Raw genomic sequence first — 56,342 nt, forward strand, 5'->3', positions numbered from 1 at the left:
GCGTTCTGGAAACGATGGACGGGATACCACACCCGCAGCCGCGCAGAAGCCAGGATGCGCTGCCTCAAGGCCTTCGGCGAGCGCATCGCCGCGAGAGACCCAGATAGCCAAACCGCTGAAATCCACATCCGCGTCGCACTCATCAACCGCTTCAATGCCCTCGGCACCGCCGAGATCGTCCGCGTGGCCTGAACCTGAAGGGGAAAGGGGAAGTCACGCCTCAAGACGCCTTTCTGCAACAATGCCCCGCCAGATTGCGCGGCCGGGATACTTTGATGCGCGCAGAACTTCGTTTCGTGCCTCCGCGCCTGGGCTCGTTGGCTTCCTGGGAGTGGCATTTTTGCGGGGCAGGATAACAGCGGCGGAACCACGGGCGGCAATCGTCTCGTGGCATCATAGGCCCCGTCGGCGGTCTCGGAACCAATCTCTTCGCCTGCCGGGCAGGGGATGTGTTTCTTGCGCCAAATGCGCCGCTTGGGGCCACCTGCTGCCCGGCAGTGTATCACGCAGAGATGTCCCGAGAGGGGATCAGCAGATTCAGCGGACCCGCGCCGCCACGGAACGGGACAGCCACGTTCAGCTTTCGTGGCGGCGCCACAGTGTACTGAAGTCCGGCACGGCCCAGCCCAGACCGGCCAGCCGCAGATGGTTTTGCACGAAGCCCGCCGTCTGCCTCAGTGGCATCCCGAACAGTATTTTCAGGGTTAGACAGGATTGGATCGCGGCTACTTGCCTCACGCGATATCCTCAGAAGCTGGATAGCAGACCTTTCTGCAACGCGCAGCATCGGTCAAACTGGGCTCGAAGTCTGATTTCGCCACGCGCGGAACGAATGCCTGCTTCCGCCGGTGGAAAACCTATGAGTCGCAAAAGGTAACTTTGCTGCGCCGGCTGAAAATATTTCGGCTTATAATCAATCAACCAAGTTCCCCAAATGGCAGACCCTTTCCTTTTTCGTGTCTCCAGCATCCCTGTTCGCGCCTCCTGTTCCGTCAGGGGCGAAGCTTTCGCCGATCTACTCTTTGGAAGACCTCCTGTCTTTCGGAGGGCAAAGCAGGGCGGGCGCAGAGCTGGCTCTGACCGCAAAAGCCCCGGCGCATTGCGCCGGGGCTTTGATTTTCGGGATGCAGGGGGGATCAAGCGCCAGCCATCTCGCGTTTTTCCACGCCGCGGAAGAAGATCAGGTAGAAAACCGGCGCGGCCACCAGCGTCAGCACAGTGGCAAAGGCCAGCCCGCCCATGATGGTGATGGCCATCGACACGAAGAAGGCGTCGGTCAGCAGCGGAGCCATGCCGAGAATGGTGGTCACCGCTGCCAGCATCACCGGGCGCAAACGCGAGACCGACGCTTCTACGATGGCTTCGCGCAGGGGTTTGCCGGTCTCGCGTACTAGGTCGATCTCCTCGACCAGCACGATGCCGTTTTTGATCAGCATGCCGGACAGGCTGAGCAGCCCCAGAAGCGCGGTAAAGGTGAAAGGAAAGCCAGTGCCAAGAAGCCCGATCACCACCCCATTCACGGACATCGGCACCAGGAGCCAGATAATCACCGGCTGGCGGATCGCGTTGAACAGCAGGACCGAAATCAGCACCATGATCAGAAGGGTCACGGGCAGCTGCTTGCCAAGGCTTTCGTTGGCGTCGCCTGAGCTTTCATGCTCGCCGCCCCATTCCATGATGTAACCGGGTGGAATGTCCATCGCCTCGATGGCTTCCTGCACCTCTGCGAATACGGTGGCGGCGGTCATGTCCGGCGGGATGTCGGCACCGACAGTCAGCGTTGGCAGCCGGTCCCGGCGGTGTACCAGGGTGTTTTCCACCTCGACATCAATACCGTCGATCATCTGCTCCAGCGGCAGGAATTTCCCGGCTGAGGACGAAAACACCACCTGGTCATAGATATTGTAGGAGTCGTCCGGTGCGCGGCGCACCACGATGGGGATCAGCCGGTCGCGTTCCCGGAAGACGCCCATCTGCACACCATCAGTGGAGAATTGCAGCGCGTCGGCGATGTTTTCCCGGGTGACGCCAGCGGTCTGAGCCCGGTCAGTGGCATAGACGGGTTTCAGCACCGGCTCTTGCTCGCGCCAGTTATGGCGCGGGAGCAGGATATCGGGCGAGGCCGCTTCCAGCCGCCGGATGGCCTCTTCGCCCAGGCTGCGCAGAACGCGCGGGTCGGGACCGGAGAAGCGCACCTGGACCGGATCGCCGCCGCCCGGGCCGAACACCAGCCGTTTGGTGCGGAACTCGCCCTCAGGGAAGCGGGATTGGCCAAACGCCTCCAGCTCCGCCTGCAGCGGCGGGATGGCATCCAGGTTGGCGGTACGGATGATCAGGTGGCCGTAGCTGGGGTTCGGCTTTTCGGCAGAATAGGTCAGCATGAAACGGGTTGCCCCCTGACCCGTGAAGGAGGCCACCGAAACCACATCATCGCGGGCGCCCAGCCAGTCCTCGAACACCTGCAGATGTTCGGATGTGGTCTGTATCGACGTGCCCTGCGGCAGCTTGTAATGGACAAAGAACAACGGGGTGTTGGAGTCCGGGAAGAACTGCTGCCGCACCTGTCCGAAGCCGATAAAGCAGACCACGGTGACGGCGGTCAGCCCCGCGACAACCACCCAGCGCAGCTTGAGCGACGCGTGCAGGATCGCGCCGTAGGTGCGGAACAGAACACCATCATAGGCATCACTGTCCCCCTCCTTGCCCTGCTTGAAGAAGTAGTGGCCCAGCAGCGGGGTGGCCGTCAGAGCCAGGAACCAGCTGAGCAGCAGCGAAATGGCAATCACCGCAAACAGCGAGAACAGGAACTCGCCGGTTGCATCCGGGCTGAGACCGATACCGGCAAAGGCCATGATGCCGATCACCGTGGCGCCAAGCAGCGGGATCTGGGTTTTCGAGGCCGCATCGTGCGCCGCTTCGCGGGAGGTCTTGCCGCGCAGCATGGAGATTTGCATCCCCTCCGCCACGACAATGGCGTTGTCGACCAGCATCCCCATGGCGATGATCAGCGCACCAAGCGAAATCCGCTCCATCTCGATAGAGAACATGTTCATGAAGAACAGCGTGCCCACTACGGTCAGCAGCAGGGTGGTGCCCACCACCACCGCGGCCCGCCAGCCCATGAACAGGGCCAGCACCACGACCACGATGGACACCGACATGGCGAGGTTCACCAGAAAGTCGTTGGAGGCCTGCTCGACCACCACATGCTGCTGGTAGATCGGTTTCAGATCGACACCAAAGGGGATTTGGCTGTCCAGTGCGGCGAGCTTGGCGTCAACGTTCTTGCCCACTTCAACGATGTTTTCGGTGGCAAGGCCGGCAATCCCGAGGGTGAAGGCTTCAACCCCGTCAAAGCGGATGATCAGGTCCGGGTTGTCGATGCGGCCGCGATGCACGTCGGCCATGTCGATCACATTGACCACGTCGCCCTGCCAGCCGATCGCAAGACCCTGAATTTCGGAGACCGAGTCCGAGCCTTCCGGCGCACGCATCAGGGTTTCGGCAGGCCCGGCGTCCAGACTGCCTGCAGAGCGGACCGAGTTGGACGTGGCAAGCGCGTTGCTGATCGCGTCAATCGGAACATTCTGATTGACCGAGACCGCCAGCGTGGGTTCGACAAAGATCGCCTCCTGCGGCAGCCCGGCGATTTCAACATCGGCCACCCCGTCCACCGTCAGCAGCTCGCGCCGCAAGTAGGTTGCCAGATCATGCTTTTCGGCGTCCGTGTAGCCTTCTGCCGTTACCGCATAGAACAGGCCGAACACATCACCAAAGCCGTCGTTCACAACCGGCTGGCTGACACCCTCCGGCAAAGCGCGGGCAGCATCGCGGACTTCGGCTCGCAGCTTGGTCCAGATGGCAGGCAGTTCGGTGCCGTCGTAAGTATCCTGCATCTCCACTTCGATCAGCGAGAAGCCGGGCTGGTTCACGGACGTGATCAGCTTGACCTCGCCCATTTTCTGGATCGCGGATTCCAACGGCTCGGAAACTTCACGCGCGACCTGCTCGCTGTTGGCGCCGGGGTACTGCGTGGCGATGACTGCGGATTTGATGGTGAAGGCAGGGTCTTCGAGGCGTCCCAGATTCAGAAATCCCCAGATGCCGCCAAGCAGGGCCGCCAGCATGATGATCCAGGTATAGAGCGGCCGGTTGATCGACCCGCGTGCAATGTCCATCTGCCTGCCCTCAGTTCCCGAAACCGGTAAAGCGTCTGACCTGCTGGCCATCCTTCAGCGCACCGCCCCCGGTCAGCACCACCTCTTCGTCTCCGGCAAGGCCGTCCGCCACGCGGAAATCACCATTCTGGGTGGCTTCGACCTTCACTTTGGTCCATGCAACGGTGCCTTCCTCAGCACCTGCAGGGGAAAAGACCATCACGCCGGTGCTGCCGTCGGTTGCGGTTACCAGGGCCGTTGCGGGCACTCTGATGCCTGCATCGCCGGTGTTGACCCGCACTTTCACAGTTGCAGATGCGCCCGGCAGGATCTGGCGGTCTTCGGGCGGGGGCAGGCGGAATGTGACCTGGTAGGTCTGGCCGACGCTGCTGGCCTCTGCGTCATATTCCAGGATCTCCAGCGGATACTCGGTATCCTGGCCGGGGAAGTTTGCGGAGATCGTCAGCACGTCGCTTTCCTCGGCCCTTTGGAACAGGATTTCCGGTACATCAACCTTGATGTACAGTTCAGACATGTCGTGCAGCCGCACGATGGGGGTTCCTGAACTGACGGTGGTGAATTGCTCGACCTCGCGGCTGGACACCAGAGCATCAAAGGGCGCGCTCAGGGTGGCGTGCTCGAATTCATACTCTGCATCGCGCAGCGCCACGCGTGCCAGCCCCGCCTCAGTCTCAGCGTCGTCAATCGAGACCTGGCTGACGGTGCCAGTCAGGTTTTTAAGGCGTGCCACAGTGCGGTCAGCCTGTTCCTTGCGCAGCTGCGCCTGCTCCAGCTGCAGCGCGAACGGTTCCAAATCGAGCTCGGCAATCAGCCCGCCTTTCGCCACCGCACTGCCTTCGGTGACCGGAAATTTCAAGATTTGCCCCGAAACCTGAAATGCAAGGTCCACCGTCTGCTTGGCCGCCACCTGGCCAAAGAACTGCCGTTCCAGAAACAGGGCTTCCGCAGAGGTCTGCAGCAGCTTGACTGGTTTCAGCCCTCCTTGGGCAAAGGTAGCAGCGGGTAAGGCCGCAAGCCCCGCAGCAAGGGCTGCAGCAAATGCGAGTGAATTAGGCAGGCGCATGCTTATGACTCCTTTTGGGGCAGTTTCTTTGCTGTTCGCGTTGCGCAGCAGTTTCAGGCGGCACAGACATCGATGCAACACAAGATGCCGGGACCGGTGCGGCATAGTCCGGTTGCCGCGGCTTGCCTGTGAACAAGGTCACAAAGAGCAGGAAATCTGCGGACGGATCAGGCAAAACGGATTCGGCTGCCGGTACCGGCTATGAAGCACGCTATAGATTTTCACATTCTCGCAATCACAGCGCGGTGTTTAGTAACAAGCCTGTCTGCAATCGAAGCTCAATGTCCGTGTGAGCTTCACTGAATTGAAACGCCTCGACAAGGATGGGCTTGCGGGGAACACTTTCCTGATTGAGGTCCTTCATCAACCCGCCAGCCATGGGCTTGGGGCCGCAGTGACGTACTCCTATGCCGTGAACTGGCCGGGCAGCCGTTCCATAGCCTTGTCAACGCGTGCAAATTTGCCCTCATCAGATAGGAGAGGGGAGGGCGTGAAGCTGTCCCGCTCGGCCTCCTTTGCCTGCTGCTCAGCTTTCCGGCTCGGTCAAGAACGCTGTTTGGAACGGCGATGCCGCTAAAGCCCGATCTGCAGCAGCCTCCAGCGGCGGTCGAGCATCCGCTTTTCCTCACCATTCCGGGGTTTCACAACAAATAGTTTCTCCCGGATCTCTGGTGGCAGGGTCAGTGCAGGGATTGCATATCCAGGGTCGCGGATCTCTTGGCGTGCGGCGGGCAGGCTGTTTGTGGCGTTGTTGAAGACTGTTGCGCGCGCCATCTCCGAAGGCTGCAAAACATGGTTCACCAGCCGGTGTGCACTCTCCGGGTCGCCGGCATCGCTTGGAACAACAAAGAGATCGGCCCACAAGTTGGAGCCTTCCCTGGGAATGACATACTGATAGCTGCTGTTTTCATTTTCCATCTTTGGCGCCAGGCCCGCTGTGCTCCAGGCGATGGCAAGGCACACTTCGCCGTCCATCAGCGCATCATACTGGTAGGAGTCAAACGACCGGACATAAGGCGCGATGGCGGACAGCAGGCCGAAGGCGGCCTCAATGTCCTGTTCTGATTGGGACTGTGGGTCCAGACCGAGATAGGCCAGTGCAGCGGCCAGAACCTCCTCCACCGAGTTGACGATGGATATGCCGCAATCCGCAAGCTTGCTGGCATTTTCCGGGTCGAATACCAGCGCCCAGCTGTCGAGCGGCGCGTCAGGCAGGCGCTCCTGCACCGCGGCGCGGTCATAGGCGAGGCCGGTTGTCCCCCAGAGATAGGGCAAAGCGTAGCCTTCTGCCTGGGGGAGGGAGGCCAGCAGGATCTGCATCAGTTCTGTGTCGAGCGCTGCCGCGTTTGGAATATCCGGCAGGCTGAATTCCCTGATTGCCCCGGCCTCTGCCAGGCGGCCGACCGTTTCAGAGGCCACAATCGCCAGATCATAGCCGGTGCCGCGGGCAAGCAGCCGTGCTTCGGCCTCATCGGCATCGCCATAGGTGTCCAGCACGACCGCAGTGCCGGTGGCGTCCTGGAACCCGGCAAGGGTGTCCGGATCCATGTAGCCGCTCCAGTTGTAGAGCCAAACCTGGCCGGGATCCGCTGCGGCTGGCAGGGACAGCAGGGAGGCAGATGTGATGGCAGCGGCAATCAACGGTTTCAGGCGCATTTCGAGCTTCCCTTGCTGCTTGCGGCGGCCTCGTCCGGCCAAAGGCGGGTCAGGGCAGCGGCGATTGCTGCCTTGTTGACGGGTTTCGCGAGATAATCATTCATTCCTGCGGACAGGCCTTCTTGACGCTGCTCGCTCATCGCATTGGCGGACAGGCCGATGACCGGGACCGGCGCCAATCCCTTCTCCTGTTCTGCAGCCCGGATCGCCCGGGTGGCTTCGAGCCCGTCCATTTCCGGCATCCGGACATCCATCAGCACCAGGTCGGGCGCCCAGCTCAGTGTCAGCTCCACTGCCTCGAACCCGTTTCCTGCTGTTATGACGGTGCATCCCAGCCGCTCCAGCATCTTGCCGGCGACCATCTGGTTGACCCGGTTGTCATCAGCAACCAGCACCTTCTTGCTGAAAGTGGCATTGACAGGTCCGGGCCGGGAAACCGCAGCTGGCGGCGGCACGTTTCCGGCAGGAAAATCCACCGTGAATTCAGCGCCCTGGCCTTCGGCGCTTTGGAGTGCGATTGTGCCGCCAATCGCCTGGGTAAGGTTCTTGACGATGGCGAGACCAAGGCCGGTGCCGCCAAACCGCGTGGTTGTTGTTGCATCAGCCTGGGCGAATTGCTCAAAAATCCGTTCCTGGGCTTCCGGCGGTATCCCGATGCCGGTGTCGCGCACGGTAATGCGGATCATCCGGTCCCCGCCGGGGGCTGGCAGCAACTCCTGCAGCTTTACTTCTACCGTTCCGTTTTCGGTGAATTTCAACGCGTTGCTGATAAGGTTGACAACGATCTGGCGGATCGCGGTGCCGTATCCCTGCACATGCCAATTGCTGACCTCTGCAGCCGCTTCGAACTGCAGGCCGATCTTTGCGCTCTGCGCCCGTGCGGAAAACAGGTCAATCACCTCCAGGCAGGTCGCGCGGACGTTAAAGGCTTCGGCCTCCATTTCCAGCTTGCCGGCTTCGGCTTTGGACAGGTCCAGGACATCGTTGATGATGCTCAGCAGGGAATTGCCGCTCACGATCATCATGCGGATCATATGCCGCTGCTGGTCATCCAGGTCTGTGTCGTTCAGCAGCTCCGCCAAGCCGAGCACGCCGTTCAGCGGCGTGCGGATTTCGTGGCTCATCGTTGCCAGAAAAACGGACTTTGCCTCAGAGGCGGCTTCTGCCTTGCGGCGGCTGGCCTCGATTTCCGACTGCGCGCTGATGATGAAGCGCTCCATCGGCAGATGCACGAAACGGGCTGCAACAAATACACCGATAGCGCCGATTATCACGGCCGCCAGCGCATAGAGCAGCTGAGTCTGCGCGGCAATACGGCTGGTCTGGGCTTCGGCTTCCTTCACTTTCATGAGAATGGTCAGCAGCCGCCTGGACAAATCCGAGGCCAGCGTCGCAGCTTTGATTTCCGCGGCCGCTTCCCGGTTGGCGGCGGGATCCTTGAGCAGCCCTGCCAGCAGCAGGATGTCCTCCAGTTCGGAGATCGGGTTCAGCGCCGGCTGGGACAGGATTTCCTGCGCCTGCAGCGAGAACGCTGAAAGCGCGTCTTCACCGGTGAGGCCGGCAAACGAGTCCGCTGCGGGCCTTGCGCTCCGCCGGATGCGCCCGCGCGCAATCAGCGCCTTCTGGCTGCCCGGGTCATTCTTCAGTTCGTCGAAGGCCAGCGACAATTCGGAGAGGGAAACAAGAAGCTGGTCGAGGACCCTGGTGTTCTCCGCCCGCCGGACCACGCTCCTTTGACCGGAAAGGGTGACGCAGAAAGCGGCCACAGCGGCCGCCAGCAGGATTGCCAAGGCGATACCGCTGCGCAGACGAAGGTATTTACGCGTAACACGCTGCTTGGTCATTGAGCGCCTGAATTGAAGTTCCGGGAAATCCTTGCGGCTTCCTGCAGACTAGAACCGAATGTCTATTCTGGAAAGCAAGCATTGAAAAACAATGAACCAGCTGAATGGAAAAGTTTAACCAGTGCTTGTTCCTGCCCCTGCCATACTTGGGTCCAAACCGGCGGTGGCTAATCTTCTTACGCAACTTCCCCGCAGCACGTTATTTTGCCTGAATGCCTTTGGCAAAGTCCATGAAGGCCCGGATCACGCGGACGTCACGGCGCTGGGTGAGATAGATTATGCTTTCGCTCATCGTGAGGTCGGCATCGCGCAGGCTGTATTTGACCAGCCGGTCGTCGTGACCGAACTCCGCCTCGGAGACAAAACCGATACCCGCGCCGGAGGCAACAAGCTCGCGCACGGCTTCGCGCCCTTCGGCGACAATCGCGGGCTTCAACCGGATGCCCTGTTCCCGTGCGGCGGTCTCTACTTTCTCGCGGGTCTTTGAGCCTTCCTCGCGGAACACCAGCGGCAGCTGCACCAGTTCCTGGAACGACAGGTCTGTCTGAGTGGCCATCAGCAGGCCGCGCGCGGCGAAGGCAACGATGCCGGTGGCACCGAGGTTCAGCACACTCATATCCTTGCCGGGGGACAGGCTGCCTGCCACCCCGATTTCGGCGTTGTAGTCGCGCAGCTCATCAATGATTTCGCCTGTGTTCCCGGCACGCAGCGAAATAACCACTTTCGGGTAGCGTTTCTGGAACGGTCCCAGGAAGCCGGTCATGTGCTGGGCGGAGTCGGCGATAATGCGCAACTCCCCCTCAACAGCGGCGCGGGTTGCCGACAGGTAGTCCGCGATCCGGCTTTCCACCTCGAAGTACTGCTTGGTCATGTGAAGCAGTTCTTCTCCTGCGGCTGTCAGGAACACCCGTTTCTTCTCGCGCCGGAACAGCAACACATCGTGGTCCTGCTCCAGTTTTCGCACCTGTTCCGAAACCGCGGGCTGGGTCAGGTGCAGAGCCTCGGCGGCGCGGGAAAAGCCGCCCAGAAGGGCCACGTGGTGAAAGGCTTTGAGCTGAGAATGACGCATATTTTGACCCTGTGAACTTGTATAGGCCAGGCCTATCATTGAATTGTTTTTTGCAATTTTACATATGAACTGTGCTGACGCAATCATGCTCTCGAACCATGCTTTGGAGACAGGCAATGACCGCTTCCGCACCGCAGATAGACCCGCCTTTTCTGGGTGAGCCTTACCTTCTGACACCCGGGCCGCTGACCACATCCTATGAGGTGAAACAAGCCATGCTTCGCGACTGGGGCAGCTGGGACGATGACTTCCGCGCCATGACCCGCGACATGCGCAGCCGCCTGCTGGCGTTATTGGGTGAGGGCGCCGGCGCATTCGACTGCGTGCCGATGCAGGGCTCCGGCAGCTTTGCGGTTGAGGCGATGCTGGCGTCCTTTGTGCCGCGGGACGGTAAGGCGCTGGTGCTGGCCAATGGCGCCTACGGGTTGCGCTCGGCGCAGACGCTGCAATACCTGGGCCGCGACTATCAGCTGCTGGACAAGGGCGACTACCTGCCGCCGCGCGGGGATGAGGTTGCCGCCATTCTGGCGAACGATCCGTCGATCAGCCATGTGGTGGCAATCCACTGCGAAACCTCCTCGGGCATCCTGAACCCGGTTGAGGAGATTTCCGAGGCCGTCTATTCTGCGGGCCGCAAGCTGCTGATCGACTCTATGTCGGCCTTTGGCGCCATTGAACTGCAGCCTTCGCAGATTCGCTACGAGGCGATGGTGTCCTCGGCCAACAAATGCATTGAGGGCGTGCCGGGCTTCGGCTTTGTCATCGCCCGCAAGGAAGAGCTGGAGGCCGCCAAGGGCAATAGCCATTCGCTGTCGCTGGATGTGCATGCGCAATGGGCGCATATGGAAAAGACCGGCCAGTGGCGGTTCACCCCGCCAACCCATGTGGTGGCGGCCTTCCTTGAGGCGCTCAAGGCGCATGAGGCCGAAGGCGGCGTCGAGGGGCGCGGCGGCCGGTACACCCGCAACCGCGACGTGATGGTTGCAGGCATGCGTGATCTGGGGTTCGAGACGCTGCTGCAGAACCGCTGGCTGTCCCCCATCATCGTCACATTCTTTTGCCCTGCGGATGCGAATTTCGTCTTCGATCGCTTCTACGACCTGATGAAGGAAAAGGGCTTTATCATCTATCCGGGCAAACTGACGGTTGTGGACAGTTTCCGCGTCGGCTGCATCGGGCAGATGGATGAACATGTCATGCGGCAGGTCGTGTCTGCCGCCAAGGAAACACTTGCCGAAATGGGCGTCGCCAGCGCGGCCCCGCCCGCCGCGGCGCTGGAAGAACGCGCCAAACTGGCTGCCTGAGACACAAAGGACTTCAACATATGACCATTCAATCCCCCGTCGTGGCAAACGGCCGCGCCTATGATGTGCCCAAGACCTGCGCGATTGCCATCTGCCTGGACGGCTGCGAGCCGGAGTATCTGGACAAGGCGATTGCCGACGGTCTGATGCCCACGCTCAAGCGGATGCGCGCAGAAGGCACCGACCGGCTGGCGCATTCGGTGGTGCCCTCGTTCACCAACCCCAACAACCTGTCGATTGCGACAGGCCGTCCGCCGGTGGTGCACGGGATCTGCGGCAACTACCTGATCGACCCGGACACCGGCGAAGAAGTAATGATGAACGACGTGCGCTTCCTGCGGGCGCCCACGGTGTTCAAGGCGTTCTATGATGCGGGCGCGCGGGTGGCTGTTGTTACCGCCAAGGACAAACTGCGGGCGCTGCTGGGCGCAGGTCTGGAGTTTGGCGACGACCGAGCTAAATGCTTCTCGGCCGAGAAATCCGACAGCTCCACCGCGGCTGAGCATGGTCAGGAGAAGGCATCCGAGTGGCTGGGCATGGCGCAGCCGGAGGTCTACTCGGCAGAGCTGAGCGAGTTTGTCTTTGCCGCCGGTGTGAAGCTGCTGAAGGAATGGGCGCCGGATGTGATGTACCTGACCACCACCGATTATGTGCAGCACAAGTACAGCCCCGATCAGGCAGAGGCCAAGGCCTTCTATGCGATGTTCGACAAGTATCTGACCGAACTGGATGCACTGGGCGCTGCCATCGTGGTGACCGCCGACCACGGCATGAAGCCTAAGCACCACGCCGATGGCTCCCCCAGCGTGATCTATGTGCAGGACCTGATGGACGACTGGCTGGGCGAGGGCCAGGCGCGGGTGATCCTGCCGATCACCGACCCCTATGTGGTGCACCACGGCGCGCTGGGCTCCTTTGCCACCTGCTACTTGCCCGAGGGTGCGGACCGGGCAGAGATCATGCAGCGGCTTGCGGGTTATGACGCGATCACCGATGTGCTGACCCGTGAAGAGGCGGTGGCCCGGTTCGAGCTGCCGGCCGACCGGATCGGCGACATCATTCTGGTGTCCGGCGAAAACATCTGCATCGGCACGTCCGAGCACCGTCACGATCTGGCCGCGCTCAATGAACCGCTGCGCAGCCATGGCGGGCTGACCGAACAGGAGGTACCCTTCATCTGCAACCGCGTCCTGCCGCTGCCGGAGCGCCCGGTGCTGCGCAACTTTGATGCGTTTTTCTATGCCGCGCAGGCGGCGGCGCTGTAACCATGAAGGATCAGGCGATGAGCGATATCGAAATCCGCAACGAGGGCATGCGCATAGGCGGCGAGGTGGTCTTTACCGAAGAAACCGTGCCGGTTCTCTATCCCTATACCAACGAGGTGGTGGGCCATGTGCCGGCCGGCCAGGCCGAGCACGCCCGCAAGGCGTTTGAGATTGCCGCGAACTATACGCCCAAGCTGACCCGCTATGAGCGCAGCCAGATCCTGCAGCGGGCAGGGGTGCTGATCGGCGAGAAGCGCGAGTGGCTAGCCAAATGGCTGACGCTGGAACTGGGCATCTGCCACCAGCACGCGATCTATGAGACCAAGCGTGCGCAGGACGTCTATCAGTTTGCCGCTGCCGAGGCGCTGAAGGATGATGGCGAGATCTTCTCCTGCGATCTGACGCACAACGGCAAGGCACGCAAAATCTTCACCAAGCGCGAACCGGTGAAGGCGATCTCAGCGATCACCCCGTTCAACCACCCTTTGAATATGGTGAGCCACAAGATCGCGCCAGCGATTGCCACCAACAACTGCATGGTCTGCAAGCCGACGGAACTGACGCCGCTCACCTGCATTGCGCTGGCCGACATCCTGTATGAAGCGGGGCTGCCGTCGGAGATGTTCCAGGTGGTGACCGGCTGGCCCAAGGACATTGGCGATGAGATGATCACCAATGAGAACATCGACATCATCACCTTCACCGGCGGCGTGCCGGTGGGCAAGATGATTGCCGAAAAGGGCGTCTACAAGCGGCAGGCGCTGGAATTGGGCGGCAACGACCCGTTGATCGTGCTGAATGACCTGTCCGACGCCGATCTTGAGAAAGCGGCCACCATTGCCGTGGCGGGCGCTACCGGCAACTCCGGCCAGCGCTGCACTGCGATCAAGCGCATCCTGGTGCAGGAAAGCGTTGCTGACCGCTTTGTGCCTATGGTTCTGGCAAAGGCGCAGAAGATAAAGTTCGGCGACCCCCAGGACCCGGAAACTGAACTCGGTTGCGTCATCCACGACAAGGCGGCGGAGCTGTTCGAGAAACGCGTCTATATGGCTGAGGCCGAAGGTGCGGAGATCCTCTACCACCCTGGCCGCCAGGGGGCGCTGCTGCCGCCCATCGTGGTCGACAAGGTGCCGCACAACAGCGAGCTGGTGATGGAGGAAACCTTTGGCCCCATCGTGCCCATCGTCCGTGTGCCGGATGACGACGCCGAGGTGATGCGGATCTCCAACTCCACCGAGTTCGGCCTGTCGTCGGGCGTCTGCACCAACGATCTGAACCGCGCGATTGCCTATATCAACGGTCTGGACGTGGGCACCTGCAACATCTGGGAACAGCCCGGCTACCGGATCGAGATGTCCCCCTTCGGCGGCATCAAGGACAGCGGCAACGGGGTCAAGGAAGGCGTTATCGAGGCGATGAAATTCTTCACCAACGTGAAGACCTACTCACTCCCCTGGCCGGAATAACTCCGGCCCGCCGGGGCTGGCTCCACCTGGTCCCGGCTTTTTTAGCTTTCTCTTTTGACCCCCTGCACGGAGGCGGCACATGCTCGTCCATACGGAAGGTGAATCCAATACGTCCGAGGCCCGCAAGGCTTGGCTGAAAACATCCATCGGCCCAAACTCCGCACCGCTGCTGGAGCGGGATGCAGATGCCTTCCTGCACCAGAGCCTGTCCAGCCCCTGCGTCAGCACCATCGCCAAGGCCGAAGGCATCTGGATCGAGGACATGGACGGCCGCCGCTACATGGATTTCCATGGCAACTCGGTGCATCATCTGGGCTACGGCCACCCCAAACTGGTCGCCGCGATTAAGCAGCAGCTGGATGATCTGCCCTTTGCGCCGCGCCGGTTTACCAATGACCCAGCGGTGGAACTGGCGGAGAAGCTGGCGGCGATCACACCCGGCGGCCTGGGCAAGACCCTGTTCACCACCGGCGGTTCCGACGCCAATGAGGTGGCACTGAAAATCGCCCGCGCCGCCACCGGGCGGTTCAAGACGCTCAGCTTCTGGGACGCGTTTCATGGCGCGGGTTTCGGCGCCGCTTCGGTCGGGGGGGAGGCCACCTTCCGCAGCCATATTGCAGGCCCCTTGCTGCCGGGAACGGAGCATGTAGCCCCTTTCAGCCCGTCAAACTGCGCCTATGGCCACAAGTCGCTGGAGGCCAGCGCCGAAGCCTGCGCCCGGATGATCGACTATGTTCTGGGTCGCGACGGCGACTATTGCGCCTTCATCGCCGAGGCGATGCGTGCGGTCCCGAACGTGCCGCCGCCGGGGTTCTGGAAATCGGTGCGCGAGATCTGCGACAAACATGGCGTGCTGCTGATCCTGGATGAGATCCCCACCGGGCTGGGCAAGACCGGGCAGATGTTCTCCTTCCAGCACGACGGGATTGTGCCGGACATCGTGACGCTCGGCAAATCGCTGGGCGGCGGCATCCTGCCCATCGCCGCCTGTGTGGCGCGGCGCGATCTGGATGTCTGCGGTGATTTTGCCATCGGTCATTACACGCATGAGAAAAACCCGGTTACAGCCCGCGCTGCCCTGGCGACGCTGCAGATCCTTGAGGAGGAGGGGCTGGTCGAGCGCTCCGCTGAGCTGGGCCGCCACGCTCTGGAGCGGCTGCGCGACGCGCTGGGCCAGGTGCCAATTGTGGGTGACATCCGAGGCCGCGGGCTGATGTTCGGGGTGGAGATTGTCGAGGACCGCCAGACCATGGCGCCCGGCATCGCTAAGGCAGAACAGATCTACTATGCCTGTCTTGAGGCTGGGCTCAGCTACAAGATCAGCCAGGGCAGCGTGCTGACCCTGTCACCGCCGCTGACCATTTCCCGCGAGGATCTGGACCGGGCGCTCGATATCGTGATTGCCGCGGTGAAGGCGGCAGGCTGACGCCTCGTTTAACAGCGGATGACAAAGCTCCGGCTGTTGCCGGGGCTTTTCTTTTTCTCAGCCCGGCAACTGGTTCCGGCTGCCGCGGCAGCGGGAATTAATACATCCCTGACGTGTGTTTCTGGCCTTTCGGGCTGATGCGCCGATCTTCCGGCCCCCGGTAGAGTCAAAGCAGGCCGGTGCCGCTCGGTGCCGCAGCCACATGAACCGCCGGCCTGCCGGCGTCTATCTGATGGGAGACTGAAATGACTGCATATCTGAAAACGATGCTGTCCAAGCTGCGCGGCGACGAACGCGGGGTGACACTGGTGGAATACGGCATTGCCATCGCGCTGGCGGTGGCCCTGGGCACTGCTGCCTTGGACAACCTGGCGGATGACGTCGGCGACTCGATGGATGCGGCCGGGGCCTGCATGCCGAACTCGGACGGATCCGCGCCGACTTGCTAACTTGTTGCATTGGCTTCCCGATCCCGATCGGGGAGCCTGGCGGATGCGGGGCTTCGGGGGGAATGCCCCGCATCCGCCAGAAAACTGCCGCTGGCGTTTACCTGCGGCAAGCACGGCAGGAAGCAGAAGCCTGCGGCCACATTTTCCGACGAACAGCCGGGACCGCCCTTCTGCTGCGCCAGCCAGCGACGAAAGGAAACTTGGCATGAATATTTCATCACTTCTCAGCATGATTTCCGGACTGGCCCTGGCGGGCGGCTCTGCCTATGTGGCCAAGGATTACATTGACGGGCAGGCCGTGACCGGCGGTCCCGAAGGGCCGGCGCTGGTCGAAGTTGTGGTCGCCTCTCAGGATATCGCCTTCGGCACGGCATTGACCGCGCAATCCCTGACCACCATTGCCTGGCCGGCCGAGGCCCGGCCCGCAGGCACCTTCACCAGTTTTGACGCCTTGCTTCCGGATACCGGAAAACCGCCGCGCCGAGCCCGCCGCGCGATTGCGCAAGGAGAGCTGATCCGGGCGTCCAGGGTCTCCAATTTCGGTGAAAAGGTGACGATCGTGCAGACGCTTAGCCCGGATCACCGGGCAATGGCCATCAAGGTCAGCGCGGAAACCGCGGTAGGCGGCTTCGTTACGCCGGGCGACAGCGTTGATGTGCTGCTGACCCAGGGCAGGGGGGCGGATTTGAAGACCGTGACCATCCTGCAGAACGCCCGGGTGATCGGGGTGGATCAGGATGCCAACCAGGAAACTGACAAGCCGGGCGTCGCCCGCACCGTGACGGTTGAGGTGACACCGGACGAGGGCCAGCGCCTGGCATTGGCCCAGCGGGCGGGCACACTGAGCCTCACCTTGCGCAACCAGGACGCGGCCGCCGAGGAAGTGCCTCTGGACTCGATCAGCCTGAATGACGTGCTGCGCAACCTTCAGCCGCAGCCGCAGGAACCGGCCGCAGAGCCTGCGCGCAGGACCGTCCTGATCCGCCGCGGCACCGAAGTGTCGGAAACTGAACTCCGCTGATCAAAACCGGGAGCCTTGCCTGACCATGCGCCTGAATATCCGCATCAGACAGTTTGCACAGGATGAGCACGGCACCATGCTGGTCATCTGGGGGCTGACGTTTGTGGTGCTGCTGGGGATTGCGGCGATGTCGTTCGACCTGGGCCGCACCGGTATCACCCGCAGCGAGCTGCAGGCCTACACCGACAACGTGGCACTGGCAGCGGCAGGCGAGCTGGACGGCAAGGATGATGCCATCACCCGCGCCCGTGCGGCGGCTGCCAATCTGATCAGCGACCGCAAGACATTCGGCACCGGCGGCAGCCTGCTGAGCGGCGATACCGACTACACGCTCACCTTCTATTCGGAACTGCCGGACGATGACACCGCGGCCTTGACCGCTGTCACCACCGACCCGGCAGAGGCGGTCTATGTCCGTGCCGTGGCTACGCCCAGTACAGTGGCTGCCACTTATGGCGCCGCTTTTGCGGCACTGACCGGAAACGCCCGCCCGAATGACCAGGCACGCGCCGCGTCCGTGGCCGGTTTCACACAATATGCTTGCGATATAACCCCGCTGATGTTCTGCATCCCGCCGGGGTTTTCGGCGGACGCCAGTGTTGGCGACATGATCCTGCTGCGCTCCGGAGGCAGCGGCTCCGCTTGGGGGCCGGGGGATTTCGGCTTTCTCGATCCGGCCAAGGTTCTGGTCGATGACGAGGGCCCCTGCGCCGGTCTCAATGGCGCGCAGCTGGATGCCTGCCTGCTGGGGGCCGAAGGCAGTATCACCCAGTGTTTCAATCAGCGCGGCGTCGATATTGAGCCGGGCCAGAAGGTCGGCATCCGCGACGCCATCTTCAACGTGCGCTTTGATATCTACAAGGCGATCATGAACGGCAAGCGCAACGACCCCGATTATCCGCCCGCGCCCAACGTTATCAAAGGCATCGTGCCCAAGGGCAAAGGGAAAGGCAAAGGCGGCGGCAGCTGCATCGGCAACACTGAGGAAGTGTCCCCCGATACCGTGGGCCTGCCGCGTGATGACTGCTTTGGTGCAGGCGGCTGCGGGCGCTTTGGCGATGGCGACTGGTCGGCAGGGCGGACAGAGTATGTGAACACCAACTATGGCGGCGTCGACCCCCACCCCGGTGCCACCACCCGCTATGAGTACTATCTGGAAGAGATTGACGCCGCTGGCGGCCCTGGCGGCACTGGCAGCATCCTGTCGGGCCTGGCCGAGACCGGCCGCCCGGTGTGCTCCCCAAACCAAAGCTCCAATCCGCAGCGCCGGGTGGTCATTGCGGCAGGCATTGATTGCACCGCAAACCCGATCAACGGGTCGACCTCCGATGTGCCGGTCGAGGAGTTTGTGAAGATTTTCCTGACTGAGCCGGTGGGCGATGACGGTGCTTCGCCGCCGACCCTGGATATCTGGGGTGAGGTGGTGGGTAGCGCAGGCGGCGGCGCCGGGGGCATCGGCGACGCCGGCATCTTCCGCGACGTTGTTCAACTGTACAGGTGACCGGGATGGCTGACAGAACACATACCGCAGGTGGCTGGGCCGCCTTCCGCAAAGGGGAAGAAGGCGCGGTGCTGGTGGAGTTTGCACTGATGCTGCCGGTGATGCTGCTGGTCTTTGCGGTGATCATCGAGGGCGGGCGGATGATGTGGTCTTATCAGGCTGCAATCTCCGGCGTGCGCGATGCGGCCCGCTACCTGGCGCGGGTGGCGCCGCAGAACATATGCTCCTCCGGCGGATCTGTGGACGCGCATCAGCCGCAACTGCTGGAAATCGTGCGCGAAAGCGTAACCGGAGATGCGCTGTTTCCGGCCAGCCTTGCGGTGACCTCCGTCACCCCCGGCCTGACCTGCCAGGCGGGCAGCTACCGGGTATCGCCGGCGCCGGTTGTGTCGGTGCGGGCGAACCTGACGATGACCTTTCCCTTTGCGGGTGTCTTTGAACTGAACGGTGGCAGCCGTGCCACCATCAATACGGTCATCACCGACCAGAGCCGGGTGTTCGGGACATGACGGCGCTGATGAAAGCATATGCGGCCCTGCGCCGGTTCCGCCGGGACCAGGGCGGCGCCGCGCTGGTGGAGCTGGGCGTGACCATCCCGCTGTTCCTGCTGTTGTTCATGGGCATCATCGATTTCGGCCGCATGGCGTTTCATTATGTGGTGGCGGAACGGGCAATGAATGTGGCGGCCCGGGTGGCCGCGGTGCGGCCGCCGGCCTGTGCCGGAGTGCCGGAAATCCACCGGCGCGACCCATCGGCCACCGGCACGCCGCCCGAATTCGGCACCTCCTGCCGGGCGGGCACAGACATCTGCCTGGATGCGGGCACGGTGACCTGCGCGGGCAGTGCGGCCAATGCCACGGCAAATGAAATCTGGGGACTGGTGCGCGGCGCCATGCCGCCGGATGCTACCATTGCCGCGCTTTCGTTCAGCTACAGCTACGACGGCAGCCTCGGTTTTCTGGGCGGACCCTATGTGCCCGTGGTCACGGTGGAGCTGCAGAACCAGACATTCCAATTCGTGTCGCCGCTGGGGCGGCTGGCGGCGCTTGCCGGTGCGGCGGGGGGATCCGGCCTCGGCGCTGCGGTGCCGTTCCCACCGATGAGCGTCTCGTTGCCGGGCGAGGACCTTGCACTGGGCCAGAGCGGCTGAAGCGATAGAGAAAGGAGAGGCCGATGCAGGCTGAAACACAATCCATCGTGGTCATCTCAAAGGATCCGGCTGTCTGTGCCCTGGTTGCCAGCGTGGCACAGTTCCAGCCCGGAACCGGGGTGAAGAAATGCGCGTCTGCGCTCAGCGAAATCAATGGCACCGCGCTGCAGCTGGCCAAGGATAACGACCTGATCATCTTCCGCGCCGGGGCGGAAGCGGCCACTGATGCCGCAGCGGTGAAGGAGATGCTGCGCCACACCGGCGGCGCGGCGCGGGTTCTGGCGCTGGCGGATGCCAGCATGCCGTTCGCAGATCTGCGGCTGCTGACAGAGGCCGGGGTGCAGGATGTGCTGCCGGAAACCGCCTCTGCTGACGAGATGTCCGCCGCGATCCGCAAATGCCTGAAGGCAGAGGAGACGCAACCGGCCCGTGGCGGCACTGCCCGCGGCAGCCGCGACGGAATGGTGGTTGCAATCAGCCAGTCCTGCGGCGGTGCGGGTGCAACGACGCTGGCAGTGAACCTGGCGGACTGTCTGACCCGGCGCCGCGGCTTGCGGCGGCAGGAAGCGGAGTTCAAGGTAGCCCTCTTGGACCTGGATCTGCAGTTCGGTGCCGTCGGCAGCTTCCTCGACCTGCCGCCGAACCGCTGCCTGTACGAACTGGCAAGCGAGGGGTTCGTTCCCGACGATGTCTTTGCCGAGCAATCGATGAGCGAGGCGGCCCCCGGCCTGTGGGTGCTGGCTGCCCCGGCGGAGATCGCGCCGCTGCATGCGCTGAAACCGGAACAGGTGCAGGCGCTGGTTGCGCATTTGCGCCAGCAGTTCGATTTCGTGGTGATCGGCCTGCCGCGGGCGCTGGCGGAGTGGCTGACGCCGGTTCTGGAAGCCAGCGAGCGGCTGCTGATGGTGACCTGCAGTTCGGTGCCAGCCATCAGCCAGGCGCGGCGGCTGCTGGATTTCTACACTGAGGCCAGCATGAACCTGCAGACCGACATCGTGATCAGCCGCGAACGCAAGCCGATGATCGCTGCGAGCCATCACAAAGAAGCCTCCAAGCTGCTGCAGAAGCCGTTCAAGTACTGGCTGCCCAACGATCCCTCGGCAGCCTCTGCGGCGGCAGACCGGGGGGTGCCGCTGTCGGCAGCGGCCGGGCGTTCCAGCCTTGCCAAGGCGATCCGGCGGCTGTCCCGGGATTTGATTGAGACCAAAAAGGCCCGTGCCGCCGCGGCGCAGCCTCAGCACGGAAAGGCGGTTTGAGATGTTCAGGAATTTTGGCAAGCGAACAGAAGATGCCGCCCCGGACACGGTGGTGCCGCTGTGGCCGGAGGCCGGCGCGCAGCCGCCTGCAGCAGAGCCGGACACCAGCGGGGAAAGCCGCAAGCTGGCTGTCTTTCTGGAGCTGAAAAGCCGGATGCACGAGGCGGTGATCGACCGGCTGAACCTGGCCGTGATCGACAAGGTGGAGCCGGAGGAGCTGCGCCGCGAGGTGGCGGCGCTGGTCAGCGATGTGCTGGCCGAGGAGAACAACCCGCTGCGCGCCGATGAATTCCGCCGCCTGGTGGATGAGCTGATCGACGAGGTGCTGGGGCTTGGCCCGCTGGAGCCCCTGCTGGCGGATCCCGGCATCAACGACATTCTGGTCAATGGCCATCAGACGGTCTTTGTTGAACGCAGCGGTGTGCTGGAGCAGACCGGCGTTCGGTTCCGGGACGAAAAGCACCTGTTGCGGATTATCGACAAGGTGGTCTCGCGCGTCGGGCGCCGGGTGGATGAGAGCAATCCCTGGGTGGATGCGCGGCTGGAGGACGGCAGCCGGGTCAATGCGATCATCCGGCCCTGCGCCATCGACGGCCCGTCGCTGTCGATCCGCAAGTTCGCCCGTGACCCGCTGACAATGGAGAAACTGGTGGCCGGTAACGCGCTGAACGGCCGCGCTGCGGCCTTTCTGCAGGCGCTGGTCGAAGCGCGCGTCAACATCCTGATCTCCGGCGGCACCGGTTCCGGCAAGACCACGATGCTGAATGCGATTTCCGCCGGTATCGACCCGCGCTCGCGGATCGTTACCATCGAGGACGCGGCAGAGCTGCAGCTCCAGCAGGCCCATGTGGTGCGGCTCGAAACCCGCCCGCCCAACCCGTCGGGCGGCGGTGCTGTCAGCCAGCGCGACCTGGTGCGTAACGCCCTGCGGATGCGGCCGGACCGGATCATTGTCGGCGAGGTGCGCGGTGCCGAGACTTTTGACATGCTGCAGGCGATGAACACCGGCCATGACGGCTCGATGACAACGGTGCACGCTAATTCCGCCCGCGACGCGCTGGGCCGGATTGAGCAGATGGTCTCGATGATGGGAATGGAACTGCCGCTGGCGGCAATCCGGGCGCAGATCGCCTCGGGCCTGCAGATCATCGTGCAGCTGGCCCGCCTGTCGGACGGGCAGCGCAGGGTTATCAGCATCTCTGAGCTCACTGGCCTGGAAGGCGAGGTGATCACCATGCAGGACATCTTTGTGTTCCGCCGGACGGGCAAAACTGCCGATGGCGGCATCGCAGGCGAATTCATCCCGACCGGCATCCGGCCGCAGTGCGCAGCCCTGCTGGAGGCTGCGGGTGTGGGCTTTGACGGCAATTTGTTCCAGCCGGAGGGCGCCTGATGCTGAAGGATCTCATGAACGAAGTGCACAGCTGGAACGGCCAGCTGGGGGGCTACGCGGTCTATTGCGGCATTGCAGTCGGCCTGCTGCTGCTTATGTCCGGGCTGCGGCAGATGCTGGGCCGCAAGGGCCGTTCGGCGGCCTCCCGCGGCCGCCGCATGCGGATGATCGCGCAGGGGCGCAATGGCACTGAACGTCTCGCCATCCTCAAGCCGGCGCAGCATCGGACCGGCTGGCAGCGCATTCCCGTTGCAGGGGAACTGCCGCAGATCCTGCGCCAGGCGGATGTGCTGCTGAGCCCGGGCCTGTTCTGGCTTGGCTGCTGCGTGCTGACGGTGCTTTTGTCGGTGGCGGCGGCGGGATATGCGGGATTGCGTCAGGGAATTGTGATCGGGGTCATTGGCGGTTTTGGCGTGCCGTTTGCACTGCTGCTCAGCCAGCAGCGCAAGAAAATGGACAAGCTGATGCACCAGCTGCCGGACACGCTGGAGATGCTGGCACGCGGCCTCAAAGTGGGCCATCCGCTGAACAACTCGATCGGCATCGCTGCCCGCGAAATGCCGGATCCAGCAGGCACCGAGCTGGGCATTATCTATGACCAGGTGACCTATGGTGACGATCTGCCGGATGCGGTGCAGGAATTCGCGGACCGGACCGGGCTGGAAGACGCCCAGTACCTGGCCGCCAGCATCAGCATCCAGCACGGCACCGGCAGCGACCTGTCGGTGATGCTGGAAACCCTGTCGCGGGTCATTCGCGGCCGGATTGCCCTGCGCCGCAAGGTGCATGCGCTGGCCTCCGAGGGGAGGCTGACCGCCTGGATGCTGTCGGCGCTGCCGCTGGTGATCTTTGCGACCGTTTCGGTGCTGACGCCGGACTACTACGCGGGCGTGGCGGAGGATCCGCTGTTCCGGCCGATGATGGGTGGAATTGCCGTGCTGACTGTGCTGAACGCGCTGATGCTGCGCAAACTTGTCAACTTCAGGATCTGACCGGGGAGATCTGCCATGGACACGTTCGTCACAGGATTCTTGACACAAACCGGGCTGGCCCCCGGCGCATTGGCCGCCGCCGCTGTGGCTGCGGCGGTGCTGCTGCTCTACTTCGGTGCTGCCGCCAGCCTGGCCCGGAAATCGCCCGCTGCGGCGCGGCTGTCGTCGCTGGGCGAAGCCCGCCGCCGCCATTCCCGCGATCTGGCACTGCTGAAGGCGCCGGCTGACCAGCCTGGCGGGCTGATGAAGGCCTTTGTTCCTGCCAGTCTGACGGAACGCTCGGGACTGGAGAATAAGCTCTCGCAGGCCGGGTTCTCGCAAGCCGGGGCGCTGCGCACTTTCACTCTGATCCGGGTTTTGCTGGGGCTGGCGCTGCCGGGTGTGCTGTTGCTGGTCATTGCGGCCGTCAAGACACCGGGCTTGCTGCCGCCCAATCCGGTTACCGCCCAGGTGGCGGGCTGGACCAACATGCAGGTCTTCCAGGCGCTGAGCGGTCTTGTGGGGGCGGGCTTCTTCGGCCCGGTCTATGTGCTGAACGCCCGCGCCGCTGCCCGCCGCCGCCGGATTGAGGACGCTTTTCCCAACGCGCTGGACCTGATGCGCATTTCGGTGGATTCCGGGCTGGGCTTTGACGCCGCCATGACCCGGGTCGGCAACGAACTGGCGCTGGTTTCGCCGGATCTGGCTTTTGAACTGCTCAGCGTGCAGCGGCAGATTCAGGCGGGCCGGGCGCGGCAGGATGCGCTGCTCGATATGGCCGGGCGCACCGGGGTCGAGACGGTCCGGTCGTTTGCCAATGTGGCCCTGCAGTCAATGCAGTTCGGCACCAGCATGGCGTCGGCGCTGGCCACATATTCCGAGGATCTGCGCAACCAGCGGGAAATGCGCGCGCAGGAAATGGCCAGCAAGCTGCCGGTCAAGATGTCGGCGGTTCTGGCCTCCCTGATGCTGCCTGCGCTGATCATGATCACTATCGGCCCGGTCGTAATCCGTTATGTCCGCTTCATTGCAAACTGATTCGAAATCAGCTTGGACAATTGCTGTTTCTGGCTGCAATTGGTTCAGTAAAACATGTTCCAAAGACTGAATGAGTCGCCCTAAAATTGTAAATTTGCGCGGCTGGCCGCATTTTTCGTCAAATTCTTGACGCAATTGAATGAACCGGCCAGCATGAGGGGACACAATAGGGAGTTGATTGGTACGGGCGCTTGCTAAGTTACTAAAAGCGCTATGTTAAAAGTTAATATTGCTGTGGGGGATGCGCGTTATGGGGACCAATGCGCTATTTGACACCCACACCATTCGGGCTGCTGAGGCCGGAATGATCGCGCCAATTGCGCGATGGTGTGAGTGTTTGCACGGCTGTGCGCCTTTCAGGGACGCGTTGAGCGGACTGGCGGCGGCCATTAAAGGCGAAGCAGCTGCAATTTGCAGGGTATCAACCGGCCAGGGCCGGGCTTCCGGATCAGTTTTCTTTGACAGGGCTGCGGGCAGCGGGAACGGACTGCCATTAGAGCGCTCCTTTGCCCGCTCGGTTCTGGGCAGTTATCTGGACAAGGCCAAACCCGGTGCGATCTGGTACAAATCCATGAGCGATGAAGCGGCGGATCCGGTTCTGGACCGGTTCCATATGTCCCGCAAATTGGTGGAGCTGGCGGTGATCCCGCTGTCGTCCGGCAAGCAGCACACCGATTTCCTGGAAATTCATTTCTCAACCCGGCCCGGTGCGGTGCAGCAGGCGCTGCTGAACATCATTTCCGGCACCCTGGTGCGGACATGGACCAACCGCTCGCCAGGGCTCTACGCCGAGGCTTGCCTGACAGAGCGGCGCGCGGCCCGCGGGGCCGGTGTCCAGGCGCATCTGCTGAGCATGGACAACCCGGCCCAGCTGAGCCGCGCCGAATACCGCGTTTGCGTTCTGTTGAGCAAAGGGCAGACAGCCAAGCGCGTGCAAGCCGACCTTGGGATCTCGAAATCGACGCTGCGCACTCATCTGCGCAACATCTACGCCAAGACCCAGACCGGCAACATGAGCGAGCTGGTTTACCGGCTGGTTTCGGTCGACAGCTTCTCAGGGCAGGTGCCGCGGCGCAATTCGGCCGCATGACGGGGGGGACGGATCTCCTGCCGCTGGCAGCGGCAATGCCGGTTCTGATCCTGGCTGCAGCGGGGGATCTGCGGCACCTTCGGATATCCAACCGGCTGATGCTGGCAATGGCGGCGGTCTTTCTGCTGACAGGGCCGATGCTGCCGCTGGCGGAAACCGGGCTGCGCCTGGTGGCGGCTGCCGTGGTCTTCGCTTTGTGCTTTGCGCTGTTCTGCGGCGGGGTGCTGGCGGGGGGGGACGTCAAGATGATGGCACTGGCCATGCTGTTTGTGCCGTCCTCCGCGCTGGCCGCCTTTGGCTGGAGTTTCAGCGCTGCAATGCTCACCGTGCCCTTGGCTTTGATGCTGCTGGGCCGGACAGAGGCCGCCGCCGGCTGTCGGCATTGGGCCTCGCTTCAGACGCCAGGGAAATTGCCGATGGGGGCGGCCATTTCCCTGGCGCTGATGCTCTTGCTGATTGTCCAGGCCGCCAAGGTCTGACCCTGAAAGGCTGCAGAAGCCTCAGCGGGCAGGCGGAAACACTGCCGTCCGCTTGACCGTTCCATAGACAAAACTGGTGTCGATGGAGGCGATGCCGCCAACCGGGTGGATGCGGGTGCGGATGAATTCCTCATAGGCCTCCAGATCCGGCACCAGAACCCGCAGCTGATAATCCATCGCGCCGGTCAGGACGTGGCACTCCAGCACTTCGTCGATCAATTGCATCTTGCGCTCGAAATTCTTCACATCCGCCTCGCCGTGCCGCTCCAGCTTGATGCGGACAAAGACGGTGATCGGCAGCCCGTAGGATTTGGCATCAACCACCGCGCTGTAGCCCTGGATCACTCCCTGCGCCTCCAGATTGCGCACCCGCCGCAAACAGGGGGAAGGGGAGAGGTTCACCGCCTCCGCCAGATCCTGGTTGGTCATCCGCCCGTCGCGTTGCAGGACGCGGATGATCTGGCGGTCCTTGCTGTCCATTTTGCACTCCTGTTTGGCAGATTCTGCCAACATCAATACCTGTGCAGAAATATTTCGCAATCCATTGCCGCAAAAACAATCGGATGATGCCTGCAACAACAGACAGGAGCATCCCATGAAAACCTCCGGCGGCTTTGCCACCCGTGCCATCCACCACGCCTATGACCCGCAGGACAACGAAGGCGCGCTGACGCCGCCGCTGCACCTGACCTCGACCTTCACATTTGAGACCGCAGAGGCCGGCGGCGAGATGTTCGCAGGCGAGCGCCAGGGCCATATCTACAGCCGGATCTCCAACCCGACCTGCGACCTGCTGGAGCAGCGGATCGCTACGCTGGAAGGCGCCGAGGCGGGTCTGGCGCTCAGCAGCGGCATGGGTGCGATCACTGCGGTTCTGTGGACGTTGCTCAGCCCAGGTGACGAGGTGATCGTGGACAAGACGCTTTACGGCTGCACCTTTGCCTTCATGCGCCACGGGCTGGCGAAATGGGGCGTCACCATCACCCATGTAGACATGACCGACATGGAAAACCTGCGCGCGGCTGTCTCGGACAAGACCCGCGTGGTCTATTTCGAGACCCCGGCCAACCCCAACATGCGGCTGGTGGACATCGCGGCGGCATCTGAAATCGCCCATGCCGCCGGCGCGCAGGTGGTGGTCGACAACACCTATGCCACCCCCTATCTGACCCGCCCGATTGAGCTGGGCGCCGACATCGTGCTGCATTCCGCCACCAAATACCTGGGCGGCCACGGCGATGTAGTGGCAGGCCTGGTCGTCGGCACCGCCGAGCAGATCGGCGAAATCCGCCTGGTCGGCATGAAGGACATGACCGGCGCAGTGATGGCGCCCTTCAATGCCATGCTGATCCTGCGCGGCCTCAAGACCCTGGCGCTGCGGATGGACCGGCATTGCGCATCCGCCGAGACCGTGGCCGATTTTCTGGCCGCCCACCCGGCGGTGAAGTCGGTGTCCTTCCCGGGGCACGATAGCTTTGCCCAGGCCGATGTCGCCAAGCGCCAGATGGCACAGCCCGGTGCCATGATCGCCTTTGAGGTCAAGGGCGGGCTGCAGGGCGGCATCGCCTTCATGAACGGTCTGCAGATGATCCAGCGCGCAGTGTCGCTGGGCGATGCGGAAACGCTGATCCAGCATCCGGCCTCGATGACCCATTCGACCTATACTCCGGAAGAGCGCGCCGAGCACGGCATCAGCGACGGGCTGATCCGCCTCTCGGTGGGGCTGGAGGATGTGGCCGACATCCTGGCCGACCTGGAACAAGCCTTGCCCGCCCCCGTGCAGCACGCCGCCGAGTAAGGAGAGAGCCATGCGCCCCGATCTGACCCACCTCAAGACCATTGAGCAGCGACTGTTGTGGCTGTCGCATTGGATGATCCACAACGCGAACCACATCCGCCCCAAGGCGGACGGGATCAAGATCGGGGGGCATCAGGCTTCTTCGGCCTCCATGGTGTCGATCATGACGGCACTTTATTTCTCGGCGCTGAAGCCCGGCGACCGTGTGGCGGTGAAACCGCATGCCTCGCCCGTTTTTCACGCGATGCAGTACCTGATGGGCAACCAGACGCGCGAGAAGATGGAGAACTTCCGCGGCTTCGGCGGAGTGCAAAGCTATCCCAGCCGGACCAAGGACGTGGATGACGTGGACTTCTCCACCGGTTCTGTCGGCCTGGGCGTCGGCATCACCGCGCTGGCATCGATGGTACAGGACTTCATTACCGCCAAGGACTGGGGCCAGGACGCCCGCACCGGCCGCATGGTGGCGCTGGCAGGCGACGCCGAGCTGGACGAGGGCAACATCTACGAGGTGCTGCAGGAAGGCTGGAAGAACGATCTGCGCAATACCTGGTGGATCATCGACTACAACCGCCAGTCGCTGGACGGCATCGTCCGCGAGGGCCTGTTCGAGCGGATCGAGAAGATCTTTGACGCCTTCGGCTGGGACGTGGTGCGGGTGAAATACGGCACCCTGCAGCGCGCCGCATTCGAGGAGCCGGGCGGCGAAGCCTTGCGCGCCTGGATCGACGCCTGCCCGAACCAGCAGTATTCCGCGCTCACCTACATGGGCGGCGCGGTCTGGCGGCAGCACCTGATGGACGATCTGGGCGACCAGGGCGATGTCAGCGCGCTGATTGGCAGGCGCAGTGACGAGGAACTGGCCGAGCTGATGGAAAACCTCGGCGGCAACTGCGTCGAGACGATGGCGGATGTGTTCGCTTCCATCGACCACGACCGCCCGGTTTGCTTCCTGGCCTATACGGTCAAGGGCTGGGGCACCCCGATTGCTGGCCACAAGGACAACCACGGCGGGTTGATGACCAAGGCGCAGATGGCGGAGTGGCAGGCCCATATGGGGGTGGAGGAAGGGGAGGAATGGGAGCCCTTCGCCACCGTCTCCGACCCCGCCGCGCTGCAGGATTTCTTGCGGCAGGTGCCGTTCTTCGCCGAAGGCCCGCGCCGCCATTTCGACGCGCCGCTGCCGGTGCCGGCGATTGCCATCGACACCACCCGCGAAATCTCCACCCAGATGGCCTTTGGTAAGATCCTCGACGACCTGTCCAAGGGGGACAGCGAGCTGGCGGCGCGGATCCTGACCACCTCGCCCGATGTGACCGGAACCACCGGGCTTGGCCCCTGGGTCAACCGGCGCAAGCTGTTTGCCCGTGAGGTACAGCGGGATGCCTTTATCGAGCACCGCATCCCCTCCACCGCGAAATGGAACTTCGCCCCCGAGGGCCAGCATCTGGAATTGGGCATCGCGGAGATGAACCTGTTCCTGCTCTTGGGGGCCGCGGGCCTGTCGCATTCGCTGTTCGGCAAGCGGGTGATCCCCATCGGCACCGTCTACGACCCCTTTGTCTGCCGCGGTCTCGATGCGCTGAACTATGCCTGCTACCAGGATGCGCGCTTCATGATCGTTGGCACCCCCTCTGGCGTCACCCTGGCACCCGAAGGCGGCGCGCACCAGTCCATCGGCACGCCGCTCATCGGCATGTCGCAGGACGGGCTGGCGGTGTTTGAGCCTGCCTTTGCAGATGAGCTGGCGGTGATCATGGAATGGGCCTTCGACTATCTGCAGCGCGAAGGCGAGGGCGACCCGGATGAGCGCACCTGGCTGCGCGACGAGACCGGTGGCTCGGTCTATCTGCGCCTCACCACCAGCCCGATGGAGCAACCGGGCAAGCGCGCCGATGAGGACTTCCGCCAGGGGGCCATCGACGGCGGCTACTGGCTGCGCAAACCGGGGCCGAACTGCGATGTGGTGATTGCCTACCAGGGCGCAGTGGCGCCGGAGGCGATCAAGGCCGCGGGCATCATCGGCGAAACCCGCCGCGACGTGGGGGTGCTGGCCGTCACCTCTGCCGACCGGCTGAATGCGGGCTGGACCGCAGCGCAGCGGGCGCGCTCGCGCGGCAATGCCGCCGCCAAGTCCCATATCGAAACGCTGATGGGCGGCCTGCCGCCGCATTGCAAGGTGATCACCGTGATCGACGGCCACCCGGCGACGCTGGCCTGGCTGGGCGGGGTTGCCGGCCACCAGACCGTGCCTTTGGGGGTGGAGCATTTCGGCCAGACCGGCACCATCGGCGATCTCTACCGCCACCACGGGCTGGACGCTGCCGCCATCGTGGCCAAGGTGAACGGGCTGACCGCCGGCAAACGGGTCAGCAACGCCGTGCCGGCCGGGTAAACGCCCGTCTGAGCTTGCTGGAACAGACTGAAGTACAGGGGCGGCCGCACGGAAACACGGCCGCCCTTTTGCGTTATTCCGCCACGCAGTCGGCGAAGTAATGGGTCAGCCCGTCGGGGCCGATTTCCTGCACCAGCCCGTGAATGTCGGTCTCGAACCCCGGGCATTCCCGCCCGAAGGCGCGGTTGAACTTCAAGTATTCCACGATCTTCTTGTTGAACACCTCCCCCGGGATCAGCAGCGGAATACCAGGCGGGTAGGGGGTCACCAGGCTGGTGGTGATGCGCCCCTCCAGATCATCAATCGGCACCCGCTGGGTGGTGCGCCGGGCGATATGGCTGAAGGCATCGCTTGGCTTCATCGCCGGGGTCAGGTCGCTCAGGTACATCTCTGTCGACAGCCGCGCCACGTTGTTCTTGGAATACAGCGCATGCACATGCTGGCACAGGTCGCGCAGGCCCATCTGCTCATACCGCGGCTGGCTGGCGCAGAACTCCGGCATCGCGCGCGGCACGGCCAGGTTGCGGGCAAAGTCGTCCTTGAACTGCTGCAGCGCGCTCAGCAGTGAATTCCAGCGACCCTTGGTGATGCCGATGGTGAACATGATGAAGAAGGAATAGAGCCCGGTCTTCTCTACCACCACGCCGTGCTCGGCCAGGTATTTGGTCACGATCGAGGCCGGAATGCCCCAGTCCTCAAACCGGCCGTCCAGGTTGAGGCCCGGGGTGATGATGGTGGCCTTGATCGGGTCCAGCATGTTGAACCCCGGCGCCATATCGCCAAAGCCGTGCCAGCTGTCCTCGCCGCCCGCCTGCACGCCGTCGGCGTCGGTTTTCCTCAGAACCCAGTCGTTAGTGCTGCCGATGCCGTCCTCGGCCAGATCCTCAGGCCCCCAGACCTGGAACCACCAGTCATCGGCGCCGTATTCCTCATCGACCTTGCGCATGGCGCGGCGGAAATCCAGTGCCTCCATGATGCTTTCCTCGACCAGCGCCGTGCCGCCCGGCGGCTCCATCATCGCCGCCGCCACGTCGCAGCTGGCGATGATCGAATACTGCGGGCTGGTGGAGGTGTGCATCAGGTACGCCTCGTTGAACAGATGTCGGTCCAGCTTGGTCTCCTCGCTGTCCTGCACCAGCACATGGCTGGCCTGGCTGATGCCCGCCAGCAGCTTGTGAATCGACTGGGTGGCATAGGTCACCGAATGCTTGGTGCGCGCCCGCTTGCGGCCCATCGCGTGATAGCTGCCATAGAACGGGTGGAAGGCCGCATGCGGCAGCCAGGCCTCGTCAAAATGCAGGTTCTCGGTATAGCCGTCCAGCTGGCCCTTGATCACCTCGGTATTATAGAGCACCCCGTCATAGGTCGACTGCGTCAGCGTCAGGATCCGCGGTTTCACCGCATCGGCGTCCACGTCCTTCAGCAGCGGGTTGGCGCGGATCTTGTCCTTGATGCTGTCTATTTCGAATTCCGAATGCGGAATCGGGCCGATGATGCCCCAATGATTGCGGGTCGGCTTCAGGAACACCGGGATGGCGCCGGTCATGATGATCGAATGCAGGATTGATTTGTGGCAGTTGCGGTCCACCACCACCACGTCGCCCGGCGCCACCGTGTGATGCCAGACCATCTTGTTGGAGGTCGAGGTGCCATTGGTCACGAAATAGCAGTGATCGGCGTTGAAGATCCGCGCCGCATTGCGTTCCGAGGCGCCAATCGCGCCATTGTGGTCCAGCAGCTGCCCCAGCTCCTCCACCGCGTTGCAGACGTCCGCGCGCAGCATGTTTTCGCCGTAGAACTGGTGGTACATCTGCCCGACCGGGCTTTTCAGGAAGGCCACGCCGCCGGAATGCCCCGGGCAGTGCCAAGAGTAGGATCCGTCCTCGGCATAATCCAGCAGCTTCCTGAAAAACGGCGGCTGTATGCTCTCCAGATAACTCTTTGCCTCGCGGATGATGTGGCGGGCGACAAACTCCGGCGTGTCCTCGAACATATGGATGAAGCCATGCAGCTCGCGCAGAATGTCGTTGGGCAGGTGGCGGCTGGTCTTGGTCTCGCCGTAGATGTAGATCGGCACATCGGCGTTCTTCCAGCGCACTTCCTCGATAAACGTGCGCAGGGCGACTACCGCGGGGTCCAGATCCGGTCCGGGGGTGAACTCTTCGTCATCGATCGACAGCACAAAGGCGCTGGCGCGGGACTGCTGCTGCGCGTATTGCGACAGGTCGCCATAGCCGGTCACGCCCTGCACCTCGAACCCTTCATCCTCAATGGCCTGTGCCAAGGCACGGATGCCGGAGCCTGAGGAGTTCTCTGAACGGAAATCTTCGTCAATGATGACAATGGGAAAGCGGAATTTCATGCTGGTCTCCTGGGAGCATGCCTGATGTGACGATACAGGCTGCCCGCGATGATGCAACGCCTCGCAGGGCGCAGTTCGCGTTACGTTCATCCGGGGCCGCCGCCAAGAGGGCATGTTCAGAATTCGCTGGCTTTTGACGAGCATATAGTTGACATTGTCAATCATCATGAGTCAGACACGCTTCCACCTGCATCACTCCCTCGGCTACCAGATCACCATGCTTGCGCGTGTGATCGAACGCCGTTTTGAACAGCGCATTGCCGAACACGGTCTGACACGCGTCACCTGGTGCGTGCTGCTGGCTGCAGGGGAGGAGGGACTGGCGACCCCCTCGGAGATCGCTGACTTCATCGGCATCGACCGGACCGCCACATCCCGCGCACTGCGGCAGATGGAGGCACGGGGGATGATCACCCGCTGCAGCAGCGAGGGCGACGGCCGCTCGATCCGGGTAGCGCTGACCGCCGCGGGCCAGGCGGCGCTGCAGGCGGTGCTGCCCATCGCGCAGGAGAACGCCGCGTATTTCGAAGCCAAGCTGAGCGGCGAAGAACTGTCCGCGCTGCGCCAGTCCGCCGCCAGGCTGCTGCAGGACGAGCCGCGCATCGTCGCCAAGCTGTAACTCAAAGGGGCCATCCATGGGCAAATTGTTTTCCTACCGCAACCGGCCCGTGCACCTGGGGCCGTACCCGATGGAGGCCCTGGCACGGCAAGCGGCCCCCGAAGGACTGGATGCACTGCCGCCGCTGGCACAGGTCAGCTTCCGGCGCCCCGATGCACCGCTCTCCCTCGTCAACGGGATGCGCGACTATCAGGCGATGCTGGACGCCACCCGCGAGGGGCTGGTGAAAAAGGAACGCGCAGAAATCCCTTCGGACCCGCAGGAGCGCACCGATCATCTGAAGGCTTTCGGCTATTTCTGCGACGCCTCTCTGGCCGGTGCCTGCGCGGTGCCTTCCGGCGCCTGGCTGGAGGCGCCGCTGGTGAACCCGGATGTGGCGGCGCTTTCGGAAACCCTGCGCAGCAAGCAGACCAAAACCTTCGCCTCCGGCATCGACGTGGTGATGGCTTCCTTGCGCGAGGCGATGCAGGCCCCGCCCGCGGACTGCCGCCACCACACACATGCGCTGGTCTACATCTACGAGTTCCCGCGTGATCCTGAAGCCGGTGAAGATGGTACTGACTGGCTGGCGGATGCGCAGGACCAGCGTGCCTGCCTGCGGGCGGCGGAAACCGTGGTGACGCTCGCCAACTACATCCGCCTTTTGGGCTGGGAAGCGCGCGCGCACACCGGGGCTGCGGCGGATGTGCATCTGGGCAAGCTGGCGGTGAAGGCGGGGCTTGCCACCTATGAGAACGGCGTGCTGACCAACCCGTTCCTTGGCAGCGGCTTCGGCATCGCCGCCGTCACCACGACGCTGGAACTGGCTCCCGATCTGCCGCTGGTGCCGGGGCAGGCGCCGGGCCTCAAATACCGGCTGGGCCTTGGCAGCCACGCCAAAAGCGCAGGCAGCCGCGACCCCTACGCCCAGCGCCGATTCATGGACGGCCCGCACCCGTTCGAGACCCTGAAGCGGGTGGCTGACCCCACCACCTATATCGACGAGGTGAACGTCGCGCGCGTCCCGAAACGCGCAGATATGTTTGCGCGCTCCCTGTTCGGCGACCTCGGCAAAGGCCCGCAGGAGGCGGCGAAGAACGGCAATTACGTTCGCAAATCCTCCTCCGCCTTCGCCTTCCGCTGCTCGCTTGCGGCCTTCGTACTGCTGCAGGACGGCGAGCCCGCGCCGCAGGCTGACACCAGCACCGCCAATGCCGCCCGCAACGCCGCAAATATCAAGGCTGCTGCCTATTTCCTCGGTTGCGACGCAGTAGGCATCTCGCGCTGCCCGGACTGGGCCTACTACTCCCACGATGCAGCAGGTGAAGCGCTGGCGCCCTACCACGAAAATGCCATCAGCATCATCATTGACCAGGGCCATGAAACGATGGAGGGCGCCTCCGGTGACGACTGGATCGCCTGTGCCCAGTCGATGCGTGCCTACTTGCGGTTTTCTCTGCTGGGCGGGGTAATCGCGCAGCAGATCCGCAACCTCGGCTATACCGCCCGGGTGCATTCTGTGATGGACGGCGAGGTGCTGCAGCCACCGCTGTTGCTGCTGTCCGGCCTTGGCGAGGTCTCCCGCATCGGCGAGGTGATCCTGAACCCCTTCCTCGGCCCCCGCCTGAAATCCGGCGCGGTGACGACAAACCTGCCGATGACGCATGACAAGCCGGTCGACTTCGGCCTGCAGCGGTTCTGCGAAGCTTGCAACAAATGCGCCCGCGAATGCCCCTCCGGCGCCATCACCGCCGGGCCCAAGCTGATGTTCAACGGCTATGAAATCTGGAAGTCCGACAGCCAGAAATGCACCACCTACCGTGTTACGGTGCCTGGCGGCGCCATGTGCGGCCGCTGCATGAAGACCTGCCCCTGGAATCTCGAGGGGCTGTTTGCCGAGGCGCCCTTCCGCTGGGCCGCGATGAACCTGCCGGGCAGCGCGCCGCTGCTTGCAAAACTCGACGACGCGCTGGGCAATGGCGAGGTGAACGGCACCAAGAAATGGTGGTGGGATCTGGAGATGGTGGAGGAGGGGCCCTATGCCCCCTCGCAGCATCCTGTGAACGCCCGCAAGCTGTCCAGGGATCTGGATCTGAAGTTCGAGGATCAGACCTTGGCGGTCTACCCTGCACCGCTGGCCCCGCCGCCTTATGCCTGGCCCGCGCCGATGGACCGCGAGGCCGGGATCGCCGCCTATCAGGCGATGATCCCCGCAGCGGAGCACAAGCGCCGCCGCGCGCAGGGCCTGCCGCCGGAGCATGTCTATACCGCCGATCAGGGCGCCGCGCCGGTCATGCGGGTGCGCTTGTCAAAGGTGGAGCATATGACGGAGGCGGTCACTAAGTATGAGTTCTCCCTTCCGGACGGCTCCCCGCTGCCTGCCGCCACTGCAGGTGCCCATATCGACGTGGTCGTCGCGCCGGAGTTCTTCCGGCAGTACTCGCTATCAGGCGACCCGGCGGACCGCTCAAAATACCAGATCGCCGTGCTGCGCGAGGGCGCGGGCCGCGGCGGCTCCCGCCTCCTGCACCGGATCTTTGAAGAAGGCCGGATGGTGTTCATCTCCAAGCCGATAAATCACTTCCCGCTGGTGGAGGATGCCGCCAAATCCTACTTAATGGGCGGCGGCATCGGGGTAACGCCGATGATCGCCATGGCCCACCGCCTGCACGCTTTGGGCCGGGACTTCGAATTCCGCTACTCATGTTCGAAAAGGACAAGTGCTGGGTTCATTGGTGATCTAAAGGCGGTGCCTTGGGTTGAAAAGTGCATCTGCATTTCTCTGACCAAGGCACCCGTGCGGACTTTCGGGAGGTGCTGAAGCACACCCCCGGCAGCCATGTCTACACCTGCGGGCCGGAGGCCTATATGCAGGCGGTGCTGGACGCGGCCGAAGCAAACGGCTTCCCCGAAGACACCCGGCACATGGAGTATTTCACGGTTCCCGAACAGCCCGAATACGAGAACCATCCATTCATCCTGAAGCTGGCGAAATCGGGCCGCAAGATACTGGTGCCAGCGGAGAAGACTGCAACCGAGGCGCTGGCCGAAAGCGGCATCCACGTGGACGTGAAATGCTCCGACGGGATTTGCGGCGTCTGCAAATGCGGACTGGTCTCCGGCGAGGCGGAGCACCGCGATTTCGTGTTGTCGAATAAGCAGCGCAAGGGCAGCATTATCCTCTGCCAGTCCCGCGCGCAGGAGCCGGACGGGGTTCTGGAAATCGATCTCTGAACCGCGGACCGGAGGGGGCGGGCACAATTTTCTTGTAAAAGAAGACTGCCAATAGTTTTCTTGTAAAAGAAGACTGCCAATAGTTTTGTTGAAAACTTTTGCGCGCGGGGCGGAGGCAGGTCAGAACGCCTGCCGCTCTCCCAGCAGATAGCGGGCCACATCCACGTAATCAAACGCCAGCGACACCGCAATCACCGCGTAGACCACCAGGATGATCCGCTGCGGCCAAACGGGCATATCCGCCCGCATCCGCTGCCGCCACAGCCAGACTGCCAAAGGCGTCCAAAGGATCACATGCGGCAGCCCCAAGAGGCGCACATATCCCAGCTGCCCGTAGAGCCAGTAGACCCCGCCTGCCGCCAGCACGCTCGCAGCCACTGTCACCAGACCGGCCAGGCGGCTGGGCTTCCAGATCAGCAGCGCCAGCGGCAGTACAAAGGCGCCCAGAAACAGGATGTTGACCCAGATCTGCACCCACAGCGGCTGGGTTGCAATTGCCTCTTCCAATGTCATGGCACGGCCCTCCCGCCTGCGACCCTAGGCAAGGGCCGTCCGCGCGGCAAGCGCTACAGTGCCGGGCCTTCGCGCATCTTGTCCTGCTCGTCCGGCGTCGGCGTGTGGTTGAATACATAGGCCGTGCGGCAGGCCTCCTCGCCGCCCAGTTCCTCGATCCTGCGGCGCTGGTCGGCAAAGGCGCGGGCGTTCACCTCCTCCGGGTCGCAAATGGCGAGCAGCCGCCGCTTGCCTTCGGCCAGAGCGGCCCTGATCTCCGGATCATTCACCCCGTCCATTGCCCGGTTAACCTGCTCATGCGGATCTGCCTCCAGATCAAACAGCTGCGGCTGCATCCCGGCGTAATAGACGTATTTCCACTTGCCCCAGCGCACCATGAAGGCCCCGGTTTTCGACCCGCCATCGTGGTACTCGCTAAAGCCGGTGCGGCTTTCATCATAGGGCGCATTGGCAATCACGCGCAGCGACATGCCCGGCAGCTCTGCGGCCTCTGCAACGCTGCAGACCTCGCGCGCTGTGGCAGCGATGTCGGTCAAGCTGGTGCAGGTCGCCACCTTATGCCCTGCCGGAACACCTGGCCCGGCGGCAATCATCGGCACCCCGGCCGATTGCTCATACATCACCTGCTTGGTCCAGAACCCCTGATCGCCCATCATGTCTCCATGATCCGAGACGTAAAGGATCACCGTGTTCTCCAGCTGGCCGCTGGTCTCCAGCGCGGCAATCACCCGGCCCGCGCAATGATCCATGAAAGACGTTAGCCCGTAATAGGCCGCCTTGGCCTCGCGCATCTTCTGTTCGTCGAAATAGTCATCGTAGTTGAAGAATTCCGCGATATTGCGCAGTTCCTCATGCTCCGGCAGACCTTGGCCGTAGCCCACTGGCAGGTCCACCTCAGCCGGGTCGTACATGTTGTACCATTCCTCCGGGCAGGTCAGCGGATAGTGCGGGCTGACGAGCGACACAAACGCCGCCCAGGGCTGCTGCTGCCGCTTGGGGTCGGCCAGCCAGGCCTCGGCCGCCTCGGTGATGGCGAGATCGTAATCGGTGTAGGTGCTGGACCCGGTGCCGACATCGCCGGCCAGTTCGGCGGCCGAGTTGTAAGGCGGCGGGTTCTCCCGCAACAGGCCGATCGCCCAGCCCACGCCGCCCACCACATGCATTGGCAGGATTTCTTCGGAAAACCCGTTGTCGTCTTCGCCGGAACGGAAATGCAGCTTGCCGATCGACACCACCTCGCGGTCCGCGTCGCACAGGGCGTGCATCCAGCTGCGCGGGCCGCCGCTGTACGGCGTGGCGCTGTCCCAGTGCCCGGTTTTGTGCACCCAGTTTCCGGTCGCCAGCGCCGCCCGGGTGGGAACGCACATGGGCGAGGGCGTATAGGCCGCTGTGAACACCGTGCCGCGCGCCGCCAGCGCATCCAGGTTTGGCGTTTTCACGATGGGATGTCCCGCGCAGCCCAGCGCATCCTTGCGGTGCTCATCGGAAATAATGACCAGGAAATTCGGCTGCTCGCTCATCGGGTCCTCCCATCCGGCGGCCTGGCCTGCATTGGCCGGGCGGACAGGCTGCAGTGTTCTGGATTTCCGCGGGTCAATCCAATAGATAAATTTGCTATGAAGGCATAAGAAGATTTATGGAATGGCGACACCTCTGAAGTGGCTGCACAACTTCGAAGCCGTAGCCCGGCTCGGCAACATGACACTGGCCGCGCAGGAGGTCGGGCTGACGCAGGCCGCGCTTAGCCAGCAGATGCAAGCGCTGGAAACCCACATGAAACTGCAACTGTTCACCCGTGAGCCGCGCGGGATGTCGCTCACCGCCTCCGGTGCGCAGCTTTACAGCGACGTGTCTCCGGGGCTGGAGCAGATCTCCAATGCTCTGAAACGCTACCGGCAGCCGCAGAGCAGCCGTCTGCGCATCCTCTGCAACGCAAGTTTTGCCTTGCGCTGGCTGATCCCCAATCTGCCCGGGTTCCATGCCCTTCATCCAGGTGTCCAAGTGGAAACCCGCACTGCCCTCTGGCGGCCGGAGCGGCACGGGTACGACCCGGATGCGGAGATCTACCTTGGCGGCCCGGTCCAGCCGGCGCCTGCCGGGGCACTCGTGAAATGCAGCCTTATAGCGGTTCGTGCACCGGGCTGCGCCGAAGAAGGATCGCTTCCTGTCATCCGTATCAGCGGCCAGGAAAGCCTGTTCGAGGAGTGGCTGAGGTCACCGCGTTTCGCGGCCTGCACGATCCGCCAATCCCTTGAAGTCGACAGCGTGCACGCCGCAGTCAGCCTCGCCGGAGATGGTCTCGGCTGGACCCTGTGCCCTTCCTTTCTTGTCCGCGCGGAGCTGCAGACCGGACGGCTGATCGCCGCCGATGCCGATGTGGCGGCACCCAAACGGGCCTATTGGCTGCAGCTGAAGGACCGCCCGAGCGCAGCCGCAGAGGCCTTTCGCGATTGGATCACAGCTGAATTGCCCGCCGGATTGGATTGAGTGCACCCAGGTGCAGCGGGGGCAGTGAAGACTTGCGGGGAAATCAATCAGCTGTTCCGTTTCATCTTTCCAGAAATACTCAAAGCTCCACGGTCTGCGGCAGATGGCCAAGCTTAGGGGAGGGGCAGCCGGTTTCAGCCTTGCAGCCGGACAGACCAGCTGCTATCCACGTAAATCAACTGTTATGATATAACATATGGATTCAGGTGTGATGGATAATAGGCTGCCAGTAACTGTGCTCTCGGGCTTCCTCGGGGCGGGCAAGACCACGCTTTTGAATCACGTTCTGAACAACCGCGCTGGCCGCCGGGTGGCGGTGATCGTCAACGACATGAGCGAGGTGAACATCGACGCGGACCTCGTGCGCGGCGGAACGGAACTGTCACGCCAGGACGAGAAGCTGGTGGAAATGACCAATGGCTGCATCTGCTGCACGCTGCGCGACGACCTGCTGCAGGAGGTGCGCCGCCTCGCCGGCGAGGGGCGCTTTGACTATCTGCTGATCGAGAGCACCGGCATTGCGGAACCGCTGCCGGTCGCCGCGACCTTTGATTTCCGGGATGAGCAGGGCGCCAGCCTGTCTGATGTCGCCCGGCTCGACACCATGGTCACGGTGGTTGACGCGGTGAACCTGCTGCGGGATTTCGCCAGCCATGACTTCCTCAGCGACCGCGGCGAAAGCCTGGGCGCGGAGGACGACCGCACCCTGGTCAACTTGCTGACCGACCAGATCGAATTCGCTGATGTCATCATCCTGAACAAGGTGTCAGACGCAGGCCCGGAACAGACCGCTGCGGCGATGGCGGTCATCAAGGCGCTGAACCCGGATGCTGAGGTGATCCACGCCGATTACTCCGAAGTTGACGGAGACCGCATCTTCGATACCGGCCGCTTCGACTTTGATAAGGCGCATGAACATCCTCTCTGGGCCAAGGAGCTCTATGGCTTCGATCACCATGTGCCGGAAACCGAGGAATACGGGATTTCCTCCTTCGTCTACCGGGCCAAGCGCCCCTTTGACCCCGCCAAGGTCCACGCAGTTCTGAATGGCGATCTGCCGGGGGTAATCCGGGCCAAGGGCCATTTCTGGCTGGCTACCCGCCCCGAATGGGCCGCGGAGTTCTCGCTGGCCGGGGCGGTCTCCTCCGTCCGCCCGCTGGGCCTGTGGTGGGCGGCGGTGCCAACGGAGCGCTGGCCTTCCCATCCTGAGGCCCGGCGGGAATTCCTGCAGAACTGGGATGAGACCTGGGGCGACCGGCGGCAGGAACTGGTGTTCATAGGTGCAGGCCTCGACAAGGAAGCCACAACCGCCCGTCTCGATGCCTGCCTGATGCCGGAAACGGCGGGCGGCTTCGATCCGGCCTGGGCCTCCTTGGACGACCCCTTCCCAAGCTGGCGCCGCGATGGCTGACCGCCGCGCGCGCCGCAATCTGAACTCCCGCCTGAAACGGCGACGCAGGGCAGGGGACCCGATGCAAGCCTATGATGCCTTGCCGCCGGCCCTTCGGCAGTGGCTGGCCTCCGCCTGCCTGCCCTGGAGCCCGGCCTCGGCGCTCAGGATCTGGACCAGGGCGGGCGGCAGCCGAGACCCCGCTGCCGCGGCCGCACGGCTGGACGCCGCTGAACAGGCAATGCTGAAACGGGACGCCCGCGTCTGGGCATTCCGGACCTAGCCGCAAAGGCCGCCGCTTCAGGCGGTTTTTTTCTCCGCTTCAGCTGCAGCGTCGAACTCGGCCCGCGCTGCATCGATCACCGGCAGATGCTCCAGCGCCCACAGTCCCAGCGCCCTGACCGGCTCGCGGAACGACTCGCCCAGCGGCGTCAGCGCATATTCCACCTTGGGCGGGATCGTCGGGTGGTAGGTGCGGCTCACCAGCCCGTCCCTCTCCAACTCGCGCAAGGTCAGACTCAGCATCCGCTGGGAAATCCCCAGATGCCGCTTCAGCGCGTTGAACCGCAGCACGCCGTATTGCGCCAATGAGATCACGATCAGCACGCTCCAGCGGTCGCCGACCCGCGACAGCACCTCGTTGATGCGCCCGCATTCCGGGCATTGACCCTCAGCCATGGCGGTTCCTTCCGTGTTACCGGGGCTCAGAAATGTGCCTTCTTGTGCCCTTTCCGGTTCCGCTTATATATCCGGTTACAAATTTATACCACCCTTCCTGAAAGGACCGGAGACATGAGCAAGAGCACCCTGATCGAGAAGCTGAACTGGCGTTATGCCACCAAGAAGATGGACCCCTCCAAGGCCGTCCCGCAGGAGAAGGTCGACCAGATCATCGAGGCGATCCGGATGGCGCCGACCTCTTCTGGCACCCAGCCGTTTGAGGTGTTTGTCATCACCAACCCGGAGATCCGCGCGCAGATCTGTCCGCATGCCTGGGGCCAGGCGCAGATTACCGACGGTTCGCATCTGATCGTCTTTGCCGCCTGGGACAATTATTCTGAGGACCGCATCGACGCCGTCACCCGCCAGATGACCGAAGAGCGGGGCGAGATCCCGATGCTGAACCAGTATTACGAAAATCTCAAAGCGACCTACCTGCCGCGCGAGGAACGCACCAACCACGACCACGCCGCCCGCCAGGCCTATATCGCGCTGGGCTTTGCACTGGCTGCCGCGGCCGAGCTGGAGGTCGACAGCACCCCGATGGAGGGGTTCACGCCGGAGAAAATCGACGAAATCCTGGGCCTCAAGGACAAGGGCCTGCGCTCCGTTCTCTTGCTGCCGCTCGGCTACCGTCAGGAGGACAGCGATTGGCTGCTGCCGATGAAAAAAGTGCGCAAATCCCGTGAAACCATCGTGACAGAGATCGCCTGAGCATTTTCAGCATGATGGCAGCAGGCGGCATTTCCGGCCGCCTGCCTGCACCTCTTTGCAGGGCGAATAAGGCAATCAAATCGAATTGAATCCTTTAATACGCTGATTTCAGGCTACATTAACAGCTGTGTGTTATTTTCTAGGCACGGCTCTTGCCGCTTCCAGGGAGCCGCAGTGTGGTGTGTTTGTGCCGGGGACAGCCAAGCGTGTTTACTTTTGATTTCTCTGCAGGCGAATTGCAGCCGGAACTGAAGCAGGTCTTCTTTCACTGGCGGAACGCTGCTGAAGACGGGCAATTCCCGCGGCTCACCCAATTCGAACTGCCGAATGCCCGCCCGGCACCGAACATCCTGTCCGTCTTTGAAATCGAGCGGACGCAAACCGGTGAACCTGCCGACTTCAAGGCGCTGTATATACGCAACAAGATCATCAACACGCTGAGCCGCAAGTATGTCGGCACCCGGCTGTCCGAGCATCCCGGCTTTGGACCCGGATCGATGATATGGAGTTGTTTCCACGAAGTCGCCTCCAGCTCCCGGCCATTGCTGGCCGCGCTGCCCTATGTCGGCCCGCTGCCGGAATACCGCAGCACCTCCGAGCTTTACATGCCTCTGCTGGGGGAAGGGGTGTCGGTTGACTATGTATTTGTGGGTGTCGTCCTGCTGGAACAGGAATACAGACACAAGGCACCCTGACCTGGACAGCGCAGGGTGCGGCAGGGCAATTTGCAGCGCCGCAGATTGCTCACATGCTTGCAGCAAATCCCTTTGCACCTTGCCATGCAGGGCTTTTCCCTTGCGCGCACCCGGGAATCCGCCTATATCGCGCGCTGTCAGAACATGGGCGGCAAACGTCCGGGCGGCACATCTGAGCAGGGCTGGGGAATACCTCGGCCCTTTGTGTTTGTTTGATCAGATGTGCTCCGGATCACGTACTGGACTGGCTTAACCAAGACCGGCGGAGACAACCGCCCGGCCAGAAACACTAGTAAAGGAAACCTGAGACCTCATGGCTCAAAACGCATCGATGGAGGAATTCGAAGCCCTCCTGAACGAAAGCTTCGAAATGGACACCCCGGACGAAGGTTCGGTTGTCAAAGGCAAAGTGCTGGCGATCGAAGCCGGCCAGGCCATCATCGACGTCGGCTACAAAATGGAAGGCCGCGTTGATCTGAAAGAATTCGCAAACCCCGGCGAAGCGGCTGAAATCGCAGTCGGCGACGAAGTGGAAGTTTTCCTGCGCGCCGCTGAAAACGCCCGTGGCGAAGCTGTCATCTCCCGCGAGATGGCCCGCCGCGAAGAAGCCTGGGACCGCCTGGAAAAAGCCTACGCAGACGATCAGCGCGTCGAAGGCGCGATCTTCGGCCGCGTCAAAGGCGGCTTCACTGTCGACCTGGGCGGCGCTGTTGCCTTCCTGCCCGGCTCGCAGGTTGACGTGCGCCCCGTGCGCGATGCCGGCCCGCTGATGGGTCTGAAGCAGCCGTTCCAGATCCTGAAGATGGACCGCCGCCGCGGCAACATCGTTGTCTCCCGCCGTGCGATCCTCGAAGAGTCCCGCGCCGAACAGCGCGCCGAAGTCATCGGCAACCTGTCCGAAGGCCAGGCAGTGGACGGTGTCGTCAAGAACATCACCGAATACGGTGCGTTTGTTGACCTGGGCGGCGTTGACGGCCTGCTGCACGTCACCGACATGGCATGGCGCCGTGTGAACCACCCCTCCGAGATCCTGTCGATCGGCGAAACCGTCAAGGTTCAGGTCATCAAGATCAACAAAGAGACCCACCGCATCAGCCTCGGCATGAAGCAGCTGCAGGAAGACCCGTGGGATCTGGTTGGCGCCAAGTACCCGCTGTCCTCCGTGCACAAGGGCCGCGTCACCAACATCACCGATTACGGTGCATTTGTTGAGCTGGAGCCGGGCGTCGAAGGCCTGGTTCACGTCTCCGAGATGTCCTGGACCAAGAAAAACGTCCACCCGGGCAAAATCGTCTCCACTTCGCAGGAAGTCGACGTCATGGTTCTGGAAATCGACGGTGCCAAGCGCCGCGTGTCCCTGGGCCTCAAGCAGACCATGCGCAATCCGTGGGAAGTCTTTGCTGAGACCCACCCGGAAGGCACCCAGGTCGAAGGCGAAGTCAAGAACATCACCGAATTCGGTCTGTTCATCGGCCTCGACGGCGACATCGACGGCATGGTTCACCTGTCCGACCTGTCCTGGGACGAGCGTGGCGAAGACGCGATCCAGAACTACCGCAAAGGCGACATGGTTTCGGCCGTTGTCTCCGAAGTGGACGTTGAGAAAGAGCGTATCTCGCTGTCGATCAAAGCCCTGGGCGGCGACAAGTTCGCCGAAGCCGTGGGCGGCGTGAAGCGCGGCTCGATCGTGACCGTGGAAGTGACCGCAATCGAAGACGGCGGCATCGAAGTGGAATACGAAGGCATGAAGTCCTTCATCCGCCGCTCCGACCTGTCCCGCGACCGTGCCGACCAGCGCCCCGAGCGTTTCTCGGTTGGCGACAAGGTCGACGTGCGCGTCACCAACGTCGACTCCAAGACCCGCCGCCTGGGCCTGTCCATCAAGGCGCGCGAGATTGCGGAAGAGAAAGAAGCAGTGGAACAGTATGGCTCCTCGGACTCCGGCGCATCGCTGGGCGACATCCTGGGCGCCGCACTGAAGTCGGGCGACTAATCTCCCCGGCCTCACGGCTTAAAAAACGGAAAGCCCCGCAGATATCTGCGGGGCTTTTTGTTTGGCGAAAGAGCGTTAGTTCTCGGCAGCCACAGCGTCAGCTTGCGCTGCTGCTGTCTTCCTGGGGCAGAGCCGCTTCCTCCAGCCGCGCTTTGAGACGGCCAATAACTTGCTGCGCGGCTGCAATTTCCTCCGGCAGCAGGCCGCTGGCAAGCGCGTTTACCCAGGGGATCTGCTTTGCAATGGCGGCATCGTACAGGTCCTTTCCTTTGGGCGTCATGACGACCAGCTGCGCGCGTTTGTGCTGAGGGTTGGGCTGGAACTCCAGGATCCCTTCGCGCTTGAGCTCATTGACGATCCTTTGAATGCCCTGCCTGTGAACACCCATGGTACGGGCGTGCCAGGCGACAGTTTCCGCCTTTTCCGCATAGGCAATGGCGCCAAGTATCTGCCATCGCGCGCTGGTCAGCCCCAGCCCGGAAACCAGGCGGTCACCAGCAGTCTGCAACCGGCCATTCAGCCGGAACACATCCAGGATCAGCTCCGTTACCGCTTCTCCCGCCTCGCTTCGTTGCACTTCAGGCATGACGCCCCCTGAATTTTTGACAATGTGTTGTCATTGTGGTTTGTGGCTCCCATATGACAACATGACACCAAGTTGAAACGGCATACAAGGAGCACCCTGCGATGGTCAATTTCAAACCTCTGGACCCTGAGTTCCCCATTGATCATCAACTGGCGGTCGAGGCAGGGCCTGTTGTTCTGGTCAATCTTTTCACCGTTGATTCCGCTGAGCAGGACGCATTGGTCGAAGCGTGGAGGAGTGATGCCCTGTGGATGAAGAAACAGCCGGGCTACATCAGCACCCAGCTCCACAAGGCCATCGGCGATGGCAGCATGTATCTGAACTATGCGGTCTGGGATTCCGTGGCTGACTTCCGTGCGGCGTTTTCCAATCCGGAGTTCCAGCAGCAGCTCAGCCACTATCCCTCCAGTGCCGTAACGGCTCCGCATCTGTTCGAAAAGATTGCCGTGCCGAACTGCTGCACGTCCTGACGGCCTGTTCTGCGGATCTACTAATTGGGAAGTAAAATGAAGACGAAGATTCACGCCATTGCAGGCGCCATCGGTTTTCTGATGATCCTGGTGTTCTGGACATCGACGGCCCTAAGTGAATTGTTTGCCGGCCACGAGACGGTCGCGGCGGTCAAAGCATCGATCCTGAAGGGTATGCTCGTCCTTATACCGGCCATGATCATAGTTGGCGGGTCCGGGATGGCGATGGGCCGGCGGCGCAAAGACGCGCCGGCGAGGGCCAAGAAGAAGCGCATGCCGGTTATTGCACTGAATGGTTTGCTGGTTCTCGTCCCTGCCGCTTGGTTTCTGGCCGGGAAAGCTGCTGCCGGCGAATTTGACGGCACGTTTTACGCGGTCCAAACGGTCGAGCTGATCGCCGGCGCCGGAAACCTGTTCATGATGGGCTTGAATTTCCGCGATGGTCTGAAGATGACCGGGCGGCTCCGGCGTTCCCGCTAAGGGCGCCGCGGCACGATCAGGCTGCCGCGGTGCCCCGGATGCCCCTAGTTCGGCCGCACCGCCACCAGCACGACGCCCAGTTCCTCCTCCAGTTCCTGCAGCTTCTTCAGCTTCTCATCAGGCAGGGCAGCGGTGGTCGTCTCAACACCCGCCAGCGCCACCACCGGGCTGCCAATGTCTTTTTCGAGGCTCTTGATCGCGTCCAGTTTGTCAGCCTCAAGCGAGGCAAGCGGGTACAGCATGGTCGTCTCCTCATTGTTGATGGGTTCGACTATAGCCGATTCTTGGCGGTGCCGGCCTGAACGGCACAAAAAAGGCCCCGGCAGCAACCGGGGCCTTTGGCGCTCTGCGCTGGATCAGGCGTGCCGGGCGCTGTCCGCGTGGGTGACAACATCCGGCTCCAGGTCCCAGTTCTTGCCGTCCAGCCCGTCGATCTGGTCGTCCTCGGAGACCCGCAGGCCCACGGTGCGCTCCAGCAGGAAGGACAGGATCAGCGCTGTGACAACCCCGGTGCCGATGCAGACGGCAGTGCCCGCCAGCTGCATCACCAGCGAAATCTCACCGTGCTGGAACGCATAGGCGCCTTCCTCGATGCCGAAATAACCGCCGCGCGGGGTGCCGGCCTTGAACAGGCCCAGCATCACCATGCCCAGGGTGCCGCAGCCCAGGAACAGCGGGAACAGCTTGTGCTCGTCGATGCCGCGCTTCAGCGTGAACTCATAGACGGCATAGGCCGCAAAAGGCGCCACCAGGCCGACAATGAAGGCCTGCCAGGGCAGGTAGACATCAAAACCGGATGCGCCTGCAACGTAACCTGCGAGCGGCCCCAGCAGGGTATAGGCGTATTTGCCGGTGGAATAGGCGATCAGCAGCCCGGTGATGGCGCCGCCGGCCCAGACCATGGCGTAGTTGTTGATGGCGATGCCGACGCTGGTGTCGGCCATGGTGACGCTGACGGCCAGCGCTTCGGGATCAAAGAAGAACAGGCAGGACAGGATCACCATTGGCAGGCCTGCAAAGATCAGCAGGAGGCCCGGCGCGCACAGCCCGATGCTGGGGGCCAGATAGGCCGAGATCCGCGGGTGCGGCGCCATCATGCCGGGGCGCGCGCCCAGTTTCGGGGTGAACACCAGCGCCATGCCGGCCGGGAACAGATAGACAAAACCAACGCCGAAGAAGTCATGGAAGCCCGCATTGGTCAGCGGCCCGACCGAGCCCCAGGTTGCCCAGCTGAGGGCGGAGGACACTACCGTGGCCACGATGCAGGTGATGAAATAGGCCGAGGCCTTCATCCGCTCTGACACCGCGAAATGCAGCAGGATGTTGATGATGCCGGCAAACACCGCCAGGAAGAAGACAAAGATCTGGAAGGTGTTCAACCCCGGGAACGTCGCCGGGTCGGTGTGATGCGCCAGCGCATTGGTCATGGCGCCGCCCAGCCACCAGTCCTTGATGGAATCCATCATGGTAGCGCCTTCCATGATGTAATACTGCCCGGCCCACAGGCCGAAACCGATGACGTAATAGGTGGCAAAGCCGAGGAAGAACCCCAGCGTCTTTTCAATGGTCGAGTTGAACAGGTTCCTGCGCCGCGCGGTGCCCGCGTCGATCAGCAGCAGGCCGACAACGACCAGGATGGCCCCGACGATGCCCGATGCATAAAGGATGTTCTGCACCAGGGAATTCAGGGTGACTTGCTGTACATGTATCGTGCTCATGTCCAATGGCATTTCCAGTTCTCTCCAAGTTGGTTTGCCGTCCTGCCGGTTGTTTCCACCAGCTTTGACAGGCCGGCGCCCGTTGCCGCCAAAGGGCGGACGCGCCGGTTAGATTGGACCAGATCCGCTCAGTTGTTCTGACGCGCCTGGTCAGGAAAGCATGGGCGATGCCGGGCGCTTTACAATGAAAAATTTTACCTGCCGGAAATATAGTTTCATATGCGGCATGCGAGGCGGGCAGATGCCGCATCCCGCGCGGCGTAACAGGGAGCGTGCCGGTTTCAGCGCATGACTGGCGCCAGCCTGCGCTGACCCGAATCAAACCCGGCTTGACCTTCCACGGCAGTGCCGATGCCGCGCTGCGGCGGCGCTTTGCTGCCCGCGATTGGGGCCTTGCGGCCTCAAAAGGTGGAAAAGAGCCGCCGATTTGCCCGTCAAACCTGCGGCATTTTGTTCCCCCGCGCTCGGATTTTTCCTATACTCTCAGAATAATAGCCAAAACATACCGGCACCTGGGAGGAAATAGAACATGATCCGCTCTGAGTTGATTCAGAAGATTGCAGACGAAAACCCGCACCTGTATCAGCGGGATGTAGAGAGGATCGTGAACACGGTGTTCGAGGAAGTGACCGATGCCATGGCCCGCGGCGACCGGGTCGAACTGCGCGGCTTCGGGGCCTTTTCGGTCAAGAAGCGGGACGCGCGCACCGGCCGCAATCCCCGCACCGGCGAGACGGTCGAAGTCGAAGAGAAACATGTGCCGTTCTTCAAGACGGGTAAACTCTTGAGGGACCGCCTGAACGGGAAAGCCTGATGCGTTACATTCGCTACGCGGTTCTTGGGGCGCTGGCCATCGTGCTGGTGTCCGTCTGTCTGGCCAACAGCACGGTGGTTGAGCTGAAACTGATGCCTTCGGCCTTTGCCGAACTGGCGGGTTTCAACTACTGCATCGCGCTGCCGCTGTTTGTGGTGGTGCTGGGCGGTGTGGGCGCCGGGCTGGTGATCGGCTTCCTGTGGGAATGGATGCGTGAGCACAAGCACCGCAGCGAAGCAGCCCAGAAGGCCCGCGAGGCGCGCAAGCTGAACCGCGAAGTGACCCGGCTCAAGAAACAGAAGAACGAAGGCAAGGACGAGGTCCTGGCGCTTCTCGAAGACGCAAGCTGAGCCTGCCATGAGCGACATCCGGGTCAAGATCTGCGGGCTCAGCACCCCGCAGGATGTGGCAGCCGTTGCCGCGGCAGGGGCTGCCTATGCGGGGTTTGTGTTCTTCCCGAAATCGCCGCGCAACGTCTCCATCGCCCAGGCCGCTGCGCTGGCTATCGAGGCGCCGATTGGCCTGTGCAAGGTGGCGCTGACGGTGAACGCCTCTGATGATGAACTGGATGCCATCACAGGTGCGGTGCCGCTCGACATGCTGCAGCTCCATGGCAAGGAAACCCCGGAACGGGTTGCAGAGGTGCGCGCCCGCTACGGGCTGCCGGTGATGAAGGCGGTGGGCATCGCGGATGCCGCCGATATTCCCCAGATCGCGCATTATGAACAGGTGGCCGACCAGCTGCTGATCGACGCCAAGCCGCCGAAGGAGGCAGAGCTGCCCGGCGGCAACGGCCTCGCCTTTGACTGGCGGCTGCTGGCGGGGCGCAAATACTGGCAGAAACCCTGGATGCTGGCCGGCGGGTTGACGCCGGAAAACGTGGCGGAGGCCATCCGCATGACCGGAGCGCGCCAGGTTGATGTGTCTTCCGGCGTCGAAAGCGCGCCGGGCGAAAAGGATGCGGGCCTGGTCGACGCCTTCACGAAGGCCGCCCACGGCGCCCGCGGCTGACAGCTCGCACCGCCGCCCCCTTCAGCCTGGCTTGCACAGTGCGGGATTTGAGTATTTGGACAAAGAAGAAGCGGCATCCTGTTTCTTCTTCTTTGCATAAATACTCATTGCGCAGCTGCTGCTCCAAGGCGCACCGGCCGGGGTGTTGCGCACCCTGCGCACGCTGGCCTCACCTGATCTTAAACTGCATATGCCATGCTCTCCCCTGATCGCGGTCATTGCCGGGCCTGACACCCCTGGCACCCAGGAACAGGGCCCTTTGGCAAGGGCGCGCAGAGACAACGTTCAGCGTGCGGGAGGAACCTCCCGTCCCGCCTCCGCCCCTTGGCGGCGCCGCCATCCTTATCCTTCCCGCCTTTTGGACAGGCAGCACATCGCAAACAGCAGAAGCACACTGGCAGGGCAGGGGCCTTGGCCGGGCGCAGCTGGTTGCGCAATCTCCCTTTACCAAGCCGCTGCCGCGCTATAGTCATGGCGGGCGCTGCGAAAGTGAGGGAAGTACCATGGCCGACGATCTTTTCAACAGCTTCATGAACGGTCCGGATGAACAGGGCCGCTTTGGCATCTTTGGCGGGCGTTTCGTCTCCGAAACCCTGATGCCGCTGATCCTGAGCCTTGAGGAAGAATACAACAAAGCCAAGGATGATCCCTCCTTCTGGGCCGAGATGGAGGACCTGTGGAAACACTACGTCGGCCGTCCCAGCCCGCTCTATCACGCTGAGCGACTGACAGAGGAACTGGGCGGCGCCAAGATCTACATGAAGCGCGACGAGCTGAACCACACCGGCGCGCATAAGGTGAACAACGTGCTGGGCCAGATCCTGCTGGCGCGCCGCATGGGCAAGACCCGCATCATCGCCGAAACCGGTGCGGGCCAGCACGGCGTCGCAACTGCCACCGTCTGCGCCAAGTTCGGGCTCAAATGCATTGTCTACATGGGCGCCCATGACGTTAAACGCCAGGCGCCGAACGTGTTCCGTATGCGCCTGCTGGGCGCCGAGGTTGTGCCGGTCACTTCCGGCCGCGGCACCCTGAAAGATGCGATGAACGACGCCCTGCGCGACTGGGTGACCAACGTGCGCGACACCTTCTATTGCATCGGCACAGCGGCCGGCCCGCACCCTTATCCGGCGATGGTGCGCGACTTCCAGTCGGTCATCGGCAAGGAAGTCCGCTGGCAGCTGGCCGAGCAGGAAGGCGAAGGCCGCCTGCCGGACACTGTGATTGCCGCAATCGGCGGCGGCTCGAATGCCATCGGGTTGTTCTACCCGTTCCTGGACGATGCTTCGGTGAACATCATCGGCGTTGAGGCCGGCGGCAAAGGCGTGGATGACCGGATGCAGCACTGCGCGTCCCTGACCGGCGGCCGCCCCGGCGTGCTGCATGGCAATCGTACCTACCTGTTGCAAGACGAGGACGGCCAGATCCAGGAGGGCTTCTCGATCTCTGCCGGTCTCGACTATCCAGGCATCGGGCCGGAGCATTCCTGGCTGCATGAAACCGGGCGCGCGCAATATGTCTCGATCACCGACAAGGAAGCGCTGGAAGCCTTCCAGGTCAGCTGCCGCACCGAGGGCATCATCCCGGCGCTGGAGCCCAGCCACGCGCTGGCCCATGTGATGAAGATCGCGCCGGAGCTGCCCAAGGACCACATCATCGTGATGAACATGTGCGGCCGCGGCGACAAGGACGTGTTTACCGTCGCCAAGCATCTGGGCTTTGACATGTCCGACACCGAAGAAGGCCGCACCTTCGAGGAGTGACCGCCCGCCCGGTCATGTTTCAGGTTTTTGCAACGGCATCCCGGCGCGGGGTGCCGTTTTTTGATTTTGGCGGAGGAACTTGCGCCAATCGCCCGGCGTCACGGCATAAACCAGCGGTATATGGGCGGTTTCCGGGTGCTGAGGTTTGGAATTAAACCTGCGGGCGATGGTGCCGCATGCGCCGGCATGGCTTCTGGCTTTCAACAGCCACAAGTCCGGTACTCGCATGACCCTGCAACTTCCCTGCCTCAAATCAGCCTTTGATCCCGCCTCCGGCGAGGCCGGGGCATTGCCTCAGCAGATCCGGGCACAGCTGGCCGGGCAGGGCTATGGAAGCATCGCGTTTGAGCAGGACGGGCAGGACCTGCTGGTTACTGCCCGAACGGGCTGCCTGGTGCTGGCCGCGGTTTATGACCTCTCCACTGGCGCCTTGATGGCACAGGACATTTGGCATCAGAACGATGAAGCGGCACTGGAGGTTCTGTCCGTGGCGGGCGAGGGGGCTCAGGCCGGGTCGGCGGCGTAGCTTTGCAGCACGCTCAGCGGCACGATGTCCAGCGCCCTGACATGGGTGGCTTCCAAAATAACCTTGGGCGCGCAGCCTTCATCGGCGGCCTGCAGGAAGCGGGCGGCGCAGAGGCACCAGCGGTCGCCGGGCTGCAGGCCGGTAAAGCTGAACTCGGGCCGCGGCGTCGACAGGTCGTTGCCGACATATTTGGAAAACGCCAGGAACTCTGCTGTGGTGACCACGCAAACAGTGTGGCTGCCCTGATCCTCGGCGCAGGTGTTGCAATGGCCGTCGCGGAAAAAGCCGGTCACCGGCCCGTTAGAGCAAAGCGCAAGCGGGCCGCCCAAAACATTGATGCTGTCGTCTTTGTCCATCGAAGACCTGCCCTTGATGCGTGCCCCAGTAAGTGTAGTGCGATTACACCCGTCGTCCCGGTATTTCCGGCGGCAGGGGCAGGGCTGTCAAACACAAACCGCCCGCCAGCGGGGCTGACGGGCGGCTGCAAATCTCACCGGAATGCAGATCAGGTGTTGAACAGGAAGTGCAGCACGTCGCCGTCCTTGACGACATAGCTCTTGCCTTCGGCCCGCATCTTGCCGGCTTCCTTGGCACCCTGTTCGCCGCCCTGGGCGATGAAGTCCTCATAGGCGATGGTTTCGGCCCGGATGAAGCCTTTCTCGAAATCGCCGTGGATGACGCCCGCGGCCTGCGGTGCGGCGGTTCCGGTGCGGATGGTCCAGGCACGTGCTTCCTTGGGGCCGACGGTGAAGTATGTTTCCAGGTGAAGCAGTTCGTAGCCGGCGCGGATCAGGCGGTCGAGCCCGGCCTCTTCCAGCCCCATTTCCTCCAGGAACATCTGCGCTTCTTCAGCTTCCAGCTGGCTGATTTCTTCCTCGATCTGGGCGGAGATGATCACATGGCTGTTGCCCTGCGCCGCGGCCATTTCCGCAACCTTGGCGGAATGTTCGTTGCCTTCAACCGACTCCGACTCGCCCACGTTGCAGACGTACAGGACCGGCTTGGTGGTCAGAAGCTGCAGCATCTTCCAGGCCTTGGCGTCCTCAGCGTCGATCTCAACCAGGCGGGCGGGCTTGCCGTCTTCCAGCATCGCCTGAGCGGCGGCCAGCAGGCGGTCCTGCTGCTGGGCTTCCTTGTCGTTGCCCTTCAGCTTGCGCACCAGGTTGGCGCGGCGCTTCTCAATGCTTTCGAGGTCGGCCAGCATCAGCTCGGTCTCGATCACCTCGGCGTCCGTGACCGGGTCGACACGGCCGTCCACATGGGTCACGTCGCCGTCTTCAAAGCAGCGCAGAACATGGGCAATTGCATCAGTTTCGCGGATGTTGGCCAGGAACTGGTTGCCCAGGCCTTCGCCCTTGGAGGCGCCTTTGACTAGGCCCGCGATATCGACAAAGGTCATCCGGGTCGGGATGATCTGCTTGGAGCCGGCAATCGCCGCCAGCTTGTCCAGCCGTGCGTCCGGCACGCCGACCTCACCCACGTTGGGTTCGATGGTGCAGAACGGAAAATTGGCCGCCTGCGCCGAGGCGGTTTTGGTCAGCGCGTTGAACAGCGTCGATTTACCCACGTTGGGCAGGCCGACGATTCCCATTTTAAAGCCCATTGCGGCCTCCTGATGCCATTTGGGAGCTGCTTCTAGGCAGCATTGCACGCCCGCGCAAGCCAAGTCTGTCTGGCAGAACTGCCACAGTTGCGAACTGTGTGCCGGTTCACAGACAGTATGCACACTGATTTTCCATAAGGCCCTTGGCAAATGTTTAGGGAGTTTTAGAACACTCCTGAAAAAAGCTTGGCCAAAAGTCATTATTTTTCCGAGGGGCTGGAAATGAAAAAGACAACTCTGCTGGCGGCTGCGGTTTCGGCAGCCATGGCGGCGCCTGCAGCAGCGCAGGAAGTGACACTGGGGCTGGGGTATTCCGACTACCACCGGGAGACGGCGGAAAACGGTGCCCTGTTCGCTGCCGAATACCTGCACACGCCGTTTTATGAAAAAGGGCGGCTGTCGGCACGCTTTGGCGGCACCCTGCAGGTGGTGGAGACCGGCGACGTTTTTGCCGGTATCGGCATCAGCGGCCTGATCGACCTGAACAACGACTGGTTCATTGAAACCAGCGTGATGCCCGGCGCCTACCATGAAAGCTCGCCGGAAAACGATCTGGGGTCAGCCTTCGAGATCCGCAGCCTGCTGGCAGTGGGCAAGCGGTTCCAAAACGGCAAGGCGGTGTCGCTGGCCATCAGCCACAAATCCAACGCCTCCACCGCGGATGAAAACCCGGGCGTGAACTCGCTGACGCTGCGCTGGCATATTCCGCTGGGCAGCTGAGCCGGGCCGCCGGACCTCGCGCGGGATTGATTTCCCGCGCAACATTCGGCACACCGGGGCGGACAGATTTCAAAAGGCCCGCCCATGACCCGTATCGATGCCAAATTCGCCGAACTGAATGCCGCCGGCAAGAAAGCCTTTGTCACCTATGTGATGGCGGGCGACCCCGATTATGACTCCTCTCTGGAGGTGGTGAAGGGGCTGCCGGGCGCCGGTGTCGACATCATCGAGCTGGGCCTGCCGTTCACCGATCCGATGGCTGACGGCCCGACCATCCAGCTGGCGGGCCAGCGTGCGCTTGACGGCGGCATGACCCTGGAAAAGACGCTGCAGCTGGCCGCCGACTTCCGCAAGGGCGACGACACCACTCCGATCGTGCTGATGGGCTATTACAACCCGATCTACAGCCGCGGCGTAGACAAGTTCCTGGAAGACGCCAAGGCCGCCGGCATCGACGGGCTGATCGTGGTGGACCTGCCGCCCGAAGAGGATGACGAACTGTGCATCCCGGCACAGAAGGCGGGGCTGAACTTCATCCGCCTGGCGACCCCCACCACCGACGATGCGCGCCTGCCCAAGGTGCTGCAGAACACCTCCGGCTTTGTCTATTATGTCTCGATCACCGGCATCACCGGCGCGGCAGAAGCCGAGGCAGGCGATGTGGGTCCCGAGGTTGCCCGCATCAAGGCGGCGACTGATCTGCCCATCATCGTGGGTTTTGGCATCAATACGCCGGAAAAGGCGCAGAACATCGCGTCTATTTCGGACGGCGCGGTGGTGGGCAGCGCCATCGTCAGCCAGATCGGCGCGGGCAAATCCCCGTCAGAGGTGCTGGCCTTTGTGAAATCGCTGGCGGACGGTGCGCATAAGGGGTGACGCCCTTACTTACACAGTCGGGATTGAAAAACCGCGCCTTTGGGCGCGGTTTTTGCGTTTCCAGGGGTGTGGCAAACGGGGCGTTGCTTTTGCTGGTTTGAATTGGTAAAGAAATTTTACCAAATGAGATCGGGAGAGAAACCAGTGCCGGTGATCACCAATATCAACGACCTGAAGCGCATCTATGAACGCCGTGTGCCGCGGATGTTCTTTGACTATGCCGAGAGCGGCAGCTGGACCGAGCAGACCTTTCGCGAGAACTCGTCGGATTTCGAGCAGATCCGCCTGCGCCAGCGGGTGGCGGTGGACATGACGGGGCGCACAACGGCCAGCCAGATGATCGGTCAGGACGTGGCGATGCCGGTGGCGCTGGCGCCGGTGGGGCTGACGGGCATGCAGCACGCTGACGGAGAGATCAAGGCGGCCCGCGCGGCAGAGGAATTCGGCGTGCCCTTCACCCTGTCCACCATGTCGATCAACTCGATCGAGGAAGTGGCGGAGGCGGCTTCCAAGCCGTTCTGGTTCCAGCTCTATACGATGAAGGATGAGGACTACATCCGCCGGCTGATCCAACGTGCCAAGGATGCCAAGTGCTCGGCACTGGTGATCACGCTGGACCTGCAGATCCTCGGTCAGCGCCACAAGGATCTGAAGAACGGGTTGTCCGCCCCGCCGAAACTGACACCGGCCACCATTGCCAATCTGATGACCAAATGGACCTGGGGCCTGCAGATGCTGGGCGCCAAGCGGCGCAACTTCGGCAACATCGTCGGCCACGTGCACGGCGTATCCGACACCTCGCAGCTGGGCGCCTGGACGGCGGAACAGTTCGACCCGGCGCTTGACTGGGGCAAGGTCGAAAAGCTGATAGAGATGTGGGGCGGCAAGGTGATTCTGAAGGGAATCCTGGACGCCGAGGATGCCAGGATGGCCGCCAAGCTGGGCGCTGATGCCATCGTGGTGTCGAACCACGGCGGGCGGCAGCTGGACGGGGCGCTGAGTTCAATCCGGATGCTGCCGGAGATCATGGACGCCGTGGGCAATGACGTCGAAGTGCATCTCGACAGCGGCATCCGCTCCGGCCAGGACGTGCTGAAGGCGCTGGCGCTGGGGGCCAAGGGCACAATGATCGGGCGCGCTTTTGTCTATGGCCTGGGCGCCATGGGACAGAAGGGCGTGACTGCAGCGCTGGAAGTGATCCAGAAGGAACTGGACACTACCATGGCACTGTGCGGCGAACGCTCAGTCGAGGCGCTG

50 protein-coding genes and 3 pseudogenes (1 of these 53 running past the window's edge) are annotated in these 56,342 nt (G+C 62.7%); 36 read left to right on the plus strand and 17 right to left on the minus strand.

Annotated elements, in window-relative coordinates; translation table 11 throughout:
• Positions 1 to 192, plus strand: a pseudogene (locus tag A9D60_RS21915) (IS5/IS1182 family transposase); the annotation flags it as partial.
• Positions 193 to 246: 54 nt separating this feature from the next.
• On the opposite strand, the pseudogene A9D60_RS27120 reads toward A9D60_RS21915, so the two are convergent.
• The 6 genes and pseudogenes from A9D60_RS27120 to A9D60_RS21940 form a co-directional block, all read right to left on the minus strand.
• A pseudogene (locus A9D60_RS27120) lies at positions 247 to 726 on the minus strand (transposase); the annotation flags it as partial.
• A gap of 410 nt (positions 727 to 1,136) precedes the next feature.
• Positions 1,137 to 4,178, minus strand: a complete 3,042-nt coding sequence (locus A9D60_RS21920; protein ID WP_065269563.1) for an efflux RND transporter permease subunit — start codon at positions 4,176 to 4,178, stop codon at positions 1,137 to 1,139.
• Positions 4,179 to 4,188: 10 nt separating this feature from the next.
• A complete protein-coding gene (locus A9D60_RS21925) occupies positions 4,189 to 5,241 on the minus strand; it encodes an efflux RND transporter periplasmic adaptor subunit (protein ID WP_065269564.1) in 1,053 nt (350 codons plus the stop codon).
• A gap of 573 nt (positions 5,242 to 5,814) precedes the next feature.
• Positions 5,815 to 6,897, minus strand: a complete 1,083-nt coding sequence (locus tag A9D60_RS21930) for an extracellular solute-binding protein (RefSeq protein ID WP_065269565.1) — start codon at positions 6,895 to 6,897, stop codon at positions 5,815 to 5,817.
• A complete protein-coding gene (locus A9D60_RS21935) occupies positions 6,888 to 8,741 on the minus strand; it encodes an ATP-binding protein (protein ID WP_065269566.1) in 1,854 nt (617 codons plus the stop codon). The genes A9D60_RS21930 and A9D60_RS21935 overlap by 10 nt, the downstream gene beginning before the upstream one ends.
• 199 nt (positions 8,742 to 8,940) lie before the next feature.
• Positions 8,941 to 9,810 (minus strand): LysR substrate-binding domain-containing protein, encoded by an 870-nt coding sequence (locus A9D60_RS21940; protein WP_065269567.1) that lies wholly within the window; start codon positions 9,808 to 9,810, stop codon positions 8,941 to 8,943.
• Positions 9,811 to 9,926: 116 nt separating this feature from the next.
• Between A9D60_RS21940 and A9D60_RS21945 the strand changes: the two genes are divergently transcribed.
• The 15 genes from A9D60_RS21945 (at position 9,927) to A9D60_RS22015 (ending at position 25,619) form a co-directional block, all read left to right on the plus strand.
• Positions 9,927 to 11,114 (plus strand): 2-aminoethylphosphonate--pyruvate transaminase, encoded by a 1,188-nt coding sequence (locus tag A9D60_RS21945; RefSeq protein WP_065269568.1) that lies wholly within the window; start codon positions 9,927 to 9,929, stop codon positions 11,112 to 11,114.
• A 20-nt stretch (positions 11,115 to 11,134) separates the two neighbouring features.
• Positions 11,135 to 12,379 (plus strand): phosphonoacetate hydrolase, encoded by a 1,245-nt coding sequence (gene phnA / locus A9D60_RS21950; RefSeq protein ID WP_065269569.1) that lies wholly within the window; start codon positions 11,135 to 11,137, stop codon positions 12,377 to 12,379.
• Between the two features lie 17 nt (positions 12,380 to 12,396).
• Entirely contained in the window at positions 12,397 to 13,845 is a 1,449-nt protein-coding gene (gene phnY / locus A9D60_RS21955) for a phosphonoacetaldehyde dehydrogenase (protein WP_065269705.1), read from the plus strand.
• Between the two features lie 79 nt (positions 13,846 to 13,924).
• On the plus strand, positions 13,925 to 15,271 hold the full coding sequence (gene pbfA / locus A9D60_RS21960) for a (R)-1-hydroxy-2-aminoethylphosphonate ammonia-lyase (RefSeq protein WP_065269570.1): 1,347 nt from the start codon (positions 13,925 to 13,927) through the stop codon (positions 15,269 to 15,271).
• Between the two features lie 245 nt (positions 15,272 to 15,516).
• Positions 15,517 to 15,720 carry a Flp family type IVb pilin gene (locus A9D60_RS26725; protein WP_039183790.1) on the plus strand — a complete coding sequence of 68 codons (204 nt, stop codon included), beginning with the start codon at positions 15,517 to 15,519 and terminating at the stop codon, positions 15,718 to 15,720.
• Positions 15,721 to 15,925: 205 nt separating this feature from the next.
• Positions 15,926 to 16,741, plus strand: coding sequence for a Flp pilus assembly protein CpaB (gene cpaB / locus A9D60_RS21970; RefSeq protein ID WP_039183789.1), 816 nt, complete (start codon positions 15,926 to 15,928; stop codon positions 16,739 to 16,741).
• A gap of 25 nt (positions 16,742 to 16,766) precedes the next feature.
• On the plus strand, positions 16,767 to 18,242 hold the full coding sequence (locus tag A9D60_RS21975; protein ID WP_065269571.1) for a TadE/TadG family type IV pilus assembly protein: 1,476 nt from the start codon (positions 16,767 to 16,769) through the stop codon (positions 18,240 to 18,242).
• A 5-nt stretch (positions 18,243 to 18,247) separates the two neighbouring features.
• Positions 18,248 to 18,751 (plus strand): TadE/TadG family type IV pilus assembly protein, encoded by a 504-nt coding sequence (locus A9D60_RS21980; RefSeq protein ID WP_065269572.1) that lies wholly within the window; start codon positions 18,248 to 18,250, stop codon positions 18,749 to 18,751.
• A gap of 8 nt (positions 18,752 to 18,759) precedes the next feature.
• Positions 18,760 to 19,392, plus strand: coding sequence for a TadE/TadG family type IV pilus assembly protein (locus A9D60_RS21985; RefSeq protein WP_254656769.1), 633 nt, complete (start codon positions 18,760 to 18,762; stop codon positions 19,390 to 19,392).
• Between the two features lie 23 nt (positions 19,393 to 19,415).
• Entirely contained in the window at positions 19,416 to 20,648 is a 1,233-nt protein-coding gene (locus A9D60_RS21990) for an AAA family ATPase (RefSeq protein ID WP_065269574.1), read from the plus strand.
• Position 20,649: 1 nt separating this feature from the next.
• Positions 20,650 to 22,041 (plus strand): CpaF family protein, encoded by a 1,392-nt coding sequence (locus tag A9D60_RS21995; protein ID WP_065269575.1) that lies wholly within the window; start codon positions 20,650 to 20,652, stop codon positions 22,039 to 22,041.
• The gene (locus A9D60_RS22000; protein ID WP_065269576.1) at positions 22,041 to 23,033 is read left to right on the plus strand and encodes a type II secretion system F family protein; all 993 of its coding nucleotides are present in this window, start codon (positions 22,041 to 22,043) and stop codon (positions 23,031 to 23,033) included. The genes A9D60_RS21995 and A9D60_RS22000 overlap by 1 nt, the downstream gene beginning before the upstream one ends.
• A gap of 15 nt (positions 23,034 to 23,048) precedes the next feature.
• Complete coding sequence (locus A9D60_RS22005; protein ID WP_065269577.1) at positions 23,049 to 24,050, plus strand: type II secretion system F family protein; 1,002 nt, start codon at positions 23,049 to 23,051, stop codon at positions 24,048 to 24,050.
• Positions 24,051 to 24,621: 571 nt separating this feature from the next.
• On the plus strand, positions 24,622 to 25,140 hold the full coding sequence (locus A9D60_RS26730) for a helix-turn-helix transcriptional regulator (RefSeq protein ID WP_175393014.1): 519 nt from the start codon (positions 24,622 to 24,624) through the stop codon (positions 25,138 to 25,140).
• Entirely contained in the window at positions 25,137 to 25,619 is a 483-nt protein-coding gene (locus tag A9D60_RS22015; RefSeq protein ID WP_065269579.1) for a prepilin peptidase, read from the plus strand. Before A9D60_RS26730 ends, A9D60_RS22015 begins: the two co-directional genes overlap by 4 nt.
• A gap of 21 nt (positions 25,620 to 25,640) precedes the next feature.
• Here the strand turns inward: A9D60_RS22015 and A9D60_RS22020 are convergent, their stop codons facing one another.
• Positions 25,641 to 26,099, minus strand: coding sequence for an Lrp/AsnC family transcriptional regulator (locus A9D60_RS22020; protein WP_065269706.1), 459 nt, complete (start codon positions 26,097 to 26,099; stop codon positions 25,641 to 25,643).
• A 115-nt stretch (positions 26,100 to 26,214) separates the two neighbouring features.
• On the opposite strand from A9D60_RS22020, the gene A9D60_RS22025 reads away from it, so the two are divergent.
• Together A9D60_RS22025 and A9D60_RS22030 are read left to right on the plus strand one after the other, a co-directional pair.
• Positions 26,215 to 27,417, plus strand: coding sequence for a methionine gamma-lyase (locus A9D60_RS22025; RefSeq protein WP_065269580.1), 1,203 nt, complete (start codon positions 26,215 to 26,217; stop codon positions 27,415 to 27,417).
• A 10-nt stretch (positions 27,418 to 27,427) separates the two neighbouring features.
• Positions 27,428 to 29,812, plus strand: a complete 2,385-nt coding sequence (locus A9D60_RS22030; RefSeq protein ID WP_065269581.1) for a transketolase — start codon at positions 27,428 to 27,430, stop codon at positions 29,810 to 29,812.
• Between the two features lie 73 nt (positions 29,813 to 29,885).
• Here A9D60_RS22030 and A9D60_RS22035 read toward each other — a convergent pair whose 3' ends face one another.
• Positions 29,886 to 32,174, minus strand: coding sequence for an arginine/lysine/ornithine decarboxylase (locus tag A9D60_RS22035; protein WP_065269582.1), 2,289 nt, complete (start codon positions 32,172 to 32,174; stop codon positions 29,886 to 29,888).
• A gap of 166 nt (positions 32,175 to 32,340) precedes the next feature.
• On the opposite strand from A9D60_RS22035, the gene A9D60_RS22040 reads away from it, so the two are divergent.
• The gene (locus A9D60_RS22040; RefSeq protein ID WP_065269707.1) at positions 32,341 to 32,793 is read left to right on the plus strand and encodes a MarR family winged helix-turn-helix transcriptional regulator; all 453 of its coding nucleotides are present in this window, start codon (positions 32,341 to 32,343) and stop codon (positions 32,791 to 32,793) included.
• Between the two features lie 16 nt (positions 32,794 to 32,809).
• Positions 32,810 to 36,006 (plus strand): annotated as a pseudogene (locus A9D60_RS22045) (2Fe-2S iron-sulfur cluster-binding protein).
• 120 nt (positions 36,007 to 36,126) lie between these two features.
• On the opposite strand, the gene A9D60_RS22050 reads toward A9D60_RS22045, so the two are convergent.
• Positions 36,127 to 36,519: a hypothetical protein gene (locus A9D60_RS22050; protein WP_065269583.1), complete on the minus strand. Its 393-nt coding sequence runs from the start codon at positions 36,517 to 36,519 to the stop codon at positions 36,127 to 36,129.
• A 53-nt stretch (positions 36,520 to 36,572) separates the two neighbouring features.
• Positions 36,573 to 38,039: a sulfatase-like hydrolase/transferase gene (locus tag A9D60_RS22055; protein WP_065269584.1), complete on the minus strand. Its 1,467-nt coding sequence runs from the start codon at positions 38,037 to 38,039 to the stop codon at positions 36,573 to 36,575.
• A gap of 121 nt (positions 38,040 to 38,160) precedes the next feature.
• Here A9D60_RS22055 and A9D60_RS22060 point away from each other — a divergent pair, with 121 nt between their 5' ends.
• The 3 genes from A9D60_RS22060 (at position 38,161) to A9D60_RS22070 (ending at position 40,679) form a co-directional block, all read left to right on the plus strand.
• Positions 38,161 to 39,006 carry a LysR family transcriptional regulator gene (locus A9D60_RS22060; RefSeq protein ID WP_065269585.1) on the plus strand — a complete coding sequence of 282 codons (846 nt, stop codon included), beginning with the start codon at positions 38,161 to 38,163 and terminating at the stop codon, positions 39,004 to 39,006.
• A gap of 208 nt (positions 39,007 to 39,214) precedes the next feature.
• The gene (locus tag A9D60_RS22065) at positions 39,215 to 40,417 is read left to right on the plus strand and encodes a GTP-binding protein (protein WP_441295069.1); all 1,203 of its coding nucleotides are present in this window, start codon (positions 39,215 to 39,217) and stop codon (positions 40,415 to 40,417) included.
• A complete protein-coding gene (locus tag A9D60_RS22070; protein WP_083194318.1) occupies positions 40,410 to 40,679 on the plus strand; it encodes a DUF6525 family protein in 270 nt (89 codons plus the stop codon). Before A9D60_RS22065 ends, A9D60_RS22070 begins: the two co-directional genes overlap by 8 nt.
• A 17-nt stretch (positions 40,680 to 40,696) precedes the next feature.
• Here the strand turns inward: A9D60_RS22070 and A9D60_RS22075 are convergent, their stop codons facing one another.
• The gene (locus tag A9D60_RS22075; protein ID WP_065269587.1) at positions 40,697 to 41,074 is read right to left on the minus strand and encodes a winged helix-turn-helix transcriptional regulator; all 378 of its coding nucleotides are present in this window, start codon (positions 41,072 to 41,074) and stop codon (positions 40,697 to 40,699) included.
• Positions 41,075 to 41,188: 114 nt separating this feature from the next.
• On the opposite strand from A9D60_RS22075, the gene A9D60_RS22080 reads away from it, so the two are divergent.
• The 3 genes from A9D60_RS22080 (at position 41,189) to rpsA (ending at position 44,518) form a co-directional block, all read left to right on the plus strand.
• Positions 41,189 to 41,830: an NAD(P)H-dependent oxidoreductase gene (locus A9D60_RS22080; RefSeq protein ID WP_065269588.1), complete on the plus strand. Its 642-nt coding sequence runs from the start codon at positions 41,189 to 41,191 to the stop codon at positions 41,828 to 41,830.
• Between the two features lie 206 nt (positions 41,831 to 42,036).
• The gene (locus A9D60_RS22085; protein WP_065269589.1) at positions 42,037 to 42,525 is read left to right on the plus strand and encodes a hypothetical protein; all 489 of its coding nucleotides are present in this window, start codon (positions 42,037 to 42,039) and stop codon (positions 42,523 to 42,525) included.
• A 313-nt stretch (positions 42,526 to 42,838) separates the two neighbouring features.
• On the plus strand, positions 42,839 to 44,518 hold the full coding sequence (rpsA, locus tag A9D60_RS22090) for a 30S ribosomal protein S1 (protein ID WP_065269590.1): 1,680 nt from the start codon (positions 42,839 to 42,841) through the stop codon (positions 44,516 to 44,518).
• Positions 44,519 to 44,615: 97 nt separating this feature from the next.
• Here rpsA and A9D60_RS22095 read toward each other — a convergent pair whose 3' ends face one another.
• Positions 44,616 to 45,104, minus strand: a complete 489-nt coding sequence (locus tag A9D60_RS22095; protein ID WP_065269591.1) for a MarR family winged helix-turn-helix transcriptional regulator — start codon at positions 45,102 to 45,104, stop codon at positions 44,616 to 44,618.
• A 101-nt stretch (positions 45,105 to 45,205) separates the two neighbouring features.
• Here A9D60_RS22095 and A9D60_RS22100 point away from each other — a divergent pair, with 101 nt between their 5' ends.
• Entirely contained in the window at positions 45,206 to 45,574 is a 369-nt protein-coding gene (locus A9D60_RS22100; protein ID WP_065269592.1) for an antibiotic biosynthesis monooxygenase family protein, read from the plus strand.
• 36 nt (positions 45,575 to 45,610) lie between these two features.
• Positions 45,611 to 46,054 (plus strand): hypothetical protein, encoded by a 444-nt coding sequence (locus A9D60_RS22105; protein WP_019298081.1) that lies wholly within the window; start codon positions 45,611 to 45,613, stop codon positions 46,052 to 46,054.
• A 44-nt stretch (positions 46,055 to 46,098) separates the two neighbouring features.
• Here the strand turns inward: A9D60_RS22105 and A9D60_RS22110 are convergent, their stop codons facing one another.
• Positions 46,099 to 46,296: a hypothetical protein gene (locus A9D60_RS22110; protein ID WP_019298082.1), complete on the minus strand. Its 198-nt coding sequence runs from the start codon at positions 46,294 to 46,296 to the stop codon at positions 46,099 to 46,101.
• 114 nt (positions 46,297 to 46,410) lie between these two features.
• Entirely contained in the window at positions 46,411 to 47,772 is a 1,362-nt protein-coding gene (locus A9D60_RS22115; RefSeq protein WP_254656770.1) for an ammonium transporter, read from the minus strand.
• Positions 47,773 to 48,301: 529 nt separating this feature from the next.
• Between A9D60_RS22115 and ihfB the strand changes: the two genes are divergently transcribed.
• The 4 genes from ihfB (at position 48,302) to trpB (ending at position 51,360) form a co-directional block, all read left to right on the plus strand.
• Positions 48,302 to 48,586: an integration host factor subunit beta gene (gene ihfB, locus A9D60_RS22120; RefSeq protein WP_019298084.1), complete on the plus strand. Its 285-nt coding sequence runs from the start codon at positions 48,302 to 48,304 to the stop codon at positions 48,584 to 48,586.
• A complete protein-coding gene (locus tag A9D60_RS22125) occupies positions 48,586 to 48,936 on the plus strand; it encodes a lipopolysaccharide assembly protein LapA domain-containing protein (protein WP_065269594.1) in 351 nt (116 codons plus the stop codon). Before ihfB ends, A9D60_RS22125 begins: the two co-directional genes overlap by 1 nt.
• A gap of 7 nt (positions 48,937 to 48,943) precedes the next feature.
• Positions 48,944 to 49,597, plus strand: coding sequence for a phosphoribosylanthranilate isomerase (locus A9D60_RS22130; RefSeq protein ID WP_065269595.1), 654 nt, complete (start codon positions 48,944 to 48,946; stop codon positions 49,595 to 49,597).
• A 503-nt stretch (positions 49,598 to 50,100) separates the two neighbouring features.
• Positions 50,101 to 51,360: a tryptophan synthase subunit beta gene (gene trpB / locus A9D60_RS22135; RefSeq protein ID WP_065269596.1), complete on the plus strand. Its 1,260-nt coding sequence runs from the start codon at positions 50,101 to 50,103 to the stop codon at positions 51,358 to 51,360.
• 12 nt (positions 51,361 to 51,372) lie between these two features.
• On the opposite strand, the gene A9D60_RS26310 is transcribed toward trpB, so the two are convergent.
• The gene (locus tag A9D60_RS26310) at positions 51,373 to 51,588 is read right to left on the minus strand and encodes a hypothetical protein (protein ID WP_141118018.1); all 216 of its coding nucleotides are present in this window, start codon (positions 51,586 to 51,588) and stop codon (positions 51,373 to 51,375) included.
• Between A9D60_RS26310 and A9D60_RS22140 the strand changes: the two genes are divergently transcribed.
• Positions 51,587 to 51,886, plus strand: a complete 300-nt coding sequence (locus tag A9D60_RS22140) for a hypothetical protein (RefSeq protein ID WP_141118019.1) — start codon at positions 51,587 to 51,589, stop codon at positions 51,884 to 51,886. The genes A9D60_RS26310 and A9D60_RS22140 overlap by 2 nt on opposite strands.
• On the opposite strand, the gene A9D60_RS22145 is transcribed toward A9D60_RS22140, so the two are convergent.
• Both A9D60_RS22145 and ychF read right to left on the minus strand, forming a co-directional pair.
• Positions 51,865 to 52,242 carry a DUF2237 family protein gene (locus A9D60_RS22145; protein ID WP_019297394.1) on the minus strand — a complete coding sequence of 126 codons (378 nt, stop codon included), beginning with the start codon at positions 52,240 to 52,242 and terminating at the stop codon, positions 51,865 to 51,867. The two genes, A9D60_RS22140 and A9D60_RS22145, sit on opposite strands and share 22 nt — an antisense overlap.
• Positions 52,243 to 52,391: 149 nt before the next feature.
• On the minus strand, positions 52,392 to 53,489 hold the full coding sequence (gene ychF / locus A9D60_RS22150; RefSeq protein ID WP_065269598.1) for a redox-regulated ATPase YchF: 1,098 nt from the start codon (positions 53,487 to 53,489) through the stop codon (positions 52,392 to 52,394).
• A 222-nt stretch (positions 53,490 to 53,711) separates the two neighbouring features.
• On the opposite strand from ychF, the gene A9D60_RS22155 reads away from it, so the two are divergent.
• The 3 genes from A9D60_RS22155 to A9D60_RS22165 form a co-directional block, all read left to right on the plus strand.
• Entirely contained in the window at positions 53,712 to 54,209 is a 498-nt protein-coding gene (locus A9D60_RS22155) for an acyloxyacyl hydrolase (RefSeq protein ID WP_065269709.1), read from the plus strand.
• A gap of 84 nt (positions 54,210 to 54,293) precedes the next feature.
• Positions 54,294 to 55,085 (plus strand): tryptophan synthase subunit alpha, encoded by a 792-nt coding sequence (gene trpA, locus A9D60_RS22160; RefSeq protein WP_065269599.1) that lies wholly within the window; start codon positions 54,294 to 54,296, stop codon positions 55,083 to 55,085.
• A gap of 144 nt (positions 55,086 to 55,229) precedes the next feature.
• On the plus strand, positions 55,230 to 56,342 hold the 5' portion of the coding sequence (locus A9D60_RS22165; RefSeq protein WP_065269600.1) for an alpha-hydroxy acid oxidase. It continues 54 nt past the right edge of the window; only the first 1,113 of its 1,167 coding nucleotides appear in the window; its start codon is at positions 55,230 to 55,232; the stop codon falls past the right edge of the window.

The sequence above is a fragment of the Leisingera sp. JC1 genome (genome assembly GCF_001679925.1).
Classification (GTDB): domain Bacteria; phylum Pseudomonadota; class Alphaproteobacteria; order Rhodobacterales; family Rhodobacteraceae; genus Leisingera.

What these genes read in the sequence shown, in the direction of transcription:
- trpB (WP_065269596.1), top strand. Translation starts at nt 50,101, where the DNA reads ATGGCCGACGATCTTTTCAACAGCTTCATGAACGGTCCGGATGAACAG.
- A9D60_RS22100 (WP_065269592.1), top strand. Translation starts at nt 45,206, where the DNA reads ATGGTCAATTTCAAACCTCTGGACCCTGAGTTCCCCATTGATCATCAA.
- phnA (WP_065269569.1), top strand. Translation starts at nt 11,135, where the DNA reads ATGACCATTCAATCCCCCGTCGTGGCAAACGGCCGCGCCTATGATGTG.
- A9D60_RS22095 (WP_065269591.1), bottom strand. Translation starts at nt 45,104, where the DNA reads ATGCCTGAAGTGCAACGAAGCGAGGCGGGAGAAGCGGTAACGGAGCTG.
- A9D60_RS21930 (WP_065269565.1), bottom strand. Translation starts at nt 6,897, where the DNA reads ATGCGCCTGAAACCGTTGATTGCCGCTGCCATCACATCTGCCTCCCTG.
- A9D60_RS22000 (WP_065269576.1), top strand. Translation starts at nt 22,041, where the DNA reads ATGCTGAAGGATCTCATGAACGAAGTGCACAGCTGGAACGGCCAGCTG.
- A9D60_RS22025 (WP_065269580.1), top strand. Translation starts at nt 26,215, where the DNA reads ATGAAAACCTCCGGCGGCTTTGCCACCCGTGCCATCCACCACGCCTAT.
- A9D60_RS21945 (WP_065269568.1), top strand. Translation starts at nt 9,927, where the DNA reads ATGACCGCTTCCGCACCGCAGATAGACCCGCCTTTTCTGGGTGAGCCT.
- A9D60_RS22055 (WP_065269584.1), bottom strand. Translation starts at nt 38,039, where the DNA reads ATGAGCGAGCAGCCGAATTTCCTGGTCATTATTTCCGATGAGCACCGC.
- A9D60_RS21925 (WP_065269564.1), bottom strand. Translation starts at nt 5,241, where the DNA reads ATGCGCCTGCCTAATTCACTCGCATTTGCTGCAGCCCTTGCTGCGGGG.
- A9D60_RS22015 (WP_065269579.1), top strand. Translation starts at nt 25,137, where the DNA reads ATGACGGGGGGGACGGATCTCCTGCCGCTGGCAGCGGCAATGCCGGTT.
- A9D60_RS22115 (WP_254656770.1), bottom strand. Translation starts at nt 47,772, where the DNA reads ATGAGCACGATACATGTACAGCAAGTCACCCTGAATTCCCTGGTGCAG.
- A9D60_RS21990 (WP_065269574.1), top strand. Translation starts at nt 19,416, where the DNA reads ATGCAGGCTGAAACACAATCCATCGTGGTCATCTCAAAGGATCCGGCT.
- A9D60_RS22060 (WP_065269585.1), top strand. Translation starts at nt 38,161, where the DNA reads ATGGCGACACCTCTGAAGTGGCTGCACAACTTCGAAGCCGTAGCCCGG.
- phnY (WP_065269705.1), top strand. Translation starts at nt 12,397, where the DNA reads ATGAGCGATATCGAAATCCGCAACGAGGGCATGCGCATAGGCGGCGAG.
- A9D60_RS22130 (WP_065269595.1), top strand. Translation starts at nt 48,944, where the DNA reads ATGAGCGACATCCGGGTCAAGATCTGCGGGCTCAGCACCCCGCAGGAT.
- A9D60_RS21935 (WP_065269566.1), bottom strand. Translation starts at nt 8,741, where the DNA reads ATGACCAAGCAGCGTGTTACGCGTAAATACCTTCGTCTGCGCAGCGGT.
- trpA (WP_065269599.1), top strand. Translation starts at nt 54,294, where the DNA reads ATGACCCGTATCGATGCCAAATTCGCCGAACTGAATGCCGCCGGCAAG.
- A9D60_RS22020 (WP_065269706.1), bottom strand. Translation starts at nt 26,099, where the DNA reads ATGGACAGCAAGGACCGCCAGATCATCCGCGTCCTGCAACGCGACGGG.
- rpsA (WP_065269590.1), top strand. Translation starts at nt 42,839, where the DNA reads ATGGCTCAAAACGCATCGATGGAGGAATTCGAAGCCCTCCTGAACGAA.
- A9D60_RS21940 (WP_065269567.1), bottom strand. Translation starts at nt 9,810, where the DNA reads ATGCGTCATTCTCAGCTCAAAGCCTTTCACCACGTGGCCCTTCTGGGC.
- A9D60_RS26310 (WP_141118018.1), bottom strand. Translation starts at nt 51,588, where the DNA reads ATGCGAGTACCGGACTTGTGGCTGTTGAAAGCCAGAAGCCATGCCGGC.
- A9D60_RS22005 (WP_065269577.1), top strand. Translation starts at nt 23,049, where the DNA reads ATGGACACGTTCGTCACAGGATTCTTGACACAAACCGGGCTGGCCCCC.
- A9D60_RS22050 (WP_065269583.1), bottom strand. Translation starts at nt 36,519, where the DNA reads ATGACATTGGAAGAGGCAATTGCAACCCAGCCGCTGTGGGTGCAGATC.
- A9D60_RS22030 (WP_065269581.1), top strand. Translation starts at nt 27,428, where the DNA reads ATGCGCCCCGATCTGACCCACCTCAAGACCATTGAGCAGCGACTGTTG.
- A9D60_RS21980 (WP_065269572.1), top strand. Translation starts at nt 18,248, where the DNA reads ATGGCTGACAGAACACATACCGCAGGTGGCTGGGCCGCCTTCCGCAAA.
- A9D60_RS26725 (WP_039183790.1), top strand. Translation starts at nt 15,517, where the DNA reads ATGACTGCATATCTGAAAACGATGCTGTCCAAGCTGCGCGGCGACGAA.
- A9D60_RS22035 (WP_065269582.1), bottom strand. Translation starts at nt 32,174, where the DNA reads ATGAAATTCCGCTTTCCCATTGTCATCATTGACGAAGATTTCCGTTCA.
- A9D60_RS26730 (WP_175393014.1), top strand. Translation starts at nt 24,622, where the DNA reads ATGAGCGATGAAGCGGCGGATCCGGTTCTGGACCGGTTCCATATGTCC.
- A9D60_RS22125 (WP_065269594.1), top strand. Translation starts at nt 48,586, where the DNA reads ATGCGTTACATTCGCTACGCGGTTCTTGGGGCGCTGGCCATCGTGCTG.
- A9D60_RS21985 (WP_254656769.1), top strand. Translation starts at nt 18,760, where the DNA reads ATGAAAGCATATGCGGCCCTGCGCCGGTTCCGCCGGGACCAGGGCGGC.
- cpaB (WP_039183789.1), top strand. Translation starts at nt 15,926, where the DNA reads ATGAATATTTCATCACTTCTCAGCATGATTTCCGGACTGGCCCTGGCG.
- A9D60_RS22110 (WP_019298082.1), bottom strand. Translation starts at nt 46,296, where the DNA reads ATGCTGTACCCGCTTGCCTCGCTTGAGGCTGACAAACTGGACGCGATC.
- A9D60_RS21975 (WP_065269571.1), top strand. Translation starts at nt 16,767, where the DNA reads ATGCGCCTGAATATCCGCATCAGACAGTTTGCACAGGATGAGCACGGC.
- A9D60_RS22040 (WP_065269707.1), top strand. Translation starts at nt 32,341, where the DNA reads ATGAGTCAGACACGCTTCCACCTGCATCACTCCCTCGGCTACCAGATC.
- A9D60_RS22105 (WP_019298081.1), top strand. Translation starts at nt 45,611, where the DNA reads ATGAAGACGAAGATTCACGCCATTGCAGGCGCCATCGGTTTTCTGATG.
- ychF (WP_065269598.1), bottom strand. Translation starts at nt 53,489, where the DNA reads ATGGGCTTTAAAATGGGAATCGTCGGCCTGCCCAACGTGGGTAAATCG.
- A9D60_RS21995 (WP_065269575.1), top strand. Translation starts at nt 20,650, where the DNA reads ATGTTCAGGAATTTTGGCAAGCGAACAGAAGATGCCGCCCCGGACACG.
- A9D60_RS22080 (WP_065269588.1), top strand. Translation starts at nt 41,189, where the DNA reads ATGAGCAAGAGCACCCTGATCGAGAAGCTGAACTGGCGTTATGCCACC.
- A9D60_RS22070 (WP_083194318.1), top strand. Translation starts at nt 40,410, where the DNA reads ATGGCTGACCGCCGCGCGCGCCGCAATCTGAACTCCCGCCTGAAACGG.
- A9D60_RS22075 (WP_065269587.1), bottom strand. Translation starts at nt 41,074, where the DNA reads ATGGCTGAGGGTCAATGCCCGGAATGCGGGCGCATCAACGAGGTGCTG.
- A9D60_RS22155 (WP_065269709.1), top strand. Translation starts at nt 53,712, where the DNA reads ATGAAAAAGACAACTCTGCTGGCGGCTGCGGTTTCGGCAGCCATGGCG.
- A9D60_RS22145 (WP_019297394.1), bottom strand. Translation starts at nt 52,242, where the DNA reads ATGGACAAAGACGACAGCATCAATGTTTTGGGCGGCCCGCTTGCGCTT.
- pbfA (WP_065269570.1), top strand. Translation starts at nt 13,925, where the DNA reads ATGCTCGTCCATACGGAAGGTGAATCCAATACGTCCGAGGCCCGCAAG.
- A9D60_RS22140 (WP_141118019.1), top strand. Translation starts at nt 51,587, where the DNA reads ATGACCCTGCAACTTCCCTGCCTCAAATCAGCCTTTGATCCCGCCTCC.
- ihfB (WP_019298084.1), top strand. Translation starts at nt 48,302, where the DNA reads ATGATCCGCTCTGAGTTGATTCAGAAGATTGCAGACGAAAACCCGCAC.
- A9D60_RS21920 (WP_065269563.1), bottom strand. Translation starts at nt 4,178, where the DNA reads ATGGACATTGCACGCGGGTCGATCAACCGGCCGCTCTATACCTGGATC.